Origin of the sequence: Metallibacterium scheffleri (genome assembly GCF_002077135.1) — a bacterium.
Classification (GTDB): Bacteria; Pseudomonadota; Gammaproteobacteria; order Xanthomonadales; family Rhodanobacteraceae; genus Metallibacterium; species Metallibacterium scheffleri.
The window spans coordinates 1,820,452-1,876,205 of sequence record NZ_LDOS01000002.1 but is presented as its reverse complement, the minus strand read 5'-3'; the positions used below and the strand labels follow the sequence as shown (position 1 = coordinate 1,876,205).

Here is a 55,754-nt window from a genome sequence, read left to right as displayed (position 1 = left end):
GCTCATGCGCGGTACGCTCGAGGCGGCGGCAGGTGGGTCGCGGGAGCCAATTTAGCCTGAACGCGAGGCTGTGGAAAAGGGCCAAGTGCTTGCGCGATGCATCCTGGTTCCCGCGTGTCGCGCAAACAGCGCGCGGATATTCCCGTCGCGCCAGTTGCGAATGGCTCAGCCAAACAATGCTTCCGGCAAGTCCATCAGGCTGGCGGCGCCGGCACGCATGCTGCTGGCGTGCGCCTCGGTGCGCGGCAGCACGCGCTGGTAGTAGAAGCGTGCGGTGGCGCGTTTGGCCTGTTTGAATTCGGCGCTGCGCGTGCCGGCATCGGCGCTCGCCACGCTGCGCGCCCAGAAAAAGGCGAGGGTGATGTAGCCGCTGTAGAACAGATAGTCCACGGCCGCCGCGCCGATTTCATCGGGGTTGCCCGCGGCAGCAACGCCGATGCGCTGGGTCAGTTCGCCCCACTGTTGCGCCAGCTTGGCCAGCGGGCCGACGAACTCGGCCAGTTGCGCGTTGTCGGCGTGCTGCTGGCAAAACGCAGCGATGCGCTCGAGGAACAGCTTGAGTCCCGCGCCTTGCAGTTGGAACACCTTGCGCCCGAGCAGATCCAGCGCCTGGATCTGCGTGGTGCCCTCGTAGATGGTGGTGATGCGCGCGTCGCGTGCGAACTGCTCCATGCCCCATTCGGCGATGTAGCCGTGGCCGCCGAGAATCTGCATGGCATCGTAGGTGCACTGGTTGGACAGTTCGGTGAGCAGGCCCTTGCAGATCGGAATCAGGAACGACAGCTCCTGCTCGGCAAGCGCGCGCTGCGCGGCATCGGTGCTGCGCAGTTGCGTATCGCCCAGCAGTGCGGCGTGCAGCACCAGCACGCGCCCGGCCTCGACGACGGCCTTCTGCGTCAGCAGCATGCGCCGCACATCGGGGTGCACGATGATGGGGTCGGCGGGCTTGTCGGGGAATTTGGCACCGCTGAGCGCGCGCATCTGCAGGCGCTCGCGCGCGTAGGCCAGGCTGTTCTGGTAGGCGCGCTCGATCAGCCCCAGGCCCTGGATGCCCACTGCCAGCCGCGCCGCGTTCATCATGGTGAACATGGCCATCAGGCCTTTGTGCGGCGGGCCGACCCGATAGCCCTCGGCGCCATCGAAGTTCATCACGCAGGTAGACGAACCCTTGATGCCCATTTTGTGCTCGATCGAGCCGCAGGCGGCGGCGTTGCGCGCGCCCACCGTGCCGTCGCGCGCCACCTTGAATTTGGGCACCACGAACATGGAGATGCCCTTGGTGCCGGCGGGTGCGTCGGGCAGGCGTGCCAGCACCAGGTGCACGATGTTCTCGCTCAGGTCCTGCTCGCCGCCGGTGATGAAGATCTTGGTGCCGCTGATGCGGTAACTGCCGTCCGGCGCCGGTTCGGCACGTGTTTTCAGCAGGCCCAGGTCGGTGCCGCAGTGCGGCTCGGTGAGGCACATGGTGCCGGTCCAGCGCCCGGCGACGATGGGCTTGAGGAACACCTCGCGCTGCCATTCCTCGCCGTGTTGCAGCAGTGCCTCCGTGGCGCCGGCCGAGAGCAGCGGATAGTTGCTCCACGACAGATTGGCCGAGTCCAGCATTTCCTTGACCAGTGCGCCGATGGTCTCGGGCAGGTCCTGGCCACCGTACTGCTCAGGCGCGGTCAGACCGGCCCAGCCGCCGGCCACGAACTGTGCGTTGGCGTCCCTGAAGCCCTTGGGCGTGGTCACGCTGGCGCTGTCTTTGTCGTAGTGGCAGCCCTCGGCGTCGCCACCCTGGTTGAGCGGTGCCAGCACGTGCGCGCTGAAACGCGCGGCTTCATCAAGTACGGCGTCGAACAGTTCGCGGTTCAGTGCCTCGCCGCGTGGCAGTGCTTTCAGCACCTGCTCGGCATCCAGCACGTCATAAAGGGCAAAACGCATGTCATCGAGTGGGGCGGCGTACTGGGTCATGGTTTGATCTCGGGAGAGGCGGGAATTGGCTCAGCGCCAAGCATCCGGCAGGCCGGGCACTGGCGACAGGTAACCTAGATGCATCAGCGGATAGTCGTGCTGATCCGCAGGCTCGGGCCCGGCGCGCACGCTGCCGTCGAGGCTGTAGGCGATGTTGCCGGCGGTGTCGGCCAGCAGCGCGGCGCGCGCCGTGGCGTCGGGTCGCAGGGTGAACACGGTGACATCGGAGCCGGTCGCGGCGATGTCCATATCCGGCGTTGTGACGATCGCGCCGGCCGGATGTCCGGCGATGCCCAGGCGCAGTTGCAGACGGGTGAAGCGCATGCTGCGCAGGGCATAGTTTTGCAGGCGCACGGTGACCCGCCAGCGGCCATCGGCTTGCTGGCGGATTTCCTGCACGCTGGCCGCGGGCGGAAAGATCGGGCGGGTCGTGGCGCAGCCGGCGAGGAGCAGCACGGCGAGCAATGGGATGAGCGCACGCTTCATGGCGAACCTCGAACGAGCGTTTGAATCATACTTCAGAGTATGGTGCGGCTTGCAAGCCGGGTGCGGCAGGGGTGGCACCCCGCCGCAGGCGACCCCGCCCGTCAAATGGACGCTCTGCGTGACGACCGGCAAAGCCGCCAGAGACCGCCACGGCGTCGGTGGGGGCTTTCATTTGCGCCGGGAATGTTTACAATGCACGGCTTTTCCACGCCCTCTTCTGTCGAGCGGGCTCGGTGTCACTGGGAGTTTCGTTCCTCATGGTCAAGATTCGACTGACGCGCGGCGGCGCCAAGGGTCGCCCGTTCTACCACGTGGTGGTCACCGATCAGCGCAACAAGCGCGATGGCCGCAGCCTCGAGCGCGTCGGATTCTTCAATCCGATGGCTGCCGGCGGCGAGCAGCGTCTGCAGCTGGATGTGGCCAGGGTGCAGGGCTGGGTGGCCAAGGGCGCGCAGTTGTCCGACAAGGTGCGCGTGCTGGTCAAGGAAGCTTCGCGGCAAGCTGCTTGAGCGAAACACGCTGGGTTGTGCTGGGCCGCGTCGTTGGCCAGCACGGATTGCGCGGCGAGCTCAAGCTGTTTTCGTACACCGCGCCGCCCGAGCGGATTTTCGATTACCGGGTCTGGCGCCTGAAGGCTGCCGACGGCCGCGAAATCGAACTCAAGCGGATCAACGGCAGAGTGCAGGGCAAGGCGTTGATCGTCAGCCTGCCCGGGGTGTTGGATCGTGATGCGGCTCTTGCCTGGATGGATGCCGAAGTCAGCGTGGCGCGTGCTGCGTTGCCGCCACTGGCGCAGGGCGAGTTTTACTGGGCCGATCTCGAAGGACTCGAGGTCGTCACCCTCGAAGGCGTATCGCTGGGCAAGGTCAGTCACCTGCTTTCGACTGGCGCCAACGATGTGATGGTGGTGCGGGATGCCGAGCGTGAGCGGTTGCTGCCGTTCGTGCCCGGACAGTGGGTGCAGCAAGTGGATCTGGCCGCCGGCCGTATCGTGGTGGACTGGGATCCGGCGTTCTGAATCACGGAGCGGGACATGCGTATCGATGTAGTGACGCTGTTTCCCGAATTCGTGCAGCAGAGCGCGGCACTGGGCGTGATCGGCAGGGCACAGACGCGCGGGCTGCTCGAGCTCGGCACCTGGAACCCGCGTGATTACGCCAGCGATGCCTACCGCAGGGTGGACGAACGTCCCTACGGTGGCGGGCCGGGCATGGTGATGCTGATCGAGCCTTTGCGCGCGGCGCTTGCCGCAGCGCAGGCCGCAGCGGCAACACCAGCGCCGGTGGTGTACCTGAGCCCGCAGGGCAGCAGGCTCACCCAGGCGCGCGTCGCGCAGTTCGCGCAGATGCCGCGCCTGTTGTTGCTGTGTGGGCGCTACGAGGGTGTGGACGAGCGCTTGCTCGAGCACGCGGTCGACGAGGAAATCTCGCTCGGCGACTTCGTGCTCTCGGGCGGCGAATTGGCTGCTGCTGTCGTGCTGGATGCGGTCGGGCGCCTGTTGCCTGGGGTGCTCAACCACAGCGAGTCGGCAGCACAGGATTCTTTCGCGGACGGTCTGCTGGACTGTCCGCATTACACGCGGCCCGAGCGGGACGCGCTGGGTGATGTGCCGCAGGTGCTGCTTTCGGGCGATCATGCGGCCATCCGCCGCTGGCGTCTGAAACAGGCGCTGGGGCGCACCTGGTTGCGGCGCCCGGACCTGCTGGCGGAACGCGTGCTCGATGCCGAGCAACGCCAACTGCTGGACGAATTTCGCCGCGAGCGACTGGCGGCGTTAGGCTAGGCGCTCATTGTCGGCGCATGCACTACGGAACCCAGGACCCATGTCATGAACAAGATCGTTGAACAATTCGAAAAGGCCCAGATGACGCGCACCCTGCCCGAGTTCTCGCCGGGCGACACGGTGGTGGTCAACGTCAAGGTCAAGGAAGGCAACCGCGAGCGCGTGCAGGCCTTCGAGGGTGTCGTCATCGCCAAGCGCAATCGCGGCCTGCATTCGGCCTTCACGGTGCGCAAGATCTCGCATGGCACCGGTGTCGAGCGCGTGTTCCAGGCACACAGCGCCGCGATCGATTCGGTGCAGGTCAAGCGCCGCGGCAAGGTGCGTGGCGCCAAGCTGTACTTCCTGCGCGAGCTGGAAGGCAAGGCCGCGCGCATCAAGGAAGACGTCGCCGCGCGCGACTGATGCTGACTTGGCTGATTCCTGCCAGCGGGTTGTGACCGCTTGCGCCTGATGCCTGATTTGCCGCCAAGCCCGCACGCGCGTCGTGCGGGCTTGGCGGTGTCTGCGCCGCGCTTCCACCGGCGTGGCTTTCAGCTGGCGAGACGCTCGGGTTCGTGCTGGAAATTGCCCTGCACGTAGCTGACGCCCGCGGCAAACAGCAGCGACACACTGTTGACGTCCTCGACCCACTCGGCCACGGTTTCCTTGCCGCGCGCCTGTGCCTGCTGCACGATCTCGCGCACGCGCCGCTGATTCTCGGTATTGCGCGCCAGGTCGTTGACGAAGCTGCGATCCAGTTTGAGGAAATCGGCGTCGACGTGATCCAGCAACCGGAATGAGTTGAGGCCGACACCAAAACGCTCCAGTGCCAGGCGACAACCCAGCGCGCGCGCCTGCTGGCTGAAACGTTGCGCGTGCTTGAGGTTGGTCACCACCTCGTTTTCCTGGAACTCCAGAATCAGGTGCTGGCCGTCGACACTGGACTCGCGCAGCTTCTCGCCGATCCAGTCGGCCAGTTTTTCATCGAGTAGGCTGGGCGTCGAGATCTTGACAAAAAAACTCTGCTGCGAGAATCCGGACGAGCTCAGCAAGCGAATCGCCTCGCGCAGCACCCAGCGATCGATCGCCGGCAGCAGGCCGTGGCGCGCGGCAACCGGCATGAAAATCCCCGGCAGTACCAGACCTTGCGCACCATCCATGCGCAGCAGCAATTCACTGATGCTGCCCTCGCTGCCGAGCAAGGCGATCACCTGCTGGTGGAAGATCACGAAGCGGCCATGCGCCAGCGCGTCACGCAGCAGGTTGTGCCAGCGCTTGTCCTTGTCGGCCTCGGCACGCTCCTGTGCGGCCGGGTCGTAGAGGGCAAAGCGATTGCCGCCCTCGCCCTGCGCGTTGCGCAGCATGTTGCCGGCCTGGTCGAGCGCGGCCGCGGTATTGGCGTTTTTCTCGCCCATCAGGCTGCCACCGATGCTGGCGGTGATCGCCAGCGAGTGATTGCCGAGATCGAGGATGGCACCATTGATCGCTTGCAGCAGCGCCGTGCACAGCACTTGCACCGATTCGTGCGGGCGGCCGCGCAGCAGGATCACGAAACCGTGGTCGGAAAACCGCGCGGCGATGTCGGGGGGGGCAAGCACGCCCTGGATGCGCTCCACCAGGCCGCGCAGCAGCGTATCGACGTTGCTGATGCCGACGCGATCCACCACGCTAGCGAAATGGTCGGGTTCCAGCAGCAGCACGGCCTGATCGTTGCGGCCCTTGCCTGCTTCGGTGACTGCGCTGCCCAGCAGATCGATGAAATGGGTGCGATTGTAGAGCCCGGTCACGATGTCGCGCTGCAGTTGTTCCAGCAGCGACTTATCCACGACCTGACGTCGCACGATGATCTGCAGGCAGGGCTCGCCCTCGAATGCTGCCTGCGAGAACTCAAGCAGCGCATCGAATACGCCGCCATCGGCGCGCTTGAGGCGCAGGTCCAGCCGCGCCGGTGGCGGTTCGCCACGCGACAGGCGCTTGAGCAGACCGCGGAAATCCTCGGTGCCGTCCTCGGCGACCAGATCGAGCAGGGTCTGACCCTCGATCTCGGCGAATTCCTCAAAGCCGAGCATTTCGAGGTAGGCCTGATTGGCGCGTACGTGCATGCCCTCGTGCACGTAGGCGATCGGGTCGCGCGAGGAATCCAGCAGTGCGTCACAGCGGCGATTGGCCTCGCGCAACGCGGCTTCCAGGCGGCGCACCGCGCGGCGCGCGCTGAGCGCTTCCGCTTCCTGCAGCACGATGCCGCGCAATTGTTCGGTATTGCCGGCGAGCGCGACGGCGCGCGCGCCGCTGCGAAAAGCCTGGGCCAGGGTGGTGGCATCGATGTGGTCCAGCAGCGCCACCAGCGCGATGTCGCGCGCGCTGGCGCCAATCAGGCGCGCCACATCCGCCAAGGCCAGATCGCGTGCGCCGGGAACCGCCAGCACCAAGTCCGGACCCAGGCTGTCCAAGGCTGCCAGAAACTCGGCTTCGTTGCCCACCCGCGCAGGGCGCACGGCGATGCCGCCGTTGCGCAACTGGCTGATGATCTGCTCAGCGTGCTCCAGCACATCGGCGACGAATAGGATCTTGATGACGGAGTCTTGCTTCATGCATCCGGCCTTGGGTTCTTGTGCGAAACCAGGCATCCCGCCGCGGTTTGCTGACGAATCATCACGGCAGAGCCGCGCCACCCTGGCCGCAACAGGCATGGGTGCGCCCGTCGCGGTGACACCTCCATGTGTCGAATGGTTATGCGCAGTGTACGATCCACGCATGCTCTGCATGGGCGTGATGCCATGCTGCGGCTTTTACCGCAAGCAGGATGCCATTGCCATGCCTGACGCATGCGCGAGACGGATGTTGGGAAACGCATCACGGGCCTTGCAAAGCGGTTTTGGCGGGTTGCCCGGGCTCTTCGCGCACCAGGCGCGGCAGCAGGTAACCGGGCAGGCGCTGGCGCACACTCTCGATCAATTGCAGTGCATGCGCATCGTCCACCTCGAAATGCAGCGTACCCTGCACGCGATCGAGCTGGTGCAGGTAGTAGGGCAGCACGCCGATGGCGAACAGGCGCTCGCTGAGCGCGCAGAGGCGATCGGCCGAGTCGTTGATCTGCTTGAGCAGGACCGACTGATTGAGCAGTTGCGCGCCAGCCGCGCGCAGGTGCGCGCAGGCTGCGGCCACGCCAGCGTCCAGCTCCTGCGCGTGGTTGGCATGCAGCACGATGGCCACCGGCCAGGGCAGCCTGGCCAGCCATGCGCACAGCTCGGCATCGACGCGCTCGGGAAGCACCACCGGCAGGCGCGTGTGCAGGCGCAGGCGTTTGAGCTGCGGCAGATCGCGCAGCGCGTCGGTCAATTCCGCCAGTTTCGCGGTTGCCAGTGACAATGGATCGCCGCCGGACAGAATCAGCTCGTCAATGTCCGGATGCGCGCGCAGCCAGTCCACGGCGTCGCGCCAATGTTGCGCGGCGGCGGTTTCCTCGGCATAGGGGAAATGGCGGCGGAAGCAGTAGCGGCAATTCACCGCGCAGGCGCCGCTGGCGATCAGCAGCGCGCGTCCGTGGTATTTGTGGATGACCCCGCGCGCGGCGCGCGCGGCGCCATCGCCGACCGCGTCCAGCTGCGCCGTGGAACGGCGGTCGCATTCGGCCAGTTGCGGCAATATCTGCAGCAGCAGCGGATCGTGCGGGTCGCCGCGGCGCATGCGTGCAACGAAGCCGCGCGGCACGCGCAGCGAAAATCCGGCATCGGCGGCAGGCAGGCTGCCGGCCAGATGCGCCAGATCGAGCAGACCCAGTAACTCTTGCGCATCGGTGATCGACTCGCGCCACAGTGTCTGCCAGCGTGGCTGCGGGCGCGTGCTGCTTGCCGCTATCATTGACGATCCCAGTGCCGGGCCAGCCCGGCGCCACACCGCATTCTATCTGCACGCCGCCCGCAGGCGGCCTCACGTTTCGGAGCACGCATGGCCAGCTACGGACTCAACGACGTCAAGAACGGCCTCAAGATCATTCTTGACAATGACCCCTACACCATCGTCGAGGCCGAGTTCATCAAGCCCGGCAAGGGTCAGGCATTCACGCGTATCCGCATCCGCAACCTGCGCAATGGACGTACCGTCGAGAGGACGATGAAGGCCAATGAATCGCTCGAGGGCGCCGATGTGGTCGATAGCGACATGCAGTATCTGTACAGCGATGGCGAGTTCTGGCATTTCATGCAGCCGGACAGCTTCGAGCAGCACACCGCCGACAAGACCCAGGTCGGTGATGCCGCGCAATGGCTGAAAGGCGAGGAAATGTGCATCGTCACGTTGTGGAACGGTGTGCCGTTGACGGTGACGCCGCCCAATTTCGTCGAGTTGAAGGTGGTCGAGACCGATCCGGGTGTGCGCGGCGATACCTCCGGCGGCGGCGGCAAGCCGGCCAAGCTGGAAACCGGCGCCGTGGTGCGCGTGCCGCTGTTCGTCAACCAGGACGAGATCATCAAGGTCGATACGCGCTCTGGCGAATATGTCGGGCGGGTGAAATAAGCCTGCGATGAGCGATGCCGCGCTCCAGGCCATCGACCTGCTGCTCAGCGCGCGCTGGGTGGTGCCGGTGGCACCGCGTGGCGTGGTGCTCGAGCATCACGCCGTGGCCGTGCATCGGGGTGAGATCGTCGCGCTGGTGCCGCAGGCCGAGGCGCAGACGCGCTACCGCGCTGCCGAGCACGTCGAGCTGGGCGAGCATGTGCTGCTGCCGGGCCTGGTCAACGCGCATACGCACAACCCGATGACGCTGCTGCGCGGTCTCGCCGACGATCTGCCGCTGATGACCTGGCTGCGCGAACACATCTGGCCGGTGGAGGCGCGCGTGCTGGGAGCGGAGTTCGTGCGCGACGGCACCGAGCTGGCCATCGCCGAGATGCTGCGTGGTGGCACCACCTGCGCCAACGAAAACTATTTTTTCCCGGATGTGTCCGCGGCCACGTATCGCGCGCATGGTTTTCGCGCGGTGGTCGGGCTGCCGATCATCGAGTTTCCCAGCGCATGGGCGCGCGATCCGGATGAGTATTTCGCGCGTGCCTGCGAGCTGGCCGATGCGCTGCGCGGCGACACGCTGATCAGCGCCGCGTTCGCGCCACACGCACCGTATACCGTCGCCGATACCAGCTTCGCGCGCGTGCGCCTGCTCGCCGACCAGCTCGACCTGCCGGTGCATTTGCACCTGCACGAAACCGCCCAGGAAATCAGCGACTCGCTGCGCGAGCACGGCCAGCGTCCGCTGGCGCGCCTGCAGCGCATGGGATTGCTCAACGATCGCCTGATCGCGGTGCACATGACGCAGCTCACCGAGCCCGAGATCGCGCAATGCGCGCAGGCCGGCGTGTCGGTGGTGCATTGCCCCGAGTCCAACCTCAAGCTGGCCTCCGGATTCTGCCCGGCCGAGGCATTGCGCCGCGCTGGCGTGAACCTGGCCATCGGCACCGACGGCTGTGCCAGCAACAATGACCTCGACATGTTCGGCGAGATGCGCACGGCGGCGCTGCTGGCCAAGGGCGTGGCGCAGGATGCCAGCGCCATGGACGCGGCCAGCACACTGCATGCCGCGACTTTGGGTGGCGCGCGCGCACTGGGGCTGGATGCACGCACCGGTTCGATCGAGCCCGGCAAGCGCGCCGATCTGATTGCCGTGCGCATGGACGCGCTGGAAACCCAGCCGCTGTATCACGTGGTCTCGCAGCTGGTCTACGCCACGCCGCGCAGCCAAGTCAGTGATGTGTGGATCGACGGCCGCGCCCTGCTGCGCGAGGGTGTGCTGACCACCCTCGATCACGGCGCGCTGCTACAGCGCGCGCGCCACTGGCGCCAGCGCATCGCCGCCATCTGACATCGCAGGCCACGCCATGAACTCAGCCACGCCCAACGCCGATCCCGCCGAACTGAGCCGGTTCGCCAGTCATGCCGCGCGCTGGTGGGATGCGAATGGCGAGGCGCGGCCCTTGCACGATCTCAATCCGGTGCGCATTGCGTGGATCGCCGCGCGGGTGCCGTTGCCGGGCGCGCGCGTCGCCGATATCGGTTGCGGTGGCGGTCTGCTGTCCGAGGCGCTGGCCGCGCGTGGCGCGCAGGTGCTTGGCATCGATTTGAGCCCCGAGCTGATCGAAGTCGCCAGGCTGCACTTGTACGAGTCCGGCCTGGTGGTGGATTACCGCGTGCAATCCGCCGAGGCGCTGGCGCACGGCGAGCCGGCCAGCCGCGACGCCGTGTGCTGCCTGGAGTTGCTCGAACACGTGCCCGATCCCGCCGCGCTGGTGCAGGCGCTGGCCGACCTGCTCAAGCCCGGCGGCAAACTGGTGCTGTCCACGCTCAATCGCACGCCGCAAGCGTTCGCTGGCGCCATCGTCGGGGCCGAATACCTGCTGCGCCTGCTGCCGCGTGGCACGCACCACTACGCGCGTTTCATCCGCCCCAGCGAGCTGGCCGGCATGTTGCGCGCGGCCGGGCTGGAACTGCTCGAACTGGCCGGGCTGGGCTATGCGCCTTTTATGCGTCGCGCCTGGGTGAGCTCGCGCGTGGACGTGAACTACATCGCGCTGGCGCGCAAGCCGGAATGAGCGCGGCCGCGCCGCGTTGCGCCGGGGTGCTGTTCGATCTCGATGGCACCCTGCTCGACAGCGCGCCCGATCTGGCCGCCGCGCTGGCTGTTTTCACCGGCGAGCAGGGCGTGGTCATGCCGGACTATGCGCGCGTGCGCGCCGTGGTCTCCGCGGGCGGCAGCGCCATCCTGCGTACGGCCTGGCCGCAGGCCGCGCCCGCGCGCATCGCCGCGCTGCTGCCGCGCTATCTGGAGATTTATGCCGGCATGCTGGCCGAGCACTCGCGCCTGTTTCCCGGCATGGAGGTGTTGCTGGCGCGCATCGAACAGGCCGGGCTGCCGTGGGGCATCGTCACCAACAAGATCGCCGCGTTGACCCTGCCACTGCTGCAGCGCATCGGCCTTGCCGCACGCGCCGGCGTGGTGGTGTGCGGCGATACGCTGACACAGAAAAAGCCCGATGCGGCGCCGGTGCTGCATGCCTGCGCGGCGTTGCGCATTGCGCCCGCCGCCACTGCCTTTGTCGGTGACGATCGCCGCGATGTCGAGGCCGGCCGCGCCGCGGGCGTGCGCACCATCGCCGTGGGCTGGGGTTACAGCAGCGGCGAGAATCCCGCCGACTGGAGCCCCGATGCGCTGGTGCAGTCCAGTGCCGAGCTGGCCCACACGCTTGGCTTGCCGGCATGAACAGCGCGGCCGCGGCGAGTTTCGTGCAGCAATGGCGCGCGGCGCGGCCATTGCGCGATCTGGCGCTGCGTTTTCTGCCCGCCGATGAAAGCGGCGTCCCGCTGCTGCTGGCGCTGGAAGCCGAGCTGTTTGGCATCCTGCACGCGAATGCCGCGCCGCAGGTGGCTGGCGCCAAGTTGGCGTGGTGGGTCGAGGAATTGGCCGCATTCGGCACCCCCGCCGCGCGACATCCGCTGAGCCTTGCGCTGGCCACCGATGCGCGTGCCGTGCGCGTACCCGTGACGCTGTGGCCGCAGGCTGCCGTGTCAGTGCTGCATGCGCTCGAGGCCCCCGCCAGCGCCGATTTCGCCGCGCAATTGCAGGCTGCCGAGGCGCTGGCCGAGCCGTTCGCGCGCATCGAGTGCGCATTCGTGTTCGGGGTGCCGGCTGACTGCGCGCGCACGCGTCGCGTGCTGGCCGTGCAGCATCTGGGCGGCGAACTGCTGCAAACGCCGCAGCGCGCGGCGCAGGGGCGCTTGCCGCTGCCCATGCAAAGCCTGGCACGGCATGCGCTGGCGCGCGCCCAGCTCGATCAACCCGGTGCCGCGCGCGCCGCGGCGCTGGCCGAGCAGTGCGCGGCGCTGGCCGCGGCGCTGCACGGCGCGGTTGATTTGCCAGGCCCGGTCAATGGCCTGCGTGCCGCCGAAGCCGCGCACGATCGCCGTGCGCTGTTGCGCGCGGCGCGCGCCGCCGAGCCGCTGCAAACCCTGCTGGCCCAGCGCCAGGGCTTGACGCCGGTGGCGGCCTTCGCCTGTTGGCGCGCAGCGCGTGCGCAACGCCAGCACGCCGGGGCTTGACGCGGCGGTCATGCTGCCCCACATAGCCTGCTTCATGTCCAAGACGCCCGCCCCCGAGGATTTTCCCATGGCCTTCGATACCCCGGCGCCGCGCGCCATGCCCGATGTCGCCTGCGAACGGGGCCCCGAGGTATCCGGGCGTCTCGAGCGCGTCGGCATGCAACGCATCGAGGCGCTGCTGCGCCTGCCGCTGGCCGATGGCAGCCTGCGCGAGTTGCCCGCGCGCATCGATGCCTTTGTCGATCTGAGCGTCAGCGAGGCACGCGGCATCCACATGTCGCGCCTGTACCGGCAGATCGACGCTGCGCTGGCCACGCAGCCGTTCACCCCGGCGCTGCTGCACGCGTTGCTGCAAGGCTTCCTGCGTTCGCACGAGGGCTTGTCCAGCCGCGCCATGCTGCAGGTGAATCTGGACCTGCCGCTGCGCCGCGCCGCGCTGGTCAGCAGCCATAGCGGTCTGCGCCACTACCCGCTGGCGCTGGCCGGCAGCCTCAAGCGCGGCGGTGCGTTGCGCCTGGAGCTGGGCGTGGCGATCACTTACGCCTCGACCTGTCCGTGTTCGGCGGCGTTGGCACGGCAGCTCATCGCGGAGCGCTTTGCCCAGGACTTTCCTGCGCACGCGCCGCTGGATCACGCCGCGATCCGTGCCTGGCTGGGCAGCGAGCAGGGCATGGTGGCCACGCCGCACAGCCAGCGCAGCCGCGCCGATCTGCGTCTGCGCCTGGCCGCCGATGTGTTGCACTGGCCCATCGAAAGCCTGATCGATCGCGCTGAAGCCGCGCTCGGCACGCCCGTGCAAACCGCGGTCCGGCGCGAGGACGAACAGGCCTTCGCGCGCCTCAACGCCGCCAACCTGATGTTTTGCGAGGATGCGGCGCGACGCCTGCAGCACGCGCTGGATACCGCGCCGGACATCGCGGATTTCTGGCTGCGCGTGGCGCATTTCGAAAGCCTGCACCCGCACGACGCCGTCGCTGTGGCCTGCAAGCGTGTACCCGGTGGCTATGGCGCCGACGATCAGTCCTTGGCGTTGACCTGAGACACCGCCAGCGCGCCGCTGAATCGCCGGTCGAAGTATCGGCTCAGCCAGGTCGCGCGCGTGATGGTATTCGCGCGCAGCAGAAACGGCGGGTAGTCGCGGTGGTGGCTGAACGCCGGGCAGTGTTCCGCCGGCTGCTGCGCCACGGCGCCCATCCAGTGCGTGAATTCGGCGCCGAATCCCTGCACGGCGAACGGCAGCGAGAGATGGTCATACGTGCGCGCCGTGAGCAACTGCACGCGCGGCAGGCCGCGCGCCATGCGCGTCAGTCCGCGGGCGCCGATCAGCCGGTCGCGGCTGCCGCGCACGATCAGCACGCATGCCTGCGCGCGCAGCAGCGCGGGGCGCGGCGACAGTGTGTACAGGTCGAGGCCCAGCGCGCGGTCGGCGCGATCGATGGCCGCATCCATTTCGCCGCGCGTCAGCAGCAGATGCGCCAGCCACAGCGGTATGAACAAGCCCGAGTCGGGCGCGCGACGGATCGCCGAGGCGACGCTGGCGAACGGCTCCAGTGCGATGACGCCGCGCGGCGCCTGCGCCAGCCGGTGCGCCGCGAACAAGGCCACGTCCGCGCCGTAGGACACGCCGAACAGATACAACGGGTAACGGATCGCGCCGGCCAGCTCGAGCTGCGCAACCAGCTCGCGCAAGTCGTTCGCCTCGGCGGGGCCGAATCCGGGCGGCGCCAGCGATGAGCCGCCCTGGTCGGGCAGGTCCACCATCACCACGTGGTAGCCGGATTGCGCGAAGGTGATGGCCCACGGCGACATCAGCAGCGCGTTCATGCTCCAGCCCGGCAGCAGCAGCACGGTGCCCCTGCCGGACAGGCGCGCGGGCAACAGATAGGGCGCCAGCGACATACCCGTGCGCTTGAGCGACCAGCTCGCGCCATGCCGGCCGTGCTGGTCGTGCTGATGGATGTCGAAGGCGCGCGGCGCGCTGTACCAGTAGACCAGGCTCAGGCCGTTGGCCAGACGCACCTGGCTGCGCCGGAAGCCGATGTAATGCCGCGCGAATTTATGCTCGAAGTGCACGACCGTGTGTTCGGGTCGTGCGGGGTGCTCGATCTGCTGCGCGACGTAGCGCGGCACGATCGCCGCGCAGCCCGCCAGCAGCGGCCAGGCCGCCAGCAATACGCTCGTGCGCAGGATGAGTCGCAGCAAATGCATGCTGCAAGTGTAGCCATGAGGCGAGGCCGTGCCCGGCAGCGCGTCGTCGCCCGCCGCGCGTGCATCACAGCGGAATGCGCACCCGCACCACGCCGGGATCGCCGGGTACGCGCGCCAGTTCACCGCCTTGCGCGCGTGCCAGGTGCAGCATGGCCGCGTTGTCGTGGGCGACGTGGCTCCACAGTTCGTGCATGCCGTCGTGGCGTGCCGCCTGCATCAGGCTTTGCAGCAGCAGTCGGCCATATCCCTGGCCCGCTTCGGCGCGTTCCACCAGCAAGGCGAATTCGGCGCCGGCGCTGGCCGTGTCGAGAAACATGCGACCCACGCCGTGCAGCTCGCCCATGCCAGCCTGCGCGGCGCTGGCGATCACCCAGGCCTGCTCAAGCGTGCCATCAGGCGCGCACAAACGCTGCATGGCGCCGGGCGGTAGCTCGCTCAGGCTGTGCAGAAAACGGCGGCGTATTTCCGTCGGCGTCAAGCGCGCGAACAAACGCTCCAGCGCCGGCTGGTCGGGCGCATGAATATTGCGCAGCCACAGCGCATGCTGGCCGTTGCGCGTCAGCACCGGCACGGCATCGCCAGGGTGCACTGGGGCTTGCGCGGCAAAACGCTGCATGGCCGGCGCGGGCGGACGGCCGTGACGCCGGGCGTCGAGGATGGTCCTGGATTCGATCATTTCCATGGCGCTATTGTGCATCGCAACATCACAGTTGTATACGCCTGCGTACGGCGCGATCCTGCGCCGATCGATCGGCCGACCTGGCCGGTGCCGCAAGCATGCGGCTTCCATCATGCACGGGCTGGCTGCGATCATCGGCACATGGATCCCGCGCCGCGCCTGTTTCTGGCCTCCCGATCGCCGCGCCGCCGCGAATTGCTGGCGCGGCTGGGCTGCGTCTTCGAATCGCTCGATGTGGAAGTGCCCGAGCAGCGCCACGCCGGGGAAACGCCAGCGGATTATGTGCAGCGCGTGGCGCGCGCCAAAGCCATGGCGGGTTGGGCACGGGTGCACGGGGCGCAGTCGGCATGGGTGCTGGGTGCCGATACCGAAGTGGTGTTGGATGACCGGGTCTTCGGCAAGCCCGCGGACGCGGCGGAGGCACTGGACATGCTGCAGCGTCTGCGCGGACGCGAGCACGAGGTGCTTTCGGCGTTGTGCTTGCTGGGTGAGGATGGCGAGCGCCGTGCCCTGGTGCGCAGCACGGTGCGCTTCGCGCCACTCGATGCGGAAACCCTGCGCACCTATGTCGCCAGTGGCGAGCCGTTTGGCAAGGCCGGCGCCTATGCAATCCAGGGTTACGCCGAGAGCTTCGTGACTCACCTCGCCGGCAGCCATTCCGCGGTGATGGGCCTGCCACTGCATGAAACCGCCAGTCTGTTGCGCGCGGCGGGCGTGCACGTCGCGCCGCCGGCCGGTGCCAAGAAATGAGCCGATGCACGCGTTTCGATGCTGCGCTGTTGCGCTGCGCATGACAGCCGCGTCGGCACAAGGCTATAAAGCAGGCAGAACAATCCGCCGGTGCGCAGAGCACGGGTATGACGAGGTTGGAGTGAGCGAGGAAATCCTGGTCAACGTCACGCCGCGCGAAACCCGCGTCGCGGTGGTCGAGAACGGCATGCTGCAGGAAGTGCACCTCGAGCGCGCCTCGCGGCGCGGCAACGTCGGCAATATCTACAAGGGCCGCGTGGCGCGGGTGATGCCGGGCATGCAGGCTGCGTTCGTCGATATCGGACTGGAGCGCACCGCGTTCCTGCACGCCGCCGACATCGCGCGCGTGGCGCAGGCCGATGGCATCGAGGCTGCGACGGGCGGTGGTGCGGCAAATGGCGCCACCGCCAACGGACATGGCCATGCCGCACTACCCTCGATCTGCGAGCTGCTGCGCGATGGCCAGGACATCGTGGTGCAGGTGATCAAGGACGCAATCGGCAGCAAGGGCGCGCGTGTATCGGCGCACCTGTCGATCCCCTCGCGCTGCCTGGTGCTATTGCCGCAGGCGCACACGCTGGGCATCTCGGCGCGCATCGAGGATGAGGATGAACGCACGCGTCTGCGCGAGATCATCGCACGGCGCACCGGCGAGAACGCGCCGGGTTACATCGTGCGCACCAATGCCGAAGGTGCGAATGAGGACGCGCTGGCTTTCGACCTCGCCTATCTGGGCAAGGTCTGGCGCGTGGTGCAGGAAAACATCGCGCGCGCGCAGGTGGGCGAACGCGTGTACGAGGAACTCTCGTTGCCACTGCGCGCGCTGCGCGATCTGATGCACGAGGACATGGAAAAAGTGCGCGTGGACTCGCGCGAGACCTTCGACAAGCTGGTCAAGTTCGTCACCAAGTTCATGCCCGAGCTGGCCGGGCGTATCGAGCATTACACCGGCGAGCGCCCGATCTTCGACTTGTTCGGCGTCGAGGACGAGATCCAGCGCGCGTTGGACAAGAACGTGCCGCTGAAATCCGGCGGCTATCTGGTGATCGACCAGACTGAGGCGATGACCACCATCGATGTGAATACCGGCGGGTTTCTTGGCGCGCGCAATCTCGAGGACACCGCCTTCCGCACCAATCTGGAAGCGGCGCAGGCAGCGGCCCGGCAACTGCGCCTGCGCAACCTGGGCGGCATCATCATCTTCGACTTCATCGACATGGGCGATCCCGAGCACCGTCGCCAGGTGTTGCGGCATCTGGAAAAATCGCTGGCTGGCGATTACGCCAAGACCACGGTGTACGCGATGAGCCCGCTGGGCCTGGTGGAGATGACGCGCAAGCGCACCACCGAGTCGCTGGCGCGGCAGCTGTGCGAGCCGTGCCCGACGTGTTCGGGTCGCGGCGTACTGAAAACCGCTGAAACCGTCACCTACGAGATTTTTCGCGAGATCACGCGCGCGGTACGCCAGTTCGAAGCCAACCAGTTGCTGGTGCTGGCCGCATCGCGCGTGGTGCAGCGCATTCTTGAAGAGGAATCGACGGCCGTGGCCGAGCTGGAGCAATTCACGCGCAAGAGCATCCGCTTCCAGCCCGAGGAGCACTACACCCAGGAGCAGTTCGATGTCGTGCTGCTGTAAGCGCGGATGACCGCGACACCCAAACCCCGGCATCGCAGCTGGCATCGGCGCCTGCGTTTCTGGCTGGGCGCGGTGGTCGCAGCGGTGGTCATCACGCTGGCCACCGCCATGGCGCTGGGGCAGATCCTGCTGCCGCTGGCGGCGCGTTATCCGCAGCGCGTCGAGGCATTGCTGACGCGCGAGCTGGGGCGGCCGGTGCGGTTTCAAAGCATGCATGGCATCTGGCGCCCGGGTGGCCCTGAGCTGACCTTGAGCCATCTGACTCTGGGCGCGCGCACTGGTGCGCCGCTATTGCGCCTGGCCGAGGCCAAGCTGCGTTTCAGCTTTGGACGCCTGTTCTGGCCGGATCGTCACTGGATCGAGCTGAGCGCGCGCGGACTTGACCTGCAATTGGCGCGTGATGCAGCCGGGAGCTGGCACGTCGCCGGCTTCGGCGGCGCGGCGGGCAGTGGCGGTCAGAGCCTGTATTCGCTGCCGGTGGACTTGAAGCTGACCGATTTGCGCGTCGAGGTGCAGCCGGGTCCCGCGGCGCCGCGCTATGGCTTCACTGCCGATGCGGTGCTGATCTCGGATCGCGACGATGCGTTGCGCTTCGGAGCCAATCTGCGCCGTGACGGCATGACGCACGACGTGCACGTGGCCGGGCGCTTCAGCGCCAATGGTCATGCGGGTGCGTTGTACGTGGATATGGCCAATGCGGATCTGGGCCAGTTGGCGCGTGACGTGCTGGTGTCCGGTTATGCGTTGACGCGCGGTCACGGCAGCGTGCGTGCCTGGCTGCACTGGCGCGATGGCCGCCTGCAGCAGGCACAGGTTGAATTTGACGTCGCCGATGTCGCGCTCAGCGGCGCGCAGGCGCGTGCGGCGCAGATATCACGACTGACGGGTACGCTGGATGTGCGCCGCGATGGCGCGCTATGGCGTCTGCGCTATGCGACACCCGCGCCACGTGGACAGGCTCCAGGTCTGGTGCAGGCGGTGTTCACCCGCCACGCCGGTGAGCCCTGGCTGCGCGTGCAGGCCGAGGCCTTGCAACTGGCACCTCTGGCGCCACTGGCCGGGCTGTTGCCGCAGACGCCACCGAGCCTGTCGCAATGGCTGGGCGTGGCCGCGCTGCAAGGGCGCATCGACCATGCCGACCTGCGCTGGTATGGGCCGCGCGCCTACAGTTTCGTGGGCGCCGTGCATGATCTGGGCTGGGCGCCGACCGGCTCGCTGCCGGGCATCGATCAACTCGATGCCGTGGTGCGCGGCGACCATGAGGCGATCGCGCTGGAGTTGCCACGGCAGTCGCTGACGCTACGTTATCCGCATGTGTTCCGCAGCCCGTTCGCGTTGACCGCGCTCAGCGCGACACTGGCCGCGTGGCACAGTGCGGCGGGCTGGAAGGTCGGCATCGGCGCGCTGGATTTCGATGCCGCGCAATTCGCCGGCAGCGCGGATGGCACGATTCTGTTGCGCCCTGGACAGGCCAAGCCCGTGCTGGATGTCTACGCTGCGCTGCGCCGCGCCGACGTCGCCGCCGCCAAGCTGTTCTGGCCGATCAATATCATGTCGCCCAAGGGCGTGGCCTGGCTGGATCGCGCTCTGGTCAATGGCAGCGTGGAGAGCGCGCGCGCGGTGTTTCGCGGTGACACCGCCGATTGGCCGTTCCATGACGATCAAGGCCAGTTCCAAGCGTTGGCGCGCTTCCGCGAAGTCGGTCTGGATTTCGATCCGCACTGGCCGCAGGCCGTGGATCTGGCCGGCAGCGCGCTGTTCGAAAACGCAGGTCTGACCGTGAACGCCACGCAGGGCAGCGTGCTGGGCAATCCGCTGCGCCACGCGCTGGCGCGCATCAGCGATCTGGGCGAAATCACCCTGGCGTTGTCCGCCAACGGCACCGGGCAGGCGCCGCAATTGCTGGACTTCGTGCGCAAGAGCCCGATCAGCAATCACTTCCGCGATGCGATCAAACCGCTGCGCATCAGTGGCAGTGCCGGCTGGAACTTCACCCTGGTATTGCCACTGCACGATGTGCACCAGTTCGCGCTCGATGGCACCGCGCAACTCAGGCAGGTGGGCGTCGAAGCGCCCGAGTGGCAGCTCGCGATTCGCAAGATCAATGGTCCCATGCAGTTCAATCGCGGCGGCATCAGCGCCAGCGGGTTGACGGCCGAGTTCCGCGGCACGCCTGCAACGCTGACGATCGCCGCGGGCTCGGATACCGGTGTGCCGGGACGCGCGCTGCAGGCCAGCCTCGCCGGGCAGTTCGATGCGGCGACGCTGCTGCGCGGCATCGATGCGCTGCAGGTTTACGTGCCGCGTCTGCAGGGCAGCGCGCCAGTGACGCTCGGGCTGCGCATCGATGCGGGCAACGGCAGTGCTGGTTCCAGCGACAACGCCACCCGCAGCGCGCGCGTGGTCAGTACGGTCATGCCGGTCAGCAGCGGTGGCGCCGCGACGCGCATGCTCAGTGTGGATTCCACTTTGGTCGGCATGCGTCTTGACCTTCCGGCGCCGTTGGACAAACCCGCCGCCAGCAGTCTGCCGCTGCATCTCGAGATCGGCCTGCCTTTCGCTGGCGCGCGCCTGCGCGGCACGCTCGGCGGAGAATTGCTCAGCGCCAGCGGGCGCCTGCCCGCGGCCGCGGGGCAAGGCTTCGCGCTGAGTCTGGGCTTGGGTGGCACGCCGCCGCCGCCGTTGCCGGCAGGCGCGGCGGGCGGCCTCGTGCTGGCCGGCAGCACGCCGCAACTCGATGTTTCCGGTTGGTCCGCGATCAGTGCCGGCAACAGCAGCGGCGCGCGCTGGCCGTTGAGTGGCAGCGTGCAAACACCCGATGCCCTGCTGTTCGGACGCGTGTTCAAGGATTTGCAGTTGCAGTTGCATAGCAGTGCGCAGGGTCTGCAGGTACAGGCCAGCGGCCCCACGCTGGCCGGCAACCTGAACCTGCCCGATGATCTGCAGCGCGCCGGCATCACCGCGAATCTCAAGCGCCTGTATTGGCCGGCGGAGAGCGCTGGCGCATCCGGCACGCCGGCTGCGGCGGTGCCGATGGCTGCGGTCAATCCGGCGTCATTGCCGCCGCTGCACCTGCGCGTGGATGATTTCCATCTCGGCGCGGCGCAGTTCGGCAGCGCGAACTTCCAGAGCACACCGATTGCCGGCGGCTTGCGCATCGATCAGCTTGACTCGCATTCGCCCAACGTCAGCATGCGCGCGCAGGGCAACTGGATGGGCGATGCGCAGAACAACCGCACGCAGATGAACATCGAGTTCAGCGCCGCCGATCTGGGTCACATGCTCGAAGCGCTGGGTTACCAGAACCTGGTGGCTGGCGGGCGTACCGTGGCGCACCTGGATGCGAGCTGGGCCGGCGCGCCTTCGGCGTTCGCGCTGGATGCGCTCGATGGCACGCTCAAGATCGCCGTGACCGAGGGCCGCATCCTCGAGGTGAAGCCCGGTGCCGGACGTTTGCTCGGCCTGTTTTCGATCGCCGAATTGCCGCGACGGTTGATGTTCGATTTCGGCGACGTATTCCGTAAAGGCCTGGCGTTCGATTCGATCAGGGGCGATTTCACTCTCGGCAACGGCAACGCGGTCACCCATGATCTGGAGATTCGCGGCCCCGCCGCGGATATCAAGGTCGATGGCCGTACCGGCCTGCGCGCGCACGACTACGACCAGATCGTCAGCGTATCCCCCAAGGTCGGCAGCACGCTGCCGTTGCTGGGTGCGGTGGCCGGCGGTCCGGTCGGCGCGGCCGCGGGCCTGGCCCTGCAAGGTCTGCTGGGTTCAGGACTGGCGCATGCCAGCGCCACCACGTACAAGATCACCGGCAGCTGGGAAAAACCGTTGATCGTGAAGATCAATCCCGCACCAGCCGGCTCCACGGCCCGCCCGCCGCCGGCGCATTAAGCAAGGATGGCTTGTCGCGCATCCAGCGTGCAAGTGCTTGATGCGACGTAGCCGAGTCCGGACCCGGGCCGGACGCGGCGCCCGCTGACAAGTCCCGGATGGACTTGTTCAGCGGTTTCCCATAGCGCGCGCGGGGCTTGCGCTGCGCCGCCGCTGACCCTACGTTGCAGGTCTCTCTCCTCATCCGGCGCGTCGCGTCAGGCATTCCCCATGGATCAGGTTTTCAGCCTCGCCGAGCAGCGCCTGCTGGCGCCGGGCGATCTCGACGACGCGGCGTTGCAGCGCGTGTTCGCGCAACTCATGAGCCCTCAGGTCGACGCCGCCGATCTGTATTTCCAGCATTCGCGCCACGAGAGTTGGATGCTCGAGGACGGCATCGTGAAGGACGGTCAGCACAGCATCGAGCAAGGCGTCGGCGTGCGCGCCATCAGCGGCGAGAAGACCGGTTTCGCCTATTCTGACGACATCGTGCTGCCGCAACTGCTCGCCGCCGCTGGCGCCGCGCGCGCCATTGCGCGCAGCGGGCAGGGCGACGGCCAGCCGCTGGCGCTGCGCGAGCCGCGGCGCTTGTATCCGGCGCTCGATCCCATCGACAGCATCGACACCACGCGCAAGCTGACCGTGCTGCGCGAACTCGATGCCTACTGCCGCGCGCGCGATCCGCGCGTGAAGCAGGTCATCGTGAGCCTTGCCGCGGGCCTCGACACGGTGCTGGTCGCGGCCAGCGATGGCACGCTGGCCGCCGACGTGCGCCCGCTGGTACGGCTCAACGTGCAGGTCATCGTCGAGTCCGCTGGCCGCCGCGAACAGGGTTACGCTGGCGGCGGCGGTCGCTACTCGCTGGAAGAATTGCTGGGCAACGGCCGCCCGCAACATCTTGCCGACGAAGCCGTGCATGCCGCACTGGTCAACCTCGAAGCCATCGCCGCGCCGGCCGGCAGCATGACTGTGGTGCTCGGCCCCGGCTGGCCGGGGGTGATGCTGCATGAGGCCGTGGGGCATGGTCTGGAAGGCGATTTCAATCGCAAGGGCACCTCGGCTTTCAGCGGACGCATGGGCCAGCGCGTGGCCGCGCCCGGCGTCACCGTGGTCGACGACGGCACGCTGCCGGGGCGACGCGGCTCGCTGAGCGTGGACGACGAGGGCACGCCCAGCGCCTGCACCACGCTGATCGAGGACGGCATTCTGGTGGGCTACATGCAGGACAAGCTCAATGCCAGGTTGATGGGCATGGCACCGACCGGCAATGGCCGCCGCGAATCCTTCGCGCACCTGCCCATGCCGCGCATGACCAACACCTACATGCGCGCCGGCACGCACACGCACGAGGAAATCATCCGTTCGGTGAAAAAAGGGCTGTACGCGGCCAACTTCGGTGGCGGCCAGGTCGACATCACCAGCGGCAAGTTCGTGTTCTCGGCCAGCGAGGCCTACCTGATCGAGGACGGCCGCATCACTGCGCCGGTCAAGGGTGCGACGCTGATCGGCAATGGCCCCGAGGCCATGACGCGCATCAGCATGATCGGCAACGACCTCGCGCTGGACGAAGGCGTGGGCATCTGCGGCAAGGATGGACAGAGCGTGCCGGTCGGTGTCGGCCAGCCCACCCTGCGCATCGACGCGATGACGGTCGGCGGCACTGCGGCCTGAGTAACATGCCGGTTTCGTAATCATGCAGACGACTATTTGGCATGTGATTGCAGGAACTCGTTTACGCATCGGACAGTCAGACACCTGTGGCCGCGGTGCGCGTCGTGATTGGTCCGGGATGCTCGCGTGGACGCGGGTGGCCAAGGCCTGCACGTGCCGTCGCGCTGCATGACCCCTTGTCCCAAAGGATTGCTCCGATGACGATGAAAACCCTGGCCGGCGTGCTTGGCGCGGCACTCTCATTGGCCTTGCTGGCGCCCAGCGCGCTCGCACAACCTGCACCCGGCCCGGTGCAGGCGCTGATCCGCTTTCCCAGCATCCACGACAGCACGGTGGTGTTCGAGGCCGGCGGCGCGGTGTGGAAAGTCGGCGTGCAGGGTGGCGAAGCCACACGTCTGACCTCGGATTCGGGCTATGACTCGCATCCGCTGCTTTCGCCCAACGGCAAGTGGGTGGCGTTCACCGGCTGGTATCGCGGCAACACCGACGTGTACGTGGTGTCGATCGACGGCGGTCCGGTCAAGCAGTTGACCTGGCGCTCGGTGAATGCCGGCTTCCACGGCAAGATCATGACCGCGCCGGACAACATCGTGGTCGGCTGGACGCCGAACAGCCAGGACGTGGTGTTCCTGTCGCGCCGCGAGAGCTTCAACCCGCAGATCGAGCGCGCCTTCGAGGTGCCGATCAGCGGCGGTCTGCCGGTGGCGCTGCCGATGCCGTGGACCGGGCCGCTGTCGTTCAACGCCACGGGCACCGTGGTGGCCTACAACAAGCTCTCGCGCATGCTGCGCGCCTTCCACCGCAAGCATTACTACGGCGGCCAGGCCGACAACATCTACACCTACGATCTTGCCACCGGCGCCAGCGCGCAACTGACCCACTGGAAGGGCGAGGACACGTATCCGATGTGGGATGGCAACACGCTGTTCTTCGCCTCGGATCGTGGCAAGAATGGCGTGCTCAATCTTTGGCAACGCAACCTGAAGACCGGCGCCACGCAGCAGGTCACCGACTTCCCCACGTATGACGTGGACTGGCCGAGCGTGGGCAACAGCGGCATCGCGTTGTCCGATGGCGGACTGCTGTATGTGTATTCCTTCGCCAGCGGCAAGCTGGCGCAGGTGCCGGTGTCGGTGCCGCTGGGCGGTTCGCGCACGCTGCCCTATGAATATGACGCTGCCAAGATGATCCGCGGAGAGGACGTCGCCCCCGATGGCAAGCTGGCGGTGTTCAGCGCGCGCGGTGCGCTGTTCACGGTGCCGGCCGAGTATGGCCATACCACCCAGATCAGCCACGTCGTGGCCAGCAACGACAAGAATCCGGCCTGGTCGCCCAATGGCAAGTGGATCGCCTATATCCGTGACAACGGCGTCGACAGCCAGGTGATGCTGCGTGCGGCCGACGGCCGAGGCGTGCCGCGGGCACTGACCCAGGAAGGCGATCTGACCTATGCCGGGCCGCTGCTGTGGAGCCCCAACGGCGATTGGCTGACCTATACCGACTCGCGCCAGCGCCTGTGGCTGGTCAACGTCAACGACGGCGCGCGCAAGGAAGTGACCACCGACCGGCAGAAGATCATCGGCGCGTTCGAGGACGTGTCGTTTTCGCCGGACAGCCGCTGGCTGGCGTTCTCCAAACACCTGCCCAACCACCTGCGCGCGTTGTATATCTACGGCGTCGACAACGGCCAGTTGCATCAGGTCAGCCGCGGTGATTTCAACGACAGTAATCCGGCGTTCTCGCAGGACGGCAAGTATTTGTACTTTGTCTCGGCGCGGCTCGTGAATCCGGTGATCTCCAGCTACAACTTCGGTGCATCCGGCGTGGTGCCCGATGGCCTGTACGTGACCACGCTCCAGGCTGACACGCCGTCACCGTTCGCGCCGCGCACGCAAACGCCGGCTGCATCCAAGCCGAAGCCGGGTACGAAGGGCAAGGCCAAGACCAAGACGCCCGCGGTCAACATCGATTTCAACGGCCTGATCGAGCGTGCGGTACAGGTACCGGTGCCGGCGGCCAATATCGTGGAAACCGCCGAAGCCAAGGGCGTCCTGTACTACGTCACGGTACCGGTGCCGGTGCTGGGCGGTGCGATTCCCGGCCAGATGCCGGAGCTGCGCGCCTATGACCTAGCCAAGCGCAAGGCGCTGACGTTGGCGCAGGGTATCGGCGGCGGCTTCGCGCTCTCCGCCAACGGCTCGACGCTGCTGTACAACTTTCACGGCAAGTGGGTGCTGCGTCCGGCGCTGTTCAACGCGCAGGCCAAGCCCAAGCCGCTGAATACCTCGAACATGCAGATGCAGGTGGACCCGCGCGCGGAATGGGCCGAGATCTACAACGAGGCCTGGCGCAACGTGCGCGACTACTTCGTCAATCCCGAACTGATCAAGGCCGAGTGGGCGACGATCGGCGACCACTACCGCGCGTTGTTGCCGCTGGTGCAGGACCGCGAGGACCTGAACTACATCATGGCCAACATGATCGGCTCGCTGGGCGAGAGCCATATGTACATCTTCGGTGGCGACATGGGCTGGAAGACGCCGCCGCAACCGACCGCCGGGCTGGGCGCCGAGTTCGCGCTCAACGCCAGCGCAGGTCGCTATTACCTCAAGCGCATCTTCCGCGGTGACAACACCGTGCCGGGCTATTACGCGCCGTTGGCGCAGCCGGGGCTGAAGGTCAAGCAGGGTGATTACGTGCTGGCCATCAACGGCAAGCAGCTGACGGCCTCGATCAATCCGTATGAACTGCTGCAGGGCACGCTGGGCCAGACCATTGAGCTGAGCATCGCCAGCACACCTGCGGGCAAACCGTGGACGATCCTGGTCAAGCCCGTGGTCAATAGCGGCAAGCTGCACCTGCTGCACTGGATCAACAACAACCGGCGCGAGGTGAACAAGCTGTCCGACGGCAAGATCGGCTACGTGTACTTGAACGACATGGAGGCCACCGGTCTGCACGAGTTCGTGCGCCAGTACTACAGCCAGATCAACAAGCCCGGCATGATCATCGACGATCGCTGGAACCTCGGCGGTTTCATCGACACGATCCTGTTCAACCAGCTCGATCAGAAACCGGTCGCGGCATGGACCGACCGCCATGGCGCTTACTACCAGAGTCCGGCGGATGCCTACATCGGGCACATGGCGGCGCTGATCAACCACGGCTCGGCCTCGGATGGCGACATCTTCGCCTACCGCTTCCAGCAGTATCACCTCGGCCCGACCATCGGCTCGCGCACCTGGGGCGGCGTGCGCGGTTACGACAACACCTTCCCGTTGCTGGATGGCGGCCAGCAGGTGGTGTCCGAGATCGCCATGTATGGCACCGACTCGAAATGGGTGGTGGAGAACATCGGCGTGGTGCCCACGATTCCGGTGCATGTGAATCCTGGGCTGCTGGCGCGGGACAACCGCGATACACAGATTGAAACCGCCGTAGATGTGCTGCTCAAGGAGATCAAGCAGCGCCCCACCGAAGTGCCGCCGCCGCCGGCGTGGATGCCGGCCTTCCCCGCGCAGCCGGACTATCCGCCCTGTCCGGTGACCCACGGCAGCTGCCAGTAGTCGTCCTATTGCGTCACGGCACGCTACGCATCGGCTTGCCGTGAACGCGGGAGTCAGAGACGCGGCGCGATGGTGCACCCATCGCGCCGCGTTGTTCATGGCGCTGGATCATCGGCTGCCTGCGTCGGGCGGTCTGTCCTGCCGGCTATGCTAGATTGCCGCGTCAGCACCAGCGCATGACCCGTCCTCCCACCTTTGATGAGAACACCATGATTGCTCTGCATCCACGCGCCCGGCGCGTCCTCCTGCCCCTGTTGTTGTGCGCCGTGGGCAGTCTTGCCTTGAGTGCGCAGGCCGCGCCCACCACGACGCCTGCGGCGCCTTCACTGGCCAAGGTGCAGGCACTGATCAGCAGCGCCAGCCATGGTCGCGCCACCGCCCAATCGATTTTTGCCGGTCCCGGCGGCCTCACCGGCGCTGTGGTCACCTACAAGGACGCGCCGAACGCGCCGCCCAGCGTGATCTGGGTCAACGACGATGCATCGGCGCTGCTGGTGGGCAAGCTGATCGGGCCCAAGGGCGAGGATCTCGACAAACAGGCCGCGCAGAAAGTGGGCCTGCTGCTGGCGCCCGCCCAGGCATTGGCCGCCGCCGCCCTGCCCGCGACCCACTCGATCATGGCCGGCAGCAAGGGGCCGGTGCTGACCGTGTTCATCGATCCCAATTGCATCTTCTGCCACATGCTGTATCAGCAGCTTGAGCCACTGATCGCCAAAGGTGCCCTGCGCGCGCGCTATGTGCTGGTGGCCGTGGTCAAGCGCTCCAGCTTCGACAAGGCTGCCGCGATCCTCAGCGCCAAAAACCCGGCGGCAGCATTGCAGCAGGATCAAGCGGCTTTCGATCCGAAAACCGAGGAAGGCGGCATCAAGCCCGACACCGCACCAACCAAGGCCGTGACGGATCGCATCAGCGCCAACAATGCGCTGATGAGCAAGGCGGGTGGCGACGGCACGCCGATGCTGCTGTTCTGCAGCAAGGATGGCAGCGTGCAGCAACTCGAGGGCATGCCGCGTGACGTCAACACGCTCCTCGCCGAGATGACCAGCGGCCCCGCGCCTGCTTGCGGCGGCTGAGTCGCAGCCAGGTCCAGACGCTGCCGCGCGGCATGCTGCGGCAGCGCGATGCGCGCCGATTCAGCGCAGGAAAATCAGCGCCAGCACGGCCAGGATCAGCAAATATTTCACCGCACGGAAGCTGCGCGGCCAGCGCCGCTTCCAGTTGCCCAGCGTGCTGTTGAAGCGGTTCAGGCGCGCATACAGACGGTTGATCGCACCGACCGGTTCGCCGGGCACGTTGTCGGTGGCCGTGGCCTGACCCATGAAGCGGCTCACGGCACGGTTGAGCGCGCGCAGCAGCGGTGTGTACAGCGGGCGTTCGATATCGCAAAACAGGATCACGCGCGTGTGCTCGGTCTTGTTCTCGGCCCAGTGCACGAAGGTTTCATCGAACATGAAATCCTCGCCGTCGCGCCACACCAGTTCCTCGCCATCGACCAGGATGCGGCACGCGGGCGAGTTGGGCGTGACCAGGCCCAGGTGATAGCGCAGGGATCCGGCAAACGGGTCACGGTGCGCGTTGAGCTTGCTGCCCGGCGGCAGCAGCGTGAACATCGCCGCCTTCACGGTGGGGATGGCATTGACCAGGGCCACGGTACGCGGGCATTGCGCTTGCGCCGAGGGCAGGGCGTTGCCGTACCACTTCAGGTAGTAGCGTTTCCAGCCCTGGCGGAAGAATGAATCGAAGCTGGCGTCGTTGCGCCCCTCGGCCTTGCGGATATGGCCGGCCTCGGCCAGCGCCAGCGCCTCGGCGCGGATCGTCTGCCAATGGCCCTTGAGCGCATCCAGTTCGGCGAAACGCGCGCGCTCCACCACCGGTTTCGAGGGCACCTTGCTGAAGGCGTACATCAGCAGGTTGTAGGGCGCGAACAGCGCCGAGTGATCGACCAGCTGGCGATCGAAACGCAGCCGCGCACGCCCGCGCAGATGGATCGCCAGCACGGCGCCGACATAGGCGTACACGATCAGAAATTTGATCGACAGCGGATCGAAGGGCAGCGTCATGTTCAGAGCGACAAGGTGGGATAACCAGCGTAGCGTAGCGGAGTGCGAGTGAACTGTTGCCAGGATGCGCGCGTGGCGGCGGAAAGGCTATCTGACGATTGACGCGGAGTGAAAAATGAAGACTTCCGCAGCAGTCGCGATTGGCGCAGCAGTCGGTATCGTGCTCGGCACAGTGTTCGGCACATGTCTGACATAAGCAAAATATCGGGTTGCAGAATACAAACTGGGCATGACCGGGCAGTACCTCAACGCCGTGCAGTTCCTGCGGCCGACCCCATCCGATCAAGCAGAAGAGAGATGGATAGGATTGATGGCAGGATAGGCTGAGCGCCAGCAAATGGCTGCCAAGCAGCGCAGGTGATCTAAGGGGGGAAATCAAGAATGGCGAGACGCAAGAAAACCAGCACGGCCGACGACCTGCTGGAATTGGTGGCCATGCTGCCGTGGTGGGCCGGCGTGTTGCTGGCGCTGGTGAGCTACTTCGTGCTGCACAACATCGCGTCCCAACCGGTGGTGGCGTCTGCGCAGCCCGGTCAAATCGGCGCGATGGTCACGCAGTCGCTCTGGAAATCGCTGGCCACTGTCGGCCAATACTTCGTTCCTTTCATTTGCCTGGTGGGTGCAATCACGTCTGCCTGGCGGCGCCGTGAGCGAAAGAACCTGGTTGCCGATGTGGCCAGGAGCAGTGCGACCGACGCGCTCGATGGCATGAGCTGGCGCGAGTTCGAAATGCTCGTGGGGGAAGGTTTTCGGTTGCAGGGCTATCAGGTGGTGGAAACCGGGGGCGGTGGTGCCGACGGCGGCGTTGACCTCGTGCTCACCAAGCCGGGCAAGAGCGGCGGCGAAAAGTTTCTCGTGCAGTGCAAGCAGTGGCGCGCCTACAAGGTCGGCGTGGATGTGGTGCGCGAGTTGTACGGGGTGATGGCCGCCAAGGGTGCCACCGGAGGGTTCGTGGTGACCTCGGGTCGGTTCACCGATGAGGCCATCCGTTTCGCGAGCGGCCGCAATGTGACGCTGGTTGATGGGCCAAAGCTGCACGGGCTGTTGCGACAAGCCCAGGCGGGTGCCAACAGCCACCCTGCCCAGAAACCTGCTGGGCCGGTGGCTCACCCACCTGCTCCGTCAGCCCAAGCACAGGACTGTCCCCTGTGCTCGAAACCCATGGCTCGGCGCACCGCAAAACGCGGTGCCAACGCCGGCAAAGATTTCTGGGGTTGCACCGGCTACCCGACTTGCCGTGGCACGCGCCCGATCAACTGATTCCAAGGACAACGATGGCATTGCCCGATGGTCTCTATGACCTGTTGTTGACCGAGGGACTGGCCCGATCGCTGGCAGACCTCGACCCGACACGGGCCGATGTGTCGGCGCTCAAGGGTGGCGCCACGCTACACAAGCAACATGACATCGTTGCTCGACCAACACAAAACCAAAAGCTGAGAAGTCGCTGAATCCATGATTGTGGTTCCTGTCGTCGTGGGCATGCTTCTGGTCCGTTGAAGAACCGACAGCGCTGCGGCTGTTTACCCCAACGTTTACCCTGCGGGCTCCGTAAAGAAAAACGGATTAGCTCATTTCTGAGCCAACCCGTTTCATTGGTCGGCGTAGCGGGATTCGAACTCGCTATCCCTTGCGCCCCAGTAGCCACGCCCGCGGCGCCCTCGGCGAGGACGGCATGGGTGGGCATGATGCCGTTCCGTGTCGATGCCGACCAAAAGCGCAGCGGCAGCGGCTGATGTCGTAATCAGGCGGGCGGTGCGGGCGAGGCCGCGGGCATGCGGTTGCTGCAGGGCACCGTGGGCGGCAGGTTGTCGGGCGCCGCGGCGCCGCCGGAGATGATGAAGGCCATGGCTTGATCCACCGTCCAGTCGGTGGGCGTGAGGCAGTCCAGCGGCACGATCTCGAGATAGCCGCCGGTCGGGTTGGGTGTGGTCGGCACGAACACGGCCGCCATTTCGCGCCCGCTTTCCTGCTCGCGCATGGTGCTGGTGACAAAACCGATGGCGCGCATGCCCGGGTGCGGAAACTCCACCAACACCACGCGCTGCGTGCCACTGGGTTTTTTCTGCATCATCGCGGTGAGCTTCTTGGTGCCGTCGTAGATGGTGCGCACCATCGGGATGCGATCCATGACCGCATCGAACCCGGCCAGCAGGCGTCGACCGAGCACCCGGCTGGCCAGCCAGCCTACGCAGTACAGCAGCAGCAGCGTGGCGATCAGCGCCAGCACGGTGTTGGTCCAGCCGTGGTTGAGCGATCCGGCCAGGTCCGGTGCGAATCTGCGCAGCCCACCGAGCGCGCCTTCGACCACGGGGTTGCCCAACTCGGCCAGCAGGCGCAGCACGAAACCGAATATCGCCACCGTCACCCATAACGGGATGATGGTGAGCAGGCCGGTGATCAGGTAACGCTGGACATGAAAACGACGCATGCGCAACTCGCATTCGGGCGCACCATTCTAGCCCGCGTGTTGCGCCCGCGCCGAGATGGGCGGGCGCGGATCAGCGTGTCGCGTCGATTTTTTTCAGCGTCTGCTCGAAGAACGCATAGACACCGGCATTGCTCATGGTGCGCGCATTGGCCAGCTCGCCGGCCTGCGTGGCATAGAGCAGCTTGCCCGCGGGCGAGACGATCACCGCCGCCGGGATGCCTTTCTTGATCGGATCGCCATAGCGCTCGGCGACATCCAGATTGCGGTTGAAATTGCCGACATCGACCTTGACGATGTTGAAGTGCTGGTGCATCAGCGCGGCGTTCTTGCCGCCGGACAGCGACTTGGCCAGCGCGCGGCAATCCGGACACCAGTTGGCGCCGAAGAAGATCAGCACCGGCTTGTGATCGGCCTGCGCGGCGGTCATCGCGGCCTGAATTTCGGCCTTGGCGTCGGCGCTGGGGTTGTAGGGTTTCAGCAGCGGCGCGGCGCTGGCGTTGAACGCGAAGATCGAGCACAGCACGAACAGTACGAAGGCAAAACGCTGCATTGATGAACTCCCGATCATGGCAACTTTGGCGATGCTACCAGCAAGATTGCACGGGGGCATTCGGTGGCACCGGGCGCTGCGCGGTGCCGATGGCGTTGGCAATGTTCGGCCTGCCCGATGCAATCATCGACCGCGTGGTCGCGCATCAGTCGCAGGTAGGTCCGACACGCGCCGTGAGCGGTGACCCTGCATTCGAGCCGGTCACGACGCGCCTGCGGCGGTGTCGCTACCGCATCGCTTGACTCTGCACAAGAGTCCAAGCTTACAGTCTGCGTGTCAAGGTGCTGCCAACGCGCAGCTTGCATGCAGGCTGGAGCAGGTCCGGCTTGCTGCAGGGTTCAATCTGGAGACAGTGATGGCAGAAAACTCGGATGGCAGCACGCTGACGCTGGATATCGAGGGCATGACCTGCGCCTCGTGCAGTGCGAATGTCGAGCATGCGCTGATGCGGACGCCGGGCGTCGTGGCCGCGGCGGTCAATCTCGCGAACGAGCGCGCCGAAGTGCGCTTCGATCCGGCCCGGACCGGGCCCGCACGGCTGATTGATGCAGTGCGCGCGACGGGCTACACGCCGGTGACCGAGCAACTGGACCTGGTGATCGAGGGCATGACCTGTGCTGCATGCGTCGGTCGTGTCGAGCGCGCACTGCGCAAATTGCCCGGCGTACTCGAGGCCGATGTGAATCTGGCGACCGAGCGCGCGCGCGTGTGCTATGTCCCGGCCAGTGTCGATGCCGATGCGCTGATCGCCGCCGTGGTCGATGCCGGTTACGGCGCGCATGCGCCGCTGGAAGGTTCCGCTGCCGCTGAAGATCCCGAGGCTCATCGGCGCCGCGAGTTGCAGCATGCGCTGGCACGCGATGTGAGCGTGGCTGCCGTGCTCGCGCTGGTCATCATGGTGTTGTCCATGGGCGCAGCGTTCGACCCGGCATTGGACCGCGTGCTGCTGGCCAGCAGCCCGTTTCCGCATTTCTGGGACTGGGTGCAGATGCTGCTGGCCAGCGTGGTGCTGTTTGGACCGGGGCGGCGTTTCTTTCGCCCGGGACTGATCGCCTACCGACACCTTGCGCCGGACATGAACTCGCTGGTTGCCACCGGCACCGGGGCGGCCTGGTTGTACAGCCTGCTGGTATTGCTGCTGCCGACGCTGTTTCCGCCGCAGTCGCGGCACGTGTATTTCGATTCGGCGGCCGTGGTGGTCGCCGCCGTGCTGCTCGGCAAGTACATGGAAGTGTTGGCCAAGGGGCGTGCTTCCTCGGCAATCCGCAAACTGGTCGGCTTGCAGGCCAGGACCGCGCGCCGTCTGGATGCACAGGGCAACGAGCAGGATGTACCCGCGGCGCAACTGCGCGTGGGCGATCGCATCGTGGTGCGGCCAGGCGAGCGCATTCCGGTAGACGGTCGCGTGCGCGAGGGACGCGCGCATGTTGATGCCTCCATGCTGACCGGCGAGCCGTTGCCGGTGACCAGGGATGTCGGCGACGCGGTGTTCGGCAGCACCGTCAATCAGGACGGCCGGCTGGTGGTTGAGGCTACCTCGGTCGGGCGCGATACCGTGCTCGCGCAAATCGTCAAGCTGGTGGAAAGCGCGCAAAGCGGCAAGCTGCCGATCCAGGGAATGGCCGATCGCGTTGTGCGCGTGTTCGCGCCGCTGGTGATCCTGATCGCAATGCTCGCCTTCGGCGCCTGGATGCTGCTGGTCGGCAACGTGAGCGAGGCCATGGTCGCGGCCGTGGCGGTGCTGGTGGTCGCTTGCCCCTGCGCCATGGGACTGGCGACGCCCGCGGCGATCATGGTGGGCACCGGGCGTGCGGCCGAACTGGGCGTGCTGTTTCGCAAGGGCGAGGCACTGGAAGCATTGTCGCGGGTGGATACCGTACTGCTCGATAAAACCGGCACGCTGACCGAAGGGCGTCCGGCGCTGACCGATCGGGTCGGTGCCCACGCCGACGCAGCGCTGCGCCTGGCCGCCGCGCTGGAAGCCGCCAGCGAGCACCCGCTAGGACGTGCGATCGTGGCGGCGGCCCGCGCCGAGGCCATGCAGTTGCCCGCGATCGCGAACTTTCATGCCGAAGCCGGCCATGGCATCGAGGGGCAGGTGGCGGGGCGTCGGCTGCGCGTCGGTACACACCGCTTTTTGCAGCGCGCGGGCATCGCAGTGGATGCAGCGATGGTGCAGCAGGCCGCTGCGCTGGAAAGCGCCGGACGCACGGTGGTGTGGGTTGCCGCCGATGCCGAGGTGCTGGGCCTGCTGGCCATTGCCGACCGCATCAAGCCCGAGTCAGCGGAGGTGGTGCAGGCGCTGCGTGCGCGCGGTCTGCGCATCGTCATGGTCACCGGTGATGCGCAGCGCACCGCGCAGGCCGTCGCGCAGCAACTGGGCATCGAAGAAGTGCACGCAGGAATCCTGCCACAGGAAAAGGCGCAGGTGGTCATCGCGTTGCAGGCGGCAGGGCGTCGCGTGGTTTTTGTCGGCGATGGCATCAACGATGCCCCGGCGCTGGCGCATGCGAGTGTCGGCATTGCCCTTGCCACGGGCACCGACATCGCTCTGGAAGCCGCGGATGTAACGCTGACACGCGGCAACCTGCTGGACGTGGTGACCGCGATCGACGCCGCGCGCCGTACCCTCGGCACGATCCGCGGCAATCTGTTCTGGGCGTTTTTCTACAACATCCTGTTGATCCCCGTCGCCGCCGGCGTCGCCGCGCCGCTGGGTGTGCATCTGAGCCCGATGCTGGCCGGCATGGCCATGGGGTTGTCCTCGATCTTCGTGTTGGGCAACAGCTTGCGTCTGAAACGACTGCCCGCATTTCATGCGCATGCAGCCGAGGCCGCAGTGGCTGTCGCGGTTCACGCCCAGCCTGTCCATATCTGAGCCTGGAGGCCCATCATCATGAGCAACTATGTTTTTGCCGTCACGGTACGCACTTCGTTTGACGACACCGTGCAGGCGGTCACCGCGGCGTTGCAGCAGGAAGGATTCGGTGTGCTGAGCAGGATCGATGTGGCCGCCACACTCGAGGCCAAGCTTGGCATTGCGCAGCGTCCATATCTGATCCTGGGTGCCTGCAATCCGCACTATGCCAACCAGGCATTGCGGGCCGATGCCGACATCGGCGCGTTGTTGCCCTGCAACGTTGTCGTGCGCGAGGAAGCCGATGGCCGCGTGCGCGTGGCGTTCATGGATCCAGCCGCCGTACTGGGTCTGGTGCAGCATTCCGAGGTGGACAAACTTGGCCACGAGGTGCGTGAAAAACTGCAACGCGTGGCCAAGGTGCTGAGCGTGTGAGGCATCGCGGCGTACTTTCAATCCGTCAACAAGGCGAAACTCCATGAGCATGATCGAACTGAAAATCACCGGCATGACCTGCGCGCATTGTGTGCAGCACGTGACCAAGGCGCTGCAGGGCGTGGCGGGCGTTGACCAGGCCGAGGTCGATCTGGCCGGCGGCGTGGCGCATGTGCGCGGGCAAGCCGATTCCGCCGCGTTGATCGCCGCCGTGCAGGATGCCGGTTACGCGGCGCGACAGGCTGGCTGATCCCGCATGCAGCGTGCGGGTTCGCGCTGCACCTGCAACTGGGCAAGTCACCCGCTCAGCGCGCCGACGGCGGCAGTGCCAGTACGGTGATTTCCTCGCGGTCATGATGCAGCTGGCGCGCGCGCAATTCGATGCCGGGCACGGCGGCGTGCAGCAGGTCGAGGCACAGCAGCACTTCCTCGCGACGCTTTTTCATCGGCAGCTTGAGGTTGAACAGTGCGCGTCGGCACGCGCCATCGCGCAGCCACGCGGCGATCAAGGCGGCGACGCGGCGCGGTTGTTCGACCATGTCGCACACCAGCCAGTCGACCGGTTTGCCCGGACGCCAGCGGAAGCCATCGTTGCGCAGATGCTCGACCAGGCCGGATTCCAGCAGCGCGGGTTGCATCGGCCCATTATCCACGGCGGTCACGTGGATCGAGCGCCGCACCAGCTGGTACGTCCAGCCGCCGGGTGCGGCACCGAGGTCCACCGCGCGCATGCCGGGGCGTAGCCAGCGCTCGCGTTCGCGTTCATCCAGCAGCACCAGCAGCGCTTCCTCGAGTTTGAGCGTGGAGCGACTCGGCGCCGCCGATGGAAAACGCAGGCGCGGAATACCACCTGGCCAGGGTGATGCCGCGCCCCGTGCCGCGCTGCACAGCAAGGCTGCATCGCCAGCGCTGAGCAGCACGTACAAGTCGCGCGCAGCTTGTGCATGCAGCACGCCAGCGCGCTGCAGGGCACCTCGCAGCGGCGGCGCCAGCGTACGCGCCAGCGCGGACAGCTCGCGTCCGCTGTCGCTGTCGGCGTGTTCCACCAGAATTTGCGCATAGTGCTGGCCGTGTGTCTGCACGGCGTGCAGCAGCGGCGTGACACGATCATGGGTGGGCAGGGCCTGCACGGACGCATGCAGGCTCCACGCGGTGCGCGCAAAGATCAGCCGTGGCCAGGGCGTGGCGGCTTCCAGCGCATTCTGCGTGGTGACATCGTGCAGCTCGAAGCGTGCAACGCCGCTGCCACTGCTGGCGCGCGCGAATCCGGACAGCCCCGCCGCCGCCGCCGCCGCGGCCAACTCACCCGCAGCCTCACCCTCGAAGCCGGCGCGACACAGCACCACGCGACCGGATACCGGCGTGCAGTGCGCTGATTCGCTTGCGGCGGCGGGCATCGTGGGGCGGATCAGTACGTCAGGCCGCCGCGTGCGGCGTAATCGGCGAGCACCGCGCAAGCTTGCGCGCGCTGCACGTCGCGCTGCACGACGATGCCGCGGCGCCCGAGTTCGCCGATCCAGTCGGCCGGCAGTGGGCCCTCGTCGAAAGCGGTCAGACGCATGACATCCTCGCTGCGCGCTGCGATCAGCATCGTGTCGATGCCGGCCCAGAAGCTGGCGCCATAGCACTGGCAACAGGGTTGCGCGCTGGTGGCGAGCACGATGCCTGGGTCGTCCGCATTGAGCCGGTAGCGCGCCAGGCGTGTTTGCGCGGTCATGAACGCCATCATCTCGGCGTGCGCCACCGAGCAGTTCATGGCCTCGACGCGATTGACGCCGACGCCCAGCAGGCGCCCGTCGCGGGTAAACAGCGCGGCGCCGAAAGGCCCGCCGCTGCCATGCTCGATATTGCGCCGTGCCAGCTCGATGGCCAGCGCCATGCGCGCGTTCGCGTCGGCATAACCGCGCTGCTCCAGATCAGCCTGCTGCAGCCACGCCGGCAGGGTCAGGTGCACTTGCGCGCAAAGCATGTCAGCGCGCCCCGCAGGCAGTGGCGTCGGGCACCGCCACAGGGCGACATGACCGGGCCTGCGCGAGATCGCAGGCAGATGTCATTGCATGGTGCCTGCCGAGGCGAGCGTCGTGCATGGTGGGCCTGCATGCGTTCATGGTGCCTGGCGTTGCGCCCACACATCGCGCAGCGTGACGATGCGGTTGAATACCGGCTGCGCCGCCGCATGGTCGCGGCAATCGGCAATGAAATAGCCCAGCCGCTCGAACTGGAAGAACGTCCCCGGCGCAGTGTTCGCAGCGCCGGGCTCCAGATAGCCACGCAGCACGTGCCGCGAATCCGGATTGAGGTGATCGCGGTAGGTCTTGCCGTTGCTATCGTCGTCGGGATCGGGCACGTTGAACAGGCGGTCATAGAGGCGCACCTCGGCGGCGATGGCGTGCGCGGCGCTGACCCAGTGGATGGTGCCCTTGACCTTGCGCTCGGCGCCAGGCATGCCATGGCGGGTGTCGTGATCCAGTGTGCAGTGCAGCGCGGTGATCGTGCCCTGCGCATCCGCAAGCACCCGCGTGCAGCGCACGATGCCGACGCCGCGCAGGCGCACTTCGCCATCAGGCACCAGGCGGTGGAAGCCCTTCACCGGCTGCTGCATGAAATCCTCGCGCTCGATCCACAGCGTCCGCGCGAACGGCACGCTGCGCACGCCTTGTGCGGCATCCTTGGGATGATTGGCGAACTGCAGCGTCTCGATGTGCGCGTCCGGCAGGTTGTCGATGACCAGCTTGAGTGGGTCCAGCACCGCCAGACGCCGCGGTGCGCGCGCATCCAGATCCTCGCGCACGCAGGCCTCGAGCACGCCGAGGTCGATGCTGCTGTTCTGCTTGCTGATGCCGATGCGCTCCCAGAACGCGCGGATCGCCTCCGGCGTGTAGCCGCGCCGGCGCAGCCCGGACAGGGTGGGCATGCGCGGATCGTCCCACCCGTCGACCAGCCTGTCCTGCACCAGTGCGAGCAATTTGCGCTTGCTCATCACCGTGTAGCTGATGTTGCCGCGCGCGAACTCGATCTGCTGCGGCGTGCTGGGCGGCAGCCACTGGCCCTTCTCGCGCAGCGGCGCGGTGAGCGCCGGATCGCCCGGCAGGTCGAGCTGGCGCAGAAACCAGTCGTACAGCGGGCGGTGGTCCTCGAACTCCAGCGTGCACAGCGAATGCGTGATGCCTTCCACCGCGTCGGACACACAGTGGGCGTAGTCGTACATCGGGTAGATCGGCCAGACGTCGCCGGTGTTCTGATGCGTGACCTTGCGGATGCGGTAGATCGCCGGGTCGCGCAGGTTGATGTTGCCGGCGCTCATGTCGATTTTCGCGCGCAGGGTACGGCTGCCGTCGGCGAATTCACCCGCACGCATGCGCCGGAACAGATCGAGATTCTCCTCGACGCCGCGCGCGCGGAACGGCGAGTCGCGCCCCGGCTCGGTGAGCGTGCCGCGATAGGCGCGCATCTGCTCGGCGTCGAGGTCGTCGACGTAGGCCAGGCTCAGACGGATGAGTTTCTCGGCACCGAGGTAGAACACCGCGAAATAATCCGAGGCGTGGCGCAGCGTGTCCCAGGTGAAACCCAGCCAGTGCACGTCATCCTGGATGGCCTGCACGTATTCGGGGTCTTCGCGCGCTGGATTGGTATCGTCGAAACGCAAATGGCAGCGCCCGCTGTTTTCCACGGCGATGCCGAAGTTCAGGCAGATGCTCTTGGCATGGCCCAGGTGCAGGTAGCCGTTGGGTTCGGGCGGAAAGCGCGTGACCACCGCACCACCGTGTTTGCCGGCGGCGCGATCAGCGGCCACGATCTGGCGGATGAAGTGCTGCGGCGGGTTTGCGGGCAGGTCGTTGGCCATGGGGGGGACGCGGGACAAAGAGCCCAAGTTTAGCCGAGCGGCCGGCTGCGCCGCTGCGCGCGCCGGCGTAGGCTATGCGCACGAGGCTTGAACCATGCAGACCGTTTACAACGCCGATTCCATCGTCGATGCGCAAATCGCCAAGGATGCGCTGGAAGCCTCAGGCATTCCGGCCTTCATCGCCGGCGCGGCGCTGATTGGCGGCATGGGGCAGTTGCCCGCGCGCGGTTTCATCCGCGTGATGGTGCCGGACATCGCCATTCCCGAGGCACGGCGCATCCTCGGCGAGGTGTTTCCCGACCCGCCAGCCGCTGCGCAGGTACGGCGCGTCGCCAGTGATTTCGGCCCGACTGGCTTCAAGCCCGCCTGAGCGCGGGCACTGACTGAAGCCGCGCGTAACCGTCATGGTCGCTGCGCTTGTTCCTGCAAGCCGGCGCGCCTAGCATGAACCACTTGATTAATACTCGGAGTGAGGATATGTCGCTCGTCGCCGCAGACCTGCGCCATCAGCGCTTTGTTGCCGCCGTGCCCGAGATCGAGCGCATCGAGGCGCAGCCGCTGCTGGCCGAGATCGAGCAGCTCAAGCGCGCGCGCCATGCCGTGGTGCTGGCACACAACTATCAGGCGCCGGCGATTTATCACGGCGTCGCCGATTTCACCGGCGATTCGCTGGCGCTGGCGCAGCAGGCGGCGCACAGCGCGGCGGACGTGATCGTGGTGGCCGGCGTGCAGTTCATGGCCGAGACCGCCAAGCTGCTCAATCCGGCGCGCACGGTGCTGATTCCATCCAACCGTGCCGGCTGCTCGCTGGCCGAGTCGATCACTGCGCAGGACGTGCGCACGCTGCGTCGCCAGCATCCCGGTGTGCCAGTGGTCAGCTACGTCAACACCTCGGCGGCGGTGAAGGCCGAGAGCGATATCTGCTGCACCTCGGCCAATGCGCTGCGCATCGTTGAATCGCTGGGTGTGCCCAAGGTGATCTTCCTGCCCGACCGTTTTCTTGGCCATCACGTGCAACAGCAGACCGGCGTCGAGCTGGTGTTGTGGGAAGGCGCTTGCGAGGTGCACGAGCGCTTCACCGGCGCGCAGTTGCGCGGGCTGCGCCGCGACCATCCCGGACTCGAAATCGTGGCCCATCCCGAGTGTTCGCCCGAGGTGCTGGCTGAGGCCGATTTCGTCGGCTCGACGCAGGGCATGGTCGAGCACCTCGCGCGCGCCAGGCCGGCGCAGGTCGCGCTGATCACCGAATGCTCGATGAGCGACAACGTCGCCGTGGAGTTTCCCGGGATCCGCTTCGTGCGTCCCTGCAATCTGTGCCCGCACATGCGTCAGATCACCCTCGCGGGCATCCGCGATGCGTTGCGCGACCTGCGCCACGAGGTGACGTTGGCGGCGGAGATCATCGCCCCGGCGCGCCGCTCGCTCGAGCGCATGCTGGCGGTGGGGCGCGGCTGACATGCGCACCCCGCCGGATTTCATCGTCTGTCCACGCAGCGACGTGCTGGTCATCGGCGCTGGTGCGGCGGGTCTGTCCGTGGCGCTGGCCGCCGCGCCGCGCACGGTGCGCGTGCTCAGCCTGGCCGAGCCGGCACGCGACGGCGCCAGCACCTGGGCACAGGGCGGCATCGCTGCGGCGCTGGGCAAGCAGGACAGCCCGGCACTGCACGCTGCCGACACGCTCGCGGCCGGGCAGTACCTCAATCAGCCCGAGGCCGTGGCGCGGCTCACCGCTGCGGCGGCGAGCGTGATCGACTGGTTGCAAACCCTGGGTGCGCATTTCGATCGCCGCGACGATGTGCTGTTGCTGGGGCGCGAAGCCGCGCACGGCCAGGCGCGCATCGTGCACGCGCACGGCGATGCCACCGGCGCCGAGGTGATGCGTGCGCTCGGCGCGGCCAGCCGCGCCGCCGCGCATATCGAGCTGGCGCCCGCGCGCTGCGTCATCGCGCTGGCGCAGGATGCGCTTGCGCGGGTCATCGGCGCGTGGGCGTGGAACGGCCAGGCACTGGAATTGTGGCCGGCACGCGCGATCGTGCTGGCCAGCGGCGGTTACGCGGCGCTGTATCGGTACACGACCAACCCGACGGCCTCCGACGGCAGCGGCGTGGCGCTGGCGCTGGCTGCCGGTGCGCAGCTCGCCGATCTGGAATTCGTGCAATTCCATCCCACCGCGCTGGCGCCGCGGGATGCCGTGCGCAGTGGACAATTGCCACTGCTCACCGAGGCATTGCGCGGCGCCGGCGCCACACTGATCGACGCGCACGGTGCGCGTTTCATGCTGGCCGAACACGCATTGGCCGAATTGGCGCCGCGTGATGTGGTAGCGCGTGCCATCGCCGCACGGCGCCTGGCCGACACGCAGGTCTACTTGGATGCGCGCGTTGCGGTGGGTGCCGAATTTCCGCAGCGCTTTCCCACGGTGTTCGCCGCCTGCATGCAAGCCGGCATCGATCCGCGCGTGCAGCCCATTCCGGTCACGCCCGCGGCGCATTACTGCATGGGTGGCGTACGCACCGATGCGCAGGCGCGCAGCACACTCGATGGTCTGTATGCCGTCGGTGAAGCGGCTGCCAGTGGTGTGCACGGTGCCAATCGCCTGGCCAGCAATTCGCTGCTCGAAGGTCTGGCCTTTGGCCGCGAGTTGGGCTTGACCCTGGCCGCGACGTTGCCGCAGGAAGGTGGTGTCACGCAGCCGTGTCCGCGCCACTTCGCGCCCTTGCCGGCGCCGCTGCGCGTGGCGTTGGCCGATATGCTGTGGGCGCAGGCGGGGTTGGCGCGCAGCGAGTACGGTCTGGCGCTGGCTGCAGCGCAAATCGGGCACTGGCTGGAGCCGATGGATGCAACCGCCAGCGGCGCCGACCTGCTGCGCTTCGCCGCCGCCGCCGTGGCTGCCATGCGCGCGCGCCGTCACAGCATCGGCGCGCACTGGCGCAGCGATGCGCAACAGGCCGCCTGAACTCGCATCGCGCTACGCTTGTGTTTTCCAACCAGCGAGTCCCGTCATGAGCGAACTGCCCGTCCTGGTCATCGGCGACAAAACCGTTTCATCCTGGTCGTTGCGACCGTGGCTGGCGTTGCGCCAGGCCGACATCGCCTTCGAGGAACGCCTGCTGTGGCTGCATCGCCCCGCGTTTCGCAGCGAGGTGGCGCGCTATTCGCCCAGCGGACGCGTGCCGGTGCTGTTGCACGATGGCGCGGTGGTGTGGGAGTCACTGGCGATCCTTGAATACATCAATGAAACCTGGCTGCAGGGTCGCGGCTGGCCCGCCGAACGCGCGGCGCGTGCGCACGCGCGCGCCATCGCTGGTGAGATGCACAGCGGCTTCGCCGCGCTGCGCCGCGAGCTGACGTTGAATCTGCGACGCCACGGTGCGCCGCTTGATCCGGGCCACGACGCCGCGCAGGACATCCGCCGCATCGTTGCGATCTGGGAGGATGCGCGCGCGCGCTTCGGCGCGGGCGGAGCGTTCCTGTTCGGCGCATTCGGCTGCGCCGATGCCATGTACGCGCCGGTCGCGCTGCGTTTCCTGGTGTACGGCATCGCGCTGCCACCCGTTGCGCAGGCGTATGTTGATGCCATCCTCGCGCTGCCGGCCATCGGCGAGTGGCGCGCGGCGGCGGCGCTGGAAACCGATTGAGCCCCACGCGCATTGCGCCACGCGATGTGTGGCGCAATGCGCGACCATGCAACTGCCGGAGGATGTCATGCTCGGAATCGGCGCCTGGAAGCAACGCCTGCCCAGCCGCGAGCAGGCCCTGCCAGGACGCGCGCAGCCCTTGCCGCTGCACGACCGCCACGCCGTGCTCGGGCATCCGCTGACGGCGCTGCCCGACGGCATGCGCGAGCTGATCGTGGCGCTGGGCTGCTTCTGGGGTGCCGAGCGCGCTTTCTGGTCGCTGCCCGGCGTATACACCACGGCGGTCGGCTACAGCGGCGGTCATACGCCGCACCCGACCTATCGCGAGGTGTGCAGCGGACAAACCGGGCACGCCGAGTGCGTGCGCGTGGTCTACGCCCCCGGCGTGATCGGCATCGAGGCGTTGCTCAAGGTGTTCTGGGAGCGCCACGACCCCACCCAGGGCATGCGTCAGGGCAACGACATCGGCACGCAGTACCGTTCGGCGGTCTACGCCTGCGATGTCCAGCAACTGGCTGCGGCCCTGGCTTCGCGCGCTGCCTATCAGCGTGCGCTGAGCGCGGCGGGACAGGGCACGATCAGCACCGAGATCGCCATGACCGGCGTGTTCTACTTCGCCGAAGACGAGCACCAGCAATATCTGGCCAAACATCCGGATGGTTACTGCGGACTGGGTGGAACCGGCGTGGTTTGTCCGCTGGGGCTGGGTGTCGCGGTGCCGGACTGATCCGCGCGCATTCCGCGCCGGCATGCATATCGCCGCGTTGCCGATACGCGGCGGCGTATGCGCTCAGTCGAAATCAGCGACCAGCGCGACCTGTTGTGCGGCATCGAGTTGTGTCTCGACGCGATGCGCCGGCAGTGTCGCGCGCAGCGTCACCGCGGCGCCGGCACGCCACGCCGTGATCATCGCCGGGTCCAGTTCGAAGCGCAGGAAATGCACAGCGGAAGTCTTGCTGTCGTTGCTGCGCGGCAGGTCCTCGTCGGCGATGGCCGACACCTGCGCATGGTCGGCGACCTGCAGCGCGATGTGGTGCTCGATATCGCGCAGGCGCTGCAGTGCGCGGCGCCGTTCCTCGACGTCGGGATATTCGATCAGCAACGTGGCCTTGAGATTGTGGCCATCCGGGATCAGCGGGTTATAGGCGGCCAGTTCCTCGGCGATCGCGCCTGGCTCGAAGATGCGCTCGATGCGCAGCATTTCCTGCACCTGATACTGCACGGTCAGACGATCCTCGAACAGCAAGGTGAGGTGCGCGTCGAGGTGCACGGTGCGCGCGCGCTTGTGCGCCATGGCACGGCCGCGGAATTCGTCGCGTTCGCGCGCGTAGCGCTCCAGGCCGAGCAGGTCATCGTGGGTCAGTGCATGCATCGTGGTGTCCTCAAATGCCGTAGGCCAGGCGCAGCAGGCTGACGGGGTGTTCGGCGTGGAGCGTGCCGCTGAGACCATGCGCGATATGCGCGCCAGCCATCGGGCAATCGCTAGTAAAGTGCGCGGCATCGGCCTGTTTCACGCGGTTCTCGACGGGCCTGGCGATCTTGCGTGCGATCGGGTAGGTGGCGCGCTTCACGCCGTAAGTGCCATCGTGGCCCGAGCAGCGCTCGATGGTGGTGATCGTGGTACCGGGTATCAGCGCCAGCACCTCGCGCGTTTTCGGTCCGATGTTCTGCACGCGCTGGTGGCAGGCAACCTGCCAGGCGATCGTGCCCAGCGTGTTCTTGAAATCAGTTCTCAGCAGGCCGGCCTGCTGGCGTTGCATCAGGTACTCGAACGGATCAAAGAAGCGCTGCTTCACCAGCAGGACGTCGGCGTCGTCCGGAAACATCAACGGAAGTTCCTGCTTGAACATCAGCACGCAGGATGGAATCGGTGCCAGCAAATCGAATCCCTCGCGTGCCAGCGCGGCCAGCACCGGAATGTTCCGCTCCTTGCAGGCGCGCACGCTGTCGAGATCGCCCAGCTCCAGCTTGGGCATGCCGCAGCAGACTTCCTGCATGACCATGCGCGTGGGGATGTCATTGTGGGTTAGTACCGCATGCAGATCCTCGACCACTTGCGGCAGGCTCACGTCGCAATAGCAGGTGGCGAAAATGGCCGCCTTGCCCAGCGTGCGTCCGGCCGGCATGGCTGTGCCTTCGGCCTTGGCGTGCCGCAGCCGTTTGCGCGCGGTGCGGCTGTGGTACTCGGGTATCACGGCCTCGGGATGCACGCCGAGCGCCTTGTCCAGCATGGTGCGCCCGACACCGCTGGCGTTGACCGCGTTGACCACCTCGGCGACGACGGGGATCGAGGCCAGACGTCCCACCGTGGTGGTGCTGGACAGTATCCTGGCCTTGAGCGGCACGCCGTGCTTTTTGAAATGCACAGCCTTGGCGCGCAGCATCAGGTGCGGAAAGTCCACGTTCCATTCATGCGGCGGCACATACGGACATTTGGTCTGGTAGCAGAGGTCGCACAGGTAACAGTGCTCGACGACCTTGGCGTAGTCGCTTTTGGCGACACCGTCCACCTCCATGGTGCTGGCGTTGTCGATCAGATCGAACAGCGTGGGAAACGCGTTGCACAGGCTGACGCAGCGGCGGCAGCCATGGCAGATCTCGAACACGCGTTCGAGCTCGGCTTCGAGTCGGGTTTCGTCCCAGAATCCGGCGTCGTTCCAGTCCAGCGAATGGCGCGTGGGCGCCTCGAGATTGCCTTCACGCGCCATGCGCCGATCCTCGAATCATGCTCGGGAATGAGCAGACGCCAGCATTGCGCTGGCGTCGTGGGCCATGCGGATCGCGGCGCTGATTCCGCCGCGCACAGTTTCAGCCTAGATCGTTGAGAGCTTTCTGGAAGCGATTGGCGTGCGAGCGCTCGGCCTTGGCCAGGGTCTCGAACCAGTCGGCCACCTCGTCGAAGCCTTCCTGGCGCGCGGCCTTGGCCATGCCCGGATACATGTCGGTGTATTCGTGGGTCTCGCCGGCGATGGCGCTCTTCAGGTTGGCGTGGGTTTCGCCAAACGGCAGACCGGTGGCCGGATCGCCGCACTGCTCGAGGTATTCAAGATGCCCGTGCGCGTGGCCGGTTTCGCCTTCCGCGGTGGAGCGGAATACGGCGGAGACATCGTTGAAACCTTCCACGTCGGCCTTGGCCGCGAAGTACAGATAGCGACGGTTGGCCTGCGACTCGCCGGCGAAGGCGGCCTTCAGATTTTCTTCGGTCTTGCTGCCTTTCAGGGTGCTCATGTTCAACTCCTGGCGATGGCTGGGGTAGCGATGGATGATCAGCATTGTGAATCTAAGTCGCGATCAGCTTCAAATGAAATCGAATGAATCGATGGCTGCGATATCGATTCACTATGGAACATCCGGGTGCGCATGTGCGCAAAAGTCGCAAGCGGTTCGCGATTTGAGCGCAGCAAGCCCGCGTCAAAGAACCTGCCGATGAGCCTGGTGATGCGCCTGCCATTGAAGGTGTCCACGGCGACCAGCAACTTCATGATCGGCATTACCGCCGGTGCCAGCGCGGCGATTTATTTCCGCCAGGGTTTCATTGATCCAGTGCTGGTTGGGCCGGTGACGCGGGGCACGCTGGGTGGCGCGGTACTGGGTGCCTGGATGCTGCCGCACCTGAGCACGCGCTGGCCGCGGCCATTTTTCGCGCGGGTGGTGGGATTTCTCGGCATCGAGATTCTGTGGGAGGCATGGTGCGCATGGCACGGCTAGACCGCGACTATCACGCCGCTGCGCAGGCTGCCGGCGCGGTGCAGGAGGCACGTCGGCGCCTGCTGTGGGTGCTGGTGTTGCTGGCGGCGGCGGTGCTGGCCGTGGGCAGTGCGCTGTATCTATGGCAGGTCGGCATGCAGCCGCCGCTGTGGCGCATCTTTGTCGGCGTGCCGCGTGGCTTGCACACGCCGCAGAGCATCGTCGAGCTTGCTGCGCACGGCAACAGTCGCGCGCTGGTCGATGCGGGCACGCTGGCGCTGGTGGCAGCGCCCGTGCTGCAACTGGTGCTGGCGGTGTGGATCTTCGCGCGGCGTCGCGATGTGCTGTACGCGGGTTTCAGTCTGCTGGTACTGGCGCTGTTGCTGAGTGGACTCGGCCTGGGCTGGCTGTGATGCGATTCAGGCGCTGTGCTTTGTCACGCGCGCGGGTGGCGTTTTGCGGCAGACCCCAGGCTGCGCGTCCAGCAAACCTGACGGCAGATCCTTGATGACTTCGCCGAGGCGTTTCAGGAATGCCCCCATTGCGGTGCTTTTGCGCCACACCATGGCGATGCGTCGGCTCGGCGCATGATCGCTGAATCCCAGCAGATGCACGTCCGGTGCGCAGGCCACCGGCGGACGCACCGCGAGGATCGGCAGCAGGGTGATGCCGACATTGGCGGCCACCATCTGGCGCAGGGTTTCCAGGCTGGTCGCACGAAAGCCGCTGCGCTCGGCCGCGCCGGTGGAATGGCATACCTCCAGCGCCTGGTCGCGCAGGCAGTGGCCCTCTTCCAGCAGCAGCAGCTTGAGCGTGCCCAGCTCGTCGAGTTTCAGTTGCGTGCGCGTGGCCAGTGCGTGTTGCCCGGGCACGGCCAGCACGAAGGGCTCCTCGAACAGGAACTCGGCGTGCAGTGAGTCCTCGTGCAGCGGCAGCGCCATGATCGCGGCGTCGAGCTTGCCCTCGCGCAGCAGGCGCAGCAGCACTTCGGTTTTTTCCTCGGTCAGCAGCAGTTCGAGCTTGGGCAAACGTTCGCGCAGGCGTGGCACCACATGCGGCAGCAGGTAGGGCGCCAGCGTCGGGAAAATGCCCATGCGCAGGGTGCCCGATTCGGGATCGCGTGTGCGCCGCGCGATGCTGCGGATCTGCTCGACCTCGTTCAGCACCTCGCGCGCGCGCTGCGCGATCTCCACGCCGACCTCGGTCAGCAGCACGCGCCGCGGCGTGCGTTCGACCAGAGTGACGCCCAACTCGTCCTCGATCTTCTTGATCTGCGTGGACAGGGTGGGCTGGCTGACGAAACAGGCCTCGGCGGCGCGGCCGAAATGCTTGTGCTCGGCGAGGGCCACGAGATAGCGAAGATCACGAAGGTTCATGCAGGGCGATTGGGTGGATCAATGGTTGGACTATAACCCCGCGCCCGTTGCGGCGTTCACGTAGCATCTGGACTCTCGACACGATGCCGCAGATGACCGATCTCCGCACCTTGCTGGCTACCGCGCGCGTGCAACTCGCCAGCGACGAGGCCGCGCTGGAGGCCGAGCTGCTGCTGGCCGTGGCGCTGGGCCAGCCGCGCAGTTGGTTGTACGCGCACGCCGATGCGGTGCCAGCAGCGGACACGGCCGCGCGTTTCGCGGAGTTGATCGCACGTCGCACTGCCGGCGAACCGGTGGCCTACTTGCTGGGTCGCCGCGGATTCTGGACGCTGGACCTGCAAGTCGGCCCCGAATGCCTGATTCCGCGCCCGGAAACCGAGCTGCTGCTCGAGCACGCGTTGCTGCGCCTGCCACAGGACGTGCCCGTGCGCGTGGCCGATCTCGGCACCGGCAGCGGCGCGCTGGCGCTGGCGGTCGCGAGCGAGCGACCACTGGCCGAAGTGTGGGCCAGTGATGTCAGCGCAGCGGCGTTGGAGTGCGCGCGCGCCAACGCGCAGCGACTGGGTCTGACCCGGCGTGTACATTTCGCCGAGGGTGACTGGTGCGTGGCGCTGGGCGCAGAGCGCTACGCGATGCTGGTATCCAATCCGCCCTATCTGGCCGAGGATGACGAGCACTTGCAGCAGGGCGATCTGCGCTTCGAGCCGCGCATGGCCCTGGTTTCCGGCGCGGAGGGTCTGGATGCACTGCGCGTGATCATCGCCGCCGCACCCGATCATCTCGAGCCGCGTGGCTGGCTGCTGCTCGAGCATGGCGCCGGACAAGGGCCGCCGGTGCGCGCCTTGCTGGGCGCGCGCGGTTTCGTCGAAGTGCACAGCTTGCGCGATCTGCAGGCGCACGAGCGCGTCAGTCTGGGGCGCTGGATGCAGCCCGCGTCATAATGCGCGCTGGCCCGGACCGGACGCACGCATGAGCCCTCCTCAGCGCGAACTCGATTTCCGTTTTTTGGCGCAGCCCGGCGATGTCAACTTCGGTGGCAAGGTGCATGGCGGCGCGGTGATGAAATGGATCGATCAGGCCGCCTACGCCGCGGCGGTGGGCTGGAGTGGCGCGTATTGCGTCACCGCCGCGCTCAGCGGCCTGCAGTTCATCGCGCCGATTTTGATTGGTGATCTGATCACCGTGCAGGTCAAGCTGATCCGCACCGGGCGCAGCAGCATGCACTTCGCGGTGGATGTGCTGGCGCGCGACCTGAAAGCCCGCGAGCAGCGTCTGGCCACCAGTTGCGTGATCGTGTTCGTGGCGCTGGACGAGTCCGACGGCAAGCCGGTGCCGGTGCCGTCGTGGCAGCCGCAAAGCGAGGACGACTTGCGTCTGGCAGAGAGTGCCGACGAGCTGGCGCGTCTGTCCAAGGCGATGGAGAGTGCGATGCTGGCCGCGCGCCGCGCGGGCTGATTTTTTCAGGTGCGTGCTGGCGCGACCGCCAGATCCTGCTGGTACAGGAACGCGCGTTGCAGCGTCACGCTGCGGCTGGCGCCGTCGGCGCGCAGCGTGTAGGTGCCCGGCGGTAGATCGTCGACGCGGTAGTAGCCCCACTGGTCACTGGAAAGTGTTTTCACCGCCTTGCCCTGCGCATCCAGTATTTCGATGGCGACATTGGCTAGCGGCTGGCCATCGCGGGTGACGCGTCCGGCAAATCCCAGGCGCAGCGATACATGGAAATCGGCGGTGGTGGTCACGCCGGCACGCACCTGTACCCACGGCGCGGCCGTATCCGGCACCAGATCGATGGGCATGTGTTCGGCATCCAGCTGCACGCGGTACACGCCGGGCGCCAGATTCGGAATCAGGTAATGGCCATCGCGGTCGAGTTTGCCGCGTGGACGGCCATCCACCAGCAATGGCACGCCGGCCAGGTCGGACCAGTGCACGTTGGCCGGCAGCTCGCCGCTGACCCGCCCCGCGATGACGCCCACGCGGGCCGCGTAGCTGCCCATGCTGCCGCGCGTCAGGCCCGAGGGGGTGACCGCGAAATCGGCCACGAGCACGAATTGCACCAGCAGTCCGCCGACCCCGGGAATGGCGGCGTTGAGCGGGTCGTTTTGCACCTGCAGGTGCGCGGAGAGTCCTGGGATCGCCTCGACCGCGGCATCCAGCAGATAGCCGAAGCGACCGCGTCCCTGCAGCAGCCCCGCGGTCCACAGGATCGGTCGCGGTCCGCGCCACATGCCGCTGAGTAAGGCCGAATAGCGCGTGCCGAGATAGCCGTCGTGCGTGGCCGCCAGCGTCGTACTGTAGCCATCACGGAAGCTGTGTTGCCACTGCGCCTGATTCACGCCGGAATAGCGGCTCAGCGAGACCTGATCGCGGGCATCCGGCAGCCACGAGGCGTTCCAGGCGTAGTTGCCGAAATAGTCGGGCATGGCGCTCAGGCCGAGGCTGGCGTAGGGGCGCCAACTGAAGCCGGGCTTGAGGAAGCGCACGTTCTGATCCAGCGTGGGATCGTAGGCGTCGCGACCGCTGAGGCTCAGCCCCAGATCCGGCTGCGCATTCCAGTTGAGCGTGGCGTAGCGGTCGTACGATTCCGCCGTGTAGCCGGGGAAATAATTGGCCCCGCGCTGGATCGCATAGCCGCTCCAGGACACGCTTTTCGACTGGCCGTTGCCGCTCACGCTCCAGGCGCTGGCGCTGCCGTTGCGGCCCAGCGTCATGCCCCAGGTGCCGAAACTGCCGAAGCCGCCGACGGCGTTGACGATGCCGTAGTCCTGACCGCCGGCGCGCTGCACGGTGCTGCCCAGCGTCCACTGCTGGTTGAGGCCATAGCGCAACTGGTAAAAGCCGCCGAGGCCATGCGTGCCGACCGCGGGGTCGAGCGGGTTGCCGTCGGCGCCGACGCCGCCGTAGGAAATCACCGTGCCCGCTGGCAAGGCCTGCGCGCTGCTGGCGACGTTGACTTGCTGGATACGCACCGGTGTGCCGTCGCCGAAACGTTGGTATAGCGCCACTTCCACGCGCTCGTCGCCACGCAGCAGCACGTCGCGGAATTGCCAGGTGCCATCGAGGCGGATCGCGGTGCGCGCGATCGCCTTGCCGTTGATACGCAATTCGGCGATGCCGCCGGGTGGGCCATCGCCACCGCTGACCGTGCGCCCGCCCTGCAACTGGCTGGCAACGAGTTGATCGGCGCCCACGGCTGCGCCGTAGACCAGCCCGGGCTGGTTGGTCCACGCGTATTGCGCGCCGGTGAGTTGCGCGTAGGGCAGCAGCGGGTCCAGCGCGAGCTGGTCCTCGCCCAGCATCCAGCGCCCGTTACCCTGGTCGAGAATCCAGCCGTAGTTGCTGAGGCGGTTCTGCCCGCCCGGGTTGGTGTAGTAGCTCATGCGCCAGAAGCCCGGCCCCAGTGCGCCGCCGAGGTCGGTGTAGGTGCTGAGCGTGTCGCTGTTACCGAGGCGCGTGAAATAGGCCTCGCTGTGCCAGCTCGACAGACTCAGCGAGGGCGCATAGATATCGGGCTTGACCTGCTGCGCGCTCAGCGCGGCGCCGGGTGCCGCACTGCCCGGATTCCACGGCAGCTCGGTTTTCAGCGCGAATTCCTGTTCGTCGAAGGTGATTTTCGCACCCAGTGCCTTGGCCAGCGGTGCGATCGGAAAGTAGCGGTGCTGGTCATGCTGGATCGCCTGCGCCGTTTGCAGTTGCGCGTTTCCCAGCGGCGTGGGCAGGACCAGCAGCGGGCCCTGCGCCTGCACCAGCGTGCCGATGCGACGCGCGAACTGGTCCAGATCCACCGCATAACCGCCCTGTGGCAGTGGCAGCAGGCTGATGCTCTGGCCACTGTCCTTGCCGTCGAGGAAAAACCCGGCGACCTGGGTCTGATGGCTGGCGCTGGCGATATAGGACGGTGGCGCGGGCAGGGCAGCGGCCAGCGCCGCGCCGGCGTGCGCGGGCGCGGGCGCGGCAAATGCTGCGATCAGCGCAAACACGGCGACGAACCCGCGTATCGAACCGGTGCGGGCCCGCCTCTCCATGGCGCGGCTCAGTGTGCCGCGGGCGCTACGGTAAAGCCCAGCTCGCGTGTGATGCTGGGCGTACCGAAGGTCCCGCGCAGGAACAACACGTAGGCGCCCGGCGCGAGGCCTTTTTTGTCCTCGAATTCAAGACGCACGCTGCGCGTCAGGCCGGGCAGATCGGCATCCAGCGGCAGTGCGCCACTGGCCGCAAGCCCGAGTGGAGGCTTGAAAGTGGGCTGGCCGAGTTGCGCTGGCCACGGGCTGCCGGCAGGGACCGCGCCTTTCTTCCAGACGACGTAGTCACCGATCATGCGTGCGGTGGCGTTGCCGGTATTGCGCACCTCGAAGCTCACGCCGTGGGCATCCAGCCTGGCGCTGAGAATCTCGCCCTGCATGGTGTACGGCGGCACGCGCGCATACACCGCGGCGCCAAGGCGGAACAGCACGCGGAAGGTGCCCTTGGGCTGCTGACCTTCCGCCTGCTGGCTGAAATAAATCATCGCGCGGTGTTCGCCCGGGCTCAGCGGCACGGCCGGACGGATTGCAAAGCGCACGACTTGCGAGCCGTCGGCCGGCAACGTGAACGTCGTCGGGTTGATCTGCAGCCAGGGCGCCAGCGATTGTTCGGTCAGCGGTGCCGGCTCCACATCGCCCTTGGCGTTCATGGTCCAGTTGATCACCGACACCGTCATGGGGATGCTGGCCTTGCTGAAGTTCATCAGGCGGAACGAGTACGTCTGATCGGCCTTGCCCAGATCGATGGTGTAGATCTGCGGCGTGATCGCGACTTGCGCCAGCACGGCGGGCGCGAACAGGGCGCCGAGCAGCGCGAACAGCACCAGCATGAGGTAGCGGTTGCGCATCAAGTTCTTCATGGCGAGGTGATCGTGGCCTGGACGATGTTGAGCGTATAGGTTCCCGCGCCCAGCGCGGCGAATGAATTGCTCAGGAAATTGAAGGTCACGTTGGCGGACCAGAGGTTGCAGAGGAACTGCTTGTTCGGATTGTTCGTGTAATAGCAGTAATAGGGGTTGTTCGGATCGGCCACGTATTGCGTGGTGTAGGTCGCCTGCATGCTCAGGGTGTTGACGGTCGCCACCACGCTGCCGCTGGAACCAGCTGGATTGCTGGTGAGCGTAGTGGTGAATGGAGTGCCGGCCCCGCAATTGGCACTGGTGGCGTACTGGAACAGCGTGCCGGCGTTGCGCGCGACCTGCCCAGCCACGTTGCCTTGCGGTGCGGCGCCCAGATTGGCGCTGAGCACAGCGCCAGCAGCTGAGGCCGTGGGCGTGGCAGTACCCAGGGAAAAGTTGCCTGTGGTCTGGCCGGTGAGGTCGAACACGCCGATCGAGCTCAACGTGCTGCCATTGGCCAGGCCGCCCAGAAAGCCGTAAATCTGGCAGCCGCCGCCGTTGCCGCCACCGCCACCCTTGCTCGGATTTGACTTGCTTGGTTGCATCCCTGCAGGCGTGGCCAAGCCACGCACGGCAGCGGGATGGATCGCATGGGGCCCGGCACTCTGGAATGCGCTGGCAGGACCCAGCACGGCAATGCTGCCACCCCCACGGGTCAACGTGGACTGCGCATGCAGCGACGGCGGCACCAGGATCAGTACCGCCGTCGTCAGCAGGGCCAATCTGCTCATCATGGCCTGGCCACTCCTGATGCTCAGGTACTGCTGGCAGTGATGTAGATCGTGGCGCCTGCGTAGGTGTCGGCAGCCGTGGCGTTGCTCAGATTCATGTTCATGGTGACGTTGCCGGTTTGCGGCGTGCCGCCCAGGCCGGTGCCGGCGAACGAGCTGTTGGTCGTTGCCAAAGCGCTCAGGCCGATCGTGGCCGTCGTTGTGGTTGTCCCCGTGAGGGTTGCGGTTGGCGTTACAGTCGCACTGGCAAAAGACACGCTCACGGTCGTGTTGCCTGAGCTTGGCGTGGTGATCGAGCGCACGGCCCAGAAATTGCTCAAGGTGAGGGCGGCACTACTGATGCCGGCCGCGGTGGATGTCGCCGGCGAGGTCAGCGACGCGCTCAGGGTGCTGGATGTGCCGCTGGCGGTTACGGCTTGGGCGGCGAGCCCGGCTGGTGCGCCGCCGGCCAGAGTTGTCAGCACGCTCGAGGGAATCGTCAGGTCGACTTCGTTGTAGTAGTACAGCAGCGTCACCGGCTGCAGAATCACCTTGAATGCAGTGCCGGGGGTGACGGGAGCGGGAGCAGCAGCGGCCGGAGTGGGAGTGAACGCCATGCCCAGCGCGACGGCGAGGCTGGCGGCGAGGGCGCTGGCGCGCAGGGTCTTGGTGAAATGCATGATGCGTTCTCCGAGTAGGTTGTGTCTGGAACAGGGCCGGTTTGGATCCGGGCACCGGCAATTCAAGCAAGCTTGATGCCAAATCGGCACAACGTCGTAATGAATGCGAAGTTCTGTCTAAGGAACATCACATAAGCTCTTGTATCAAAAATGCTTTGTCAAGCCAGATCGATGACCAGGCCGTACCGCTGCGGGTGGTGCCCAGGCGACTGTCACGCATCGTCACGGTTGCGCCGAGGTCACAAATGGGCATTCGGTCACATCTTCTGCGCGCCCGATTGCGTCAGTCCGCACCGCGCGTCTCTGGCGCGAGTGCGCCGCAGCGCGGGACGCGCGACAACCTCTGCGTCTTGCGGCCGCGATGAGCGTGCGCGCGGAGCTGCGCGATGGCGCGGTCGCGAAGACTTGTTGACAGTCCGCGACGCGCTCGGGACAATGCCCGTTCTTTGTTGGAGGGATACCCAAGCGGCCAACGGGGGCAGACTGTAAATCTGCTGGCTTACGCCTTCGGTGGTTCGAATCCACCTCCCTCCACCAGCTTGGTATCGCTGGTGGTACCGAGCTGCGCGTTCTGCAAGATCGCGCAGTGCTTTGCTCGGCATCCGTGCGGGAGTAGTTCAATGGTAGAACCTCAGCCTTCCAAGCTGATGGTGCGGGTTCGATCCCCGTCTCCCGCTCCATTGGCGCCTCGCACAAGCATCACAACCGCTCACGTAGCTCAGTCGGTAGAGCACTTCCTTGGTAAGGAAGAGGTCACTGGTTCGATTCCAGTCGTGAGCACCACACCTGCGGCATCCGCCGTCTCCTTTTAATCACTTTCTGGGTCACTGCAAAGTCATGTCCAAGGAAAAATTCGAGCGTAAGAAGCCGCATGTGAACGTGGGGACGATAGGCCACGTGGATCACGGCAAGACGACATTGACAGCGGCGCTGACGAAGGTTGGCGCGGAGCGGTTTGGCGGCGAGTTCAAGGCGTACGACCAGATTGACGCGGCGCCGGAAGAGAAGGCGCGCGGCATCACGATATCGACGGCACACGTGGAATACGAATCGCCGAAGCGTCACTACGCGCACGTAGACTGTCCGGGGCACGCGGATTATGTGAAGAACATGATCACGGGTGCGGCGCAGATGGACGGCGCGATTCTGGTGGTGAGTGCTGCGGACGGTCCGATGCCGCAGACACGCGAGCACATTCTGCTGGCGCGCCAGGTAGGCGTGCCGCACATTGTGGTGTACATGAACAAGGCGGACATGGTGGATGACGCCGAGCTGCTCGAGCTGGTGGAGATGGAAGTACGCGAGCTGCTGAGCAAGTACAAGTTTCCTGGCGACGACACGCCGATCATCAAGGGTTCGGCGCTGAAGGCGCTGGAAGGCGATCAGAGCGAGATTGGGGTGCCGTCGATCATCAAGCTGGTGGATGCGCTGGACAGCTGGATTCCGGAGCCGAAGCGCGATATCGACAAGCCGTTTCTGATGCCGGTGGAGGACGTGTTTTCGATTTCGGGTCGCGGCACGGTGGTGACTGGACGCATCGAGCGCGGTGTGGTGAAGGTGGGCGACGAGATCGAGATCGTGGGCATCCGGCCGACGGTGAAGACGATCGTCACCGGCGTGGAGATGTTCCGCAAGCTGCTGGATCAGGGCCAGGCGGGCGACAACGCGGGGCTGCTGCTGCGCGGCACCAAGCGCGACGATGTGGAGCGCGGTCAGGTGCTGTGCAAGCCGGGTTCGATCACGCCGCACACCAAGTTCGAGGCGGAGGTGTACGTATTGTCCAAGGAAGAGGGCGGTCGTCACACGCCGTTTTTCAAGGGTTACCGGCCGCAGTTCTACTTCCGCACCACGGACGTGACCGGCGCGTGCGAGTTGCCGGAAGGCGTGGAG

Annotated in this window: 52 protein-coding genes and 3 tRNA genes (2 of these 55 only partly in view); 34 read left to right on the top strand and 21 right to left on the bottom strand. The window is 66.5% G+C overall.

Annotated features, from left to right (window positions below):
• From Mschef_RS13945 to Mschef_RS13935, 3 genes are all read right to left on the bottom strand, one after another.
• Window positions 1-6, bottom strand: the beginning of a protein-coding gene (locus Mschef_RS13945) for a GNAT family N-acetyltransferase (protein ID WP_081129524.1). The gene continues 477 nt to the left of window position 1, outside the view; 6 of the gene's 483 nt are visible here — the first part of the coding sequence; it begins with the start codon at window positions 4-6; its stop codon lies off the left edge, out of view.
• Window positions 7-165: 159 nt separating this feature from the next.
• Entirely contained in the window at window positions 166-1,956 is a 1,791-nt protein-coding gene (locus Mschef_RS13940) for an acyl-CoA dehydrogenase C-terminal domain-containing protein (protein ID WP_081129520.1), read from the bottom strand.
• A gap of 30 nt (window positions 1,957-1,986) precedes the next feature.
• The gene (locus Mschef_RS13935) at window positions 1,987-2,442 is read right to left on the bottom strand and encodes a lipoprotein (protein ID WP_081129517.1); all 456 of its coding nucleotides are present in this window, start codon (window positions 2,440-2,442) and stop codon (window positions 1,987-1,989) included.
• Window positions 2,443-2,699: 257 nt separating this feature from the next.
• On the opposite strand from Mschef_RS13935, the gene rpsP reads away from it, so the two are divergent.
• From rpsP to rplS, 4 genes are read left to right on the top strand one after another with little or no spacing between them, the layout of a single operon-like run.
• On the top strand, window positions 2,700-2,951 hold the full coding sequence (gene rpsP / locus Mschef_RS17785) for a 30S ribosomal protein S16 (protein ID WP_081129512.1): 252 nt from the start codon (window positions 2,700-2,702) through the stop codon (window positions 2,949-2,951).
• Complete coding sequence (rimM, locus tag Mschef_RS17780) at window positions 2,948-3,460, top strand: ribosome maturation factor RimM (protein ID WP_081129509.1); 513 nt, start codon at window positions 2,948-2,950, stop codon at window positions 3,458-3,460. The genes rpsP and rimM overlap by 4 nt, the downstream gene beginning before the upstream one ends.
• A gap of 15 nt (window positions 3,461-3,475) precedes the next feature.
• Entirely contained in the window at window positions 3,476-4,225 is a 750-nt protein-coding gene (gene trmD, locus Mschef_RS13920) for a tRNA (guanosine(37)-N1)-methyltransferase TrmD (RefSeq protein ID WP_081129505.1), read from the top strand.
• 45 nt (window positions 4,226-4,270) lie between these two features.
• Window positions 4,271-4,627 (top strand): 50S ribosomal protein L19, encoded by a 357-nt coding sequence (rplS, locus tag Mschef_RS13915; protein WP_081129502.1) that lies wholly within the window; start codon window positions 4,271-4,273, stop codon window positions 4,625-4,627.
• 128 nt (window positions 4,628-4,755) lie between these two features.
• On the opposite strand, the gene Mschef_RS13910 is transcribed toward rplS, so the two are convergent.
• Entirely contained in the window at window positions 4,756-6,795 is a 2,040-nt protein-coding gene (locus Mschef_RS13910) for an EAL domain-containing protein (protein WP_081130051.1), read from the bottom strand.
• Between the two features lie 262 nt (window positions 6,796-7,057).
• A complete protein-coding gene (epmB, locus tag Mschef_RS13905) occupies window positions 7,058-8,065 on the bottom strand; it encodes an EF-P beta-lysylation protein EpmB (RefSeq protein WP_081129499.1) in 1,008 nt (335 codons plus the stop codon).
• An 87-nt stretch (window positions 8,066-8,152) separates the two neighbouring features.
• Between epmB and efp the strand changes: the two genes are divergently transcribed.
• From efp to folE2, 6 genes are read left to right on the top strand one after another with little or no spacing between them, the layout of a single operon-like run.
• The gene (gene efp / locus Mschef_RS13900) at window positions 8,153-8,719 is read left to right on the top strand and encodes an elongation factor P (protein ID WP_081129495.1); all 567 of its coding nucleotides are present in this window, start codon (window positions 8,153-8,155) and stop codon (window positions 8,717-8,719) included.
• Between the two features lie 7 nt (window positions 8,720-8,726).
• Window positions 8,727-10,058: a TRZ/ATZ family hydrolase gene (locus Mschef_RS13895; protein ID WP_081129491.1), complete on the top strand. Its 1,332-nt coding sequence runs from the start codon at window positions 8,727-8,729 to the stop codon at window positions 10,056-10,058.
• 16 nt (window positions 10,059-10,074) lie between these two features.
• Entirely contained in the window at window positions 10,075-10,785 is a 711-nt protein-coding gene (gene ubiG / locus Mschef_RS13890) for a bifunctional 2-polyprenyl-6-hydroxyphenol methylase/3-demethylubiquinol 3-O-methyltransferase UbiG (protein ID WP_081129487.1), read from the top strand.
• Window positions 10,782-11,453, top strand: a complete 672-nt coding sequence (gene gph, locus Mschef_RS13885) for a phosphoglycolate phosphatase (RefSeq protein ID WP_081129484.1) — start codon at window positions 10,782-10,784, stop codon at window positions 11,451-11,453. Before ubiG ends, gph begins: the two co-directional genes overlap by 4 nt.
• Window positions 11,450-12,289, top strand: coding sequence for an isoprenoid biosynthesis enzyme family protein (locus Mschef_RS13880; RefSeq protein WP_081129481.1), 840 nt, complete (start codon window positions 11,450-11,452; stop codon window positions 12,287-12,289). The genes gph and Mschef_RS13880 overlap by 4 nt, the downstream gene beginning before the upstream one ends.
• 34 nt (window positions 12,290-12,323) lie before the next feature.
• Window positions 12,324-13,328, top strand: coding sequence for a GTP cyclohydrolase FolE2 (gene folE2, locus Mschef_RS13875; RefSeq protein WP_242426524.1), 1,005 nt, complete (start codon window positions 12,324-12,326; stop codon window positions 13,326-13,328).
• Here the strand turns inward: folE2 and Mschef_RS13870 are convergent.
• Both Mschef_RS13870 and Mschef_RS13865 read right to left on the bottom strand, forming a co-directional pair.
• Window positions 13,307-14,497, bottom strand: coding sequence for an alpha/beta fold hydrolase (locus Mschef_RS13870; protein WP_081129476.1), 1,191 nt, complete (start codon window positions 14,495-14,497; stop codon window positions 13,307-13,309). The genes folE2 and Mschef_RS13870 overlap by 22 nt on opposite strands.
• Window positions 14,498-14,561: 64 nt before the next feature.
• Window positions 14,562-15,179, bottom strand: coding sequence for a GNAT family N-acetyltransferase (locus Mschef_RS13865; protein WP_168708796.1), 618 nt, complete (start codon window positions 15,177-15,179; stop codon window positions 14,562-14,564).
• A 138-nt stretch (window positions 15,180-15,317) separates the two neighbouring features.
• Here Mschef_RS13865 and Mschef_RS13860 point away from each other — a divergent pair, with 138 nt between their 5' ends.
• The 6 genes from Mschef_RS13860 to dsbG all read left to right on the top strand — a co-directional run bounded on the left by Mschef_RS13860 (window position 15,318) and on the right by dsbG (window position 27,748).
• The gene (locus tag Mschef_RS13860; RefSeq protein ID WP_081129469.1) at window positions 15,318-15,926 is read left to right on the top strand and encodes a Maf family protein; all 609 of its coding nucleotides are present in this window, start codon (window positions 15,318-15,320) and stop codon (window positions 15,924-15,926) included.
• 121 nt (window positions 15,927-16,047) lie between these two features.
• Window positions 16,048-17,562: a ribonuclease G gene (rng, locus tag Mschef_RS13855; RefSeq protein WP_081129466.1), complete on the top strand. Its 1,515-nt coding sequence runs from the start codon at window positions 16,048-16,050 to the stop codon at window positions 17,560-17,562.
• A gap of 6 nt (window positions 17,563-17,568) precedes the next feature.
• Window positions 17,569-21,459 carry a YhdP family protein gene (locus tag Mschef_RS13850; RefSeq protein ID WP_081129463.1) on the top strand — a complete coding sequence of 1,297 codons (3,891 nt, stop codon included), beginning with the start codon at window positions 17,569-17,571 and terminating at the stop codon, window positions 21,457-21,459.
• 210 nt (window positions 21,460-21,669) lie between these two features.
• On the top strand, window positions 21,670-23,109 hold the full coding sequence (gene tldD, locus Mschef_RS13845; RefSeq protein ID WP_081129460.1) for a metalloprotease TldD: 1,440 nt from the start codon (window positions 21,670-21,672) through the stop codon (window positions 23,107-23,109).
• A 197-nt stretch (window positions 23,110-23,306) separates the two neighbouring features.
• The gene (locus Mschef_RS13840; protein WP_081129456.1) at window positions 23,307-26,675 is read left to right on the top strand and encodes a S41 family peptidase; all 3,369 of its coding nucleotides are present in this window, start codon (window positions 23,307-23,309) and stop codon (window positions 26,673-26,675) included.
• A 209-nt stretch (window positions 26,676-26,884) separates the two neighbouring features.
• The gene (gene dsbG, locus Mschef_RS13835; RefSeq protein WP_168708795.1) at window positions 26,885-27,748 is read left to right on the top strand and encodes a thiol:disulfide interchange protein DsbG; all 864 of its coding nucleotides are present in this window, start codon (window positions 26,885-26,887) and stop codon (window positions 27,746-27,748) included.
• A 60-nt stretch (window positions 27,749-27,808) separates the two neighbouring features.
• Here dsbG and Mschef_RS13830 read toward each other — a convergent pair whose 3' ends face one another.
• The gene (locus Mschef_RS13830) at window positions 27,809-28,735 is read right to left on the bottom strand and encodes an aspartyl/asparaginyl beta-hydroxylase domain-containing protein (protein ID WP_081129450.1); all 927 of its coding nucleotides are present in this window, start codon (window positions 28,733-28,735) and stop codon (window positions 27,809-27,811) included.
• Between the two features lie 381 nt (window positions 28,736-29,116).
• On the opposite strand from Mschef_RS13830, the gene Mschef_RS13825 reads away from it, so the two are divergent.
• Both Mschef_RS13825 and Mschef_RS17775 read left to right on the top strand, forming a co-directional pair.
• Window positions 29,117-29,995 (top strand): restriction endonuclease, encoded by an 879-nt coding sequence (locus Mschef_RS13825; RefSeq protein ID WP_081129447.1) that lies wholly within the window; start codon window positions 29,117-29,119, stop codon window positions 29,993-29,995.
• 14 nt (window positions 29,996-30,009) lie between these two features.
• The gene (locus tag Mschef_RS17775; RefSeq protein ID WP_168708794.1) at window positions 30,010-30,186 is read left to right on the top strand and encodes a hypothetical protein; all 177 of its coding nucleotides are present in this window, start codon (window positions 30,010-30,012) and stop codon (window positions 30,184-30,186) included.
• A 293-nt stretch (window positions 30,187-30,479) separates the two neighbouring features.
• Here Mschef_RS17775 and Mschef_RS13820 read toward each other — a convergent pair whose 3' ends face one another.
• Window positions 30,480-31,166 (bottom strand): DUF502 domain-containing protein, encoded by a 687-nt coding sequence (locus tag Mschef_RS13820; protein ID WP_081129444.1) that lies wholly within the window; start codon window positions 31,164-31,166, stop codon window positions 30,480-30,482.
• A gap of 70 nt (window positions 31,167-31,236) precedes the next feature.
• The gene (locus Mschef_RS13815; RefSeq protein ID WP_081129441.1) at window positions 31,237-31,716 is read right to left on the bottom strand and encodes a thioredoxin family protein; all 480 of its coding nucleotides are present in this window, start codon (window positions 31,714-31,716) and stop codon (window positions 31,237-31,239) included.
• A gap of 355 nt (window positions 31,717-32,071) precedes the next feature.
• Between Mschef_RS13815 and Mschef_RS13810 the strand changes: the two genes are divergently transcribed.
• Genes Mschef_RS13810 through Mschef_RS13800 form a run of 3 tightly spaced genes read left to right on the top strand, consistent with a single transcriptional unit; the run spans window position 32,072 to window position 35,258 of the window.
• Entirely contained in the window at window positions 32,072-34,594 is a 2,523-nt protein-coding gene (locus Mschef_RS13810) for a heavy metal translocating P-type ATPase (protein ID WP_081129437.1), read from the top strand.
• Between the two features lie 18 nt (window positions 34,595-34,612).
• Window positions 34,613-35,008, top strand: coding sequence for a DUF302 domain-containing protein (locus tag Mschef_RS13805; RefSeq protein ID WP_081129434.1), 396 nt, complete (start codon window positions 34,613-34,615; stop codon window positions 35,006-35,008).
• A gap of 43 nt (window positions 35,009-35,051) precedes the next feature.
• A complete protein-coding gene (locus Mschef_RS13800; RefSeq protein ID WP_081129430.1) occupies window positions 35,052-35,258 on the top strand; it encodes a CopZ family metallochaperone in 207 nt (68 codons plus the stop codon).
• Window positions 35,259-35,313: 55 nt separating this feature from the next.
• Here Mschef_RS13800 and rlmM read toward each other — a convergent pair whose 3' ends face one another.
• From rlmM to Mschef_RS13785, 3 genes are all read right to left on the bottom strand, one after another.
• Window positions 35,314-36,405 carry a 23S rRNA (cytidine(2498)-2'-O)-methyltransferase RlmM gene (gene rlmM / locus Mschef_RS13795; protein WP_081129426.1) on the bottom strand — a complete coding sequence of 364 codons (1,092 nt, stop codon included), beginning with the start codon at window positions 36,403-36,405 and terminating at the stop codon, window positions 35,314-35,316.
• Window positions 36,406-36,416: 11 nt separating this feature from the next.
• Window positions 36,417-36,977 (bottom strand): nucleoside deaminase, encoded by a 561-nt coding sequence (locus Mschef_RS13790; protein WP_081129423.1) that lies wholly within the window; start codon window positions 36,975-36,977, stop codon window positions 36,417-36,419.
• 135 nt (window positions 36,978-37,112) lie between these two features.
• Entirely contained in the window at window positions 37,113-38,852 is a 1,740-nt protein-coding gene (locus Mschef_RS13785; RefSeq protein WP_136256199.1) for a glutamine--tRNA ligase/YqeY domain fusion protein, read from the bottom strand.
• A 94-nt stretch (window positions 38,853-38,946) separates the two neighbouring features.
• On the opposite strand from Mschef_RS13785, the gene Mschef_RS13780 reads away from it, so the two are divergent.
• The 5 genes from Mschef_RS13780 (at window position 38,947) to msrA (ending at window position 43,217) form a co-directional block, all read left to right on the top strand.
• The gene (locus Mschef_RS13780) at window positions 38,947-39,222 is read left to right on the top strand and encodes a putative signal transducing protein (RefSeq protein WP_081129412.1); all 276 of its coding nucleotides are present in this window, start codon (window positions 38,947-38,949) and stop codon (window positions 39,220-39,222) included.
• A 107-nt stretch (window positions 39,223-39,329) separates the two neighbouring features.
• Window positions 39,330-40,307: a quinolinate synthase NadA gene (gene nadA / locus Mschef_RS13775; RefSeq protein WP_081129407.1), complete on the top strand. Its 978-nt coding sequence runs from the start codon at window positions 39,330-39,332 to the stop codon at window positions 40,305-40,307.
• Window position 40,308: 1 nt separating this feature from the next.
• Window positions 40,309-41,808 (top strand): L-aspartate oxidase, encoded by a 1,500-nt coding sequence (gene nadB, locus Mschef_RS13770; protein WP_081129402.1) that lies wholly within the window; start codon window positions 40,309-40,311, stop codon window positions 41,806-41,808.
• Between the two features lie 46 nt (window positions 41,809-41,854).
• The gene (locus tag Mschef_RS13765) at window positions 41,855-42,490 is read left to right on the top strand and encodes a glutathione S-transferase family protein (protein WP_081129398.1); all 636 of its coding nucleotides are present in this window, start codon (window positions 41,855-41,857) and stop codon (window positions 42,488-42,490) included.
• A 67-nt stretch (window positions 42,491-42,557) separates the two neighbouring features.
• Window positions 42,558-43,217 carry a peptide-methionine (S)-S-oxide reductase MsrA gene (msrA, locus tag Mschef_RS13760; protein ID WP_081130049.1) on the top strand — a complete coding sequence of 220 codons (660 nt, stop codon included), beginning with the start codon at window positions 42,558-42,560 and terminating at the stop codon, window positions 43,215-43,217.
• A gap of 63 nt (window positions 43,218-43,280) precedes the next feature.
• Here msrA and Mschef_RS13755 read toward each other — a convergent pair whose 3' ends face one another.
• The 3 genes from Mschef_RS13755 to Mschef_RS13745 form a co-directional block, all read right to left on the bottom strand.
• Entirely contained in the window at window positions 43,281-43,862 is a 582-nt protein-coding gene (locus tag Mschef_RS13755) for a DUF3501 family protein (protein ID WP_081129394.1), read from the bottom strand.
• Window positions 43,863-43,872: 10 nt separating this feature from the next.
• Window positions 43,873-45,198 (bottom strand): (Fe-S)-binding protein, encoded by a 1,326-nt coding sequence (locus Mschef_RS13750; RefSeq protein WP_081129390.1) that lies wholly within the window; start codon window positions 45,196-45,198, stop codon window positions 43,873-43,875.
• A 100-nt stretch (window positions 45,199-45,298) separates the two neighbouring features.
• Window positions 45,299-45,718 carry a rubrerythrin family protein gene (locus tag Mschef_RS13745; protein WP_081130048.1) on the bottom strand — a complete coding sequence of 140 codons (420 nt, stop codon included), beginning with the start codon at window positions 45,716-45,718 and terminating at the stop codon, window positions 45,299-45,301.
• 198 nt (window positions 45,719-45,916) lie between these two features.
• Here Mschef_RS13745 and Mschef_RS13740 point away from each other — a divergent pair, with 198 nt between their 5' ends.
• Together Mschef_RS13740 and Mschef_RS13735 are read left to right on the top strand one after the other, a co-directional pair.
• Window positions 45,917-46,198, top strand: a complete 282-nt coding sequence (locus Mschef_RS13740) for a sulfite exporter TauE/SafE family protein (protein ID WP_206780160.1) — start codon at window positions 45,917-45,919, stop codon at window positions 46,196-46,198.
• On the top strand, window positions 46,186-46,590 hold the full coding sequence (locus Mschef_RS13735; protein WP_168708793.1) for a DUF1634 domain-containing protein: 405 nt from the start codon (window positions 46,186-46,188) through the stop codon (window positions 46,588-46,590). Before Mschef_RS13740 ends, Mschef_RS13735 begins: the two co-directional genes overlap by 13 nt.
• Before the next feature lie 6 nt (window positions 46,591-46,596).
• On the opposite strand, the gene oxyR is transcribed toward Mschef_RS13735, so the two are convergent.
• Window positions 46,597-47,553: a DNA-binding transcriptional regulator OxyR gene (oxyR, locus tag Mschef_RS13730; RefSeq protein WP_081129377.1), complete on the bottom strand. Its 957-nt coding sequence runs from the start codon at window positions 47,551-47,553 to the stop codon at window positions 46,597-46,599.
• Between the two features lie 92 nt (window positions 47,554-47,645).
• On the opposite strand from oxyR, the gene prmC reads away from it, so the two are divergent.
• Both prmC and Mschef_RS13720 read left to right on the top strand, forming a co-directional pair.
• The gene (prmC, locus tag Mschef_RS13725) at window positions 47,646-48,494 is read left to right on the top strand and encodes a peptide chain release factor N(5)-glutamine methyltransferase (RefSeq protein WP_176212461.1); all 849 of its coding nucleotides are present in this window, start codon (window positions 47,646-47,648) and stop codon (window positions 48,492-48,494) included.
• Between the two features lie 28 nt (window positions 48,495-48,522).
• Complete coding sequence (locus Mschef_RS13720; protein WP_081129368.1) at window positions 48,523-49,008, top strand: acyl-CoA thioesterase; 486 nt, start codon at window positions 48,523-48,525, stop codon at window positions 49,006-49,008.
• Window positions 49,009-49,013: 5 nt separating this feature from the next.
• Here Mschef_RS13720 and Mschef_RS13715 read toward each other — a convergent pair whose 3' ends face one another.
• The 4 genes from Mschef_RS13715 to Mschef_RS13700 are packed head-to-tail and all read right to left on the bottom strand — an operon-like array spanning window position 49,014 to window position 53,864.
• Window positions 49,014-51,578, bottom strand: coding sequence for a carboxypeptidase regulatory-like domain-containing protein (locus tag Mschef_RS13715; protein ID WP_081129364.1), 2,565 nt, complete (start codon window positions 51,576-51,578; stop codon window positions 49,014-49,016).
• 8 nt (window positions 51,579-51,586) lie between these two features.
• Complete coding sequence (locus Mschef_RS13710) at window positions 51,587-52,435, bottom strand: hypothetical protein (protein WP_081129359.1); 849 nt, start codon at window positions 52,433-52,435, stop codon at window positions 51,587-51,589.
• Window positions 52,432-53,208 carry a hypothetical protein gene (locus Mschef_RS13705; protein WP_081129356.1) on the bottom strand — a complete coding sequence of 259 codons (777 nt, stop codon included), beginning with the start codon at window positions 53,206-53,208 and terminating at the stop codon, window positions 52,432-52,434. Before Mschef_RS13705 ends, Mschef_RS13710 begins: the two co-directional genes overlap by 4 nt.
• 20 nt (window positions 53,209-53,228) lie before the next feature.
• On the bottom strand, window positions 53,229-53,864 hold the full coding sequence (locus Mschef_RS13700) for a hypothetical protein (protein ID WP_081129354.1): 636 nt from the start codon (window positions 53,862-53,864) through the stop codon (window positions 53,229-53,231).
• 451 nt (window positions 53,865-54,315) lie between these two features.
• Here Mschef_RS13700 and Mschef_RS13695 point away from each other — a divergent pair.
• From Mschef_RS13695 to tuf, 4 genes are all read left to right on the top strand, one after another.
• Window positions 54,316-54,401: transfer RNA gene (locus Mschef_RS13695), tRNA-Tyr, on the top strand.
• A gap of 69 nt (window positions 54,402-54,470) precedes the next feature.
• Window positions 54,471-54,544: transfer RNA gene (locus Mschef_RS13690), tRNA-Gly, on the top strand.
• A 27-nt stretch (window positions 54,545-54,571) separates the two neighbouring features.
• Window positions 54,572-54,647 (top strand) — tRNA-Thr (locus Mschef_RS13685).
• Between the two features lie 54 nt (window positions 54,648-54,701).
• Window positions 54,702-55,754, top strand: the 5' portion of a protein-coding gene (gene tuf, locus Mschef_RS13680; protein WP_081129315.1) for an elongation factor Tu. It continues 138 nt past the right edge of the window; only the first 1,053 of its 1,191 coding nucleotides appear in the window; it begins with the start codon at window positions 54,702-54,704; its stop codon lies off the right edge, out of view.

Coding starts and splice junctions, on each gene's coding strand:
- Mschef_RS13860 (WP_081129469.1), top strand. CDS start 15,318: ATGGATCCCGCGCCGCGCCTGTTTCTGGCCTCCCGATCGCCGCGCCGC.
- nadA (WP_081129407.1), top strand. CDS start 39,330: ATGTCGCTCGTCGCCGCAGACCTGCGCCATCAGCGCTTTGTTGCCGCC.
- epmB (WP_081129499.1), bottom strand. CDS start 8,065: ATGATAGCGGCAAGCAGCACGCGCCCGCAGCCACGCTGGCAGACACTG.
- Mschef_RS13935 (WP_081129517.1), bottom strand. CDS start 2,442: ATGAAGCGTGCGCTCATCCCATTGCTCGCCGTGCTGCTCCTCGCCGGC.
- Mschef_RS13870 (WP_081129476.1), bottom strand. CDS start 14,497: ATGCATTTGCTGCGACTCATCCTGCGCACGAGCGTATTGCTGGCGGCC.
- Mschef_RS13815 (WP_081129441.1), bottom strand. CDS start 31,716: ATGCAGCGTTTTGCCTTCGTACTGTTCGTGCTGTGCTCGATCTTCGCG.
- Mschef_RS13790 (WP_081129423.1), bottom strand. CDS start 36,977: ATGCTTTGCGCGCAAGTGCACCTGACCCTGCCGGCGTGGCTGCAGCAG.
- Mschef_RS13780 (WP_081129412.1), top strand. CDS start 38,947: ATGCAGACCGTTTACAACGCCGATTCCATCGTCGATGCGCAAATCGCC.
- Mschef_RS13880 (WP_081129481.1), top strand. CDS start 11,450: ATGAACAGCGCGGCCGCGGCGAGTTTCGTGCAGCAATGGCGCGCGGCG.
- Mschef_RS13850 (WP_081129463.1), top strand. CDS start 17,569: ATGACCGCGACACCCAAACCCCGGCATCGCAGCTGGCATCGGCGCCTG.
- prmC (WP_176212461.1), top strand. CDS start 47,646: ATGACCGATCTCCGCACCTTGCTGGCTACCGCGCGCGTGCAACTCGCC.
- Mschef_RS13810 (WP_081129437.1), top strand. CDS start 32,072: ATGGCAGAAAACTCGGATGGCAGCACGCTGACGCTGGATATCGAGGGC.
- rpsP (WP_081129512.1), top strand. CDS start 2,700: ATGGTCAAGATTCGACTGACGCGCGGCGGCGCCAAGGGTCGCCCGTTC.
- Mschef_RS13735 (WP_168708793.1), top strand. CDS start 46,186: ATGGCACGGCTAGACCGCGACTATCACGCCGCTGCGCAGGCTGCCGGC.
- Mschef_RS13820 (WP_081129444.1), bottom strand. CDS start 31,166: ATGCGTCGTTTTCATGTCCAGCGTTACCTGATCACCGGCCTGCTCACC.
- Mschef_RS13830 (WP_081129450.1), bottom strand. CDS start 28,735: ATGACGCTGCCCTTCGATCCGCTGTCGATCAAATTTCTGATCGTGTAC.
- Mschef_RS17775 (WP_168708794.1), top strand. CDS start 30,010: ATGGCATTGCCCGATGGTCTCTATGACCTGTTGTTGACCGAGGGACTG.
- Mschef_RS13710 (WP_081129359.1), bottom strand. CDS start 52,435: ATGAAGAACTTGATGCGCAACCGCTACCTCATGCTGGTGCTGTTCGCG.
- Mschef_RS13745 (WP_081130048.1), bottom strand. CDS start 45,718: ATGAGCACCCTGAAAGGCAGCAAGACCGAAGAAAATCTGAAGGCCGCC.
- Mschef_RS13940 (WP_081129520.1), bottom strand. CDS start 1,956: ATGACCCAGTACGCCGCCCCACTCGATGACATGCGTTTTGCCCTTTAT.
- Mschef_RS13840 (WP_081129456.1), top strand. CDS start 23,307: ATGACGATGAAAACCCTGGCCGGCGTGCTTGGCGCGGCACTCTCATTG.
- rplS (WP_081129502.1), top strand. CDS start 4,271: ATGAACAAGATCGTTGAACAATTCGAAAAGGCCCAGATGACGCGCACC.
- Mschef_RS13865 (WP_168708796.1), bottom strand. CDS start 15,179: ATGGAAATGATCGAATCCAGGACCATCCTCGACGCCCGGCGTCACGGC.
- gph (WP_081129484.1), top strand. CDS start 10,782: ATGAGCGCGGCCGCGCCGCGTTGCGCCGGGGTGCTGTTCGATCTCGAT.
- Mschef_RS13765 (WP_081129398.1), top strand. CDS start 41,855: ATGAGCGAACTGCCCGTCCTGGTCATCGGCGACAAAACCGTTTCATCC.
- dsbG (WP_168708795.1), top strand. CDS start 26,885: ATGATTGCTCTGCATCCACGCGCCCGGCGCGTCCTCCTGCCCCTGTTG.
- Mschef_RS13755 (WP_081129394.1), bottom strand. CDS start 43,862: ATGCATGCACTGACCCACGATGACCTGCTCGGCCTGGAGCGCTACGCG.
- folE2 (WP_242426524.1), top strand. CDS start 12,324: ATGTCCAAGACGCCCGCCCCCGAGGATTTTCCCATGGCCTTCGATACC.
- Mschef_RS13785 (WP_136256199.1), bottom strand. CDS start 38,852: ATGGCCAACGACCTGCCCGCAAACCCGCCGCAGCACTTCATCCGCCAG.
- Mschef_RS13910 (WP_081130051.1), bottom strand. CDS start 6,795: ATGAAGCAAGACTCCGTCATCAAGATCCTATTCGTCGCCGATGTGCTG.
- Mschef_RS13705 (WP_081129356.1), bottom strand. CDS start 53,208: ATGATGAGCAGATTGGCCCTGCTGACGACGGCGGTACTGATCCTGGTG.
- efp (WP_081129495.1), top strand. CDS start 8,153: ATGGCCAGCTACGGACTCAACGACGTCAAGAACGGCCTCAAGATCATT.
- Mschef_RS13895 (WP_081129491.1), top strand. CDS start 8,727: ATGAGCGATGCCGCGCTCCAGGCCATCGACCTGCTGCTCAGCGCGCGC.
- Mschef_RS13720 (WP_081129368.1), top strand. CDS start 48,523: ATGAGCCCTCCTCAGCGCGAACTCGATTTCCGTTTTTTGGCGCAGCCC.
- Mschef_RS13750 (WP_081129390.1), bottom strand. CDS start 45,198: ATGGCGCGTGAAGGCAATCTCGAGGCGCCCACGCGCCATTCGCTGGAC.
- Mschef_RS13800 (WP_081129430.1), top strand. CDS start 35,052: ATGAGCATGATCGAACTGAAAATCACCGGCATGACCTGCGCGCATTGT.
- nadB (WP_081129402.1), top strand. CDS start 40,309: ATGCGCACCCCGCCGGATTTCATCGTCTGTCCACGCAGCGACGTGCTG.
- Mschef_RS13805 (WP_081129434.1), top strand. CDS start 34,613: ATGAGCAACTATGTTTTTGCCGTCACGGTACGCACTTCGTTTGACGAC.
- oxyR (WP_081129377.1), bottom strand. CDS start 47,553: ATGAACCTTCGTGATCTTCGCTATCTCGTGGCCCTCGCCGAGCACAAG.
- trmD (WP_081129505.1), top strand. CDS start 3,476: ATGCGTATCGATGTAGTGACGCTGTTTCCCGAATTCGTGCAGCAGAGC.
- ubiG (WP_081129487.1), top strand. CDS start 10,075: ATGAACTCAGCCACGCCCAACGCCGATCCCGCCGAACTGAGCCGGTTC.
- tldD (WP_081129460.1), top strand. CDS start 21,670: ATGGATCAGGTTTTCAGCCTCGCCGAGCAGCGCCTGCTGGCGCCGGGC.
- rlmM (WP_081129426.1), bottom strand. CDS start 36,405: ATGCCCGCCGCCGCAAGCGAATCAGCGCACTGCACGCCGGTATCCGGT.
- msrA (WP_081130049.1), top strand. CDS start 42,558: ATGCTCGGAATCGGCGCCTGGAAGCAACGCCTGCCCAGCCGCGAGCAG.
- Mschef_RS13825 (WP_081129447.1), top strand. CDS start 29,117: ATGGCGAGACGCAAGAAAACCAGCACGGCCGACGACCTGCTGGAATTG.
- Mschef_RS13700 (WP_081129354.1), bottom strand. CDS start 53,864: ATGCATTTCACCAAGACCCTGCGCGCCAGCGCCCTCGCCGCCAGCCTC.
- Mschef_RS13715 (WP_081129364.1), bottom strand. CDS start 51,578: ATGGAGAGGCGGGCCCGCACCGGTTCGATACGCGGGTTCGTCGCCGTG.
- Mschef_RS13740 (WP_206780160.1), top strand. CDS start 45,917: ATGAGCCTGGTGATGCGCCTGCCATTGAAGGTGTCCACGGCGACCAGC.